The organism is Streptomyces altiplanensis, from assembly GCF_053591575.1.
Genome location: NZ_JBSFUB010000033.1, coordinates 1 through 57,178 on the forward strand (window position 1 = coordinate 1; position 57,178 = coordinate 57,178).

51 protein-coding genes, 1 pseudogene and 1 riboswitch (1 of these 53 cut by a window edge) are annotated in these 57,178 nt (G+C 70.6%); of the genes and pseudogenes, 37 read left to right on the forward strand and 15 right to left on the reverse strand.

Going from position 1 to position 57,178, the window contains the following annotated elements; translation table 11 throughout:
• Positions 1-146: 146 nt before the first annotated feature.
• Entirely contained in the window at positions 147-536 is a 390-nt protein-coding gene (locus ACWD0Y_RS16780) for a hypothetical protein (protein ID WP_450261096.1), read from the reverse strand.
• 552 nt (positions 537-1,088) lie between these two features.
• Between ACWD0Y_RS16780 and ACWD0Y_RS16785 the strand changes: the two genes are divergently transcribed.
• From ACWD0Y_RS16785 to ACWD0Y_RS16820, 8 genes are all read left to right on the forward strand, one after another.
• Positions 1,089-2,273: a PP2C family protein-serine/threonine phosphatase gene (locus tag ACWD0Y_RS16785; RefSeq protein WP_450261097.1), complete on the forward strand. Its 1,185-nt coding sequence runs from the start codon at positions 1,089-1,091 to the stop codon at positions 2,271-2,273.
• 492 nt (positions 2,274-2,765) lie between these two features.
• Positions 2,766-3,629 (forward strand): STAS domain-containing protein, encoded by an 864-nt coding sequence (locus ACWD0Y_RS16790; RefSeq protein ID WP_450261098.1) that lies wholly within the window; start codon positions 2,766-2,768, stop codon positions 3,627-3,629.
• Entirely contained in the window at positions 3,626-4,033 is a 408-nt protein-coding gene (locus ACWD0Y_RS16795; protein ID WP_450261099.1) for an STAS domain-containing protein, read from the forward strand. The genes ACWD0Y_RS16790 and ACWD0Y_RS16795 overlap by 4 nt, the downstream gene beginning before the upstream one ends.
• Positions 4,034-4,115: 82 nt before the next feature.
• Positions 4,116-4,502, forward strand: coding sequence for an ATP-binding protein (locus ACWD0Y_RS16800; protein WP_450261100.1), 387 nt, complete (start codon positions 4,116-4,118; stop codon positions 4,500-4,502).
• Entirely contained in the window at positions 4,499-5,503 is a 1,005-nt protein-coding gene (locus ACWD0Y_RS16805) for a SpoIIE family protein phosphatase (protein WP_450261101.1), read from the forward strand. Before ACWD0Y_RS16800 ends, ACWD0Y_RS16805 begins: the two co-directional genes overlap by 4 nt.
• The gene (locus ACWD0Y_RS16810) at positions 5,500-6,777 is read left to right on the forward strand and encodes a PP2C family protein-serine/threonine phosphatase (protein ID WP_450261102.1); all 1,278 of its coding nucleotides are present in this window, start codon (positions 5,500-5,502) and stop codon (positions 6,775-6,777) included. Before ACWD0Y_RS16805 ends, ACWD0Y_RS16810 begins: the two co-directional genes overlap by 4 nt.
• Before the next feature lie 552 nt (positions 6,778-7,329).
• Positions 7,330-7,851: a MarR family winged helix-turn-helix transcriptional regulator gene (locus tag ACWD0Y_RS16815; RefSeq protein WP_450261103.1), complete on the forward strand. Its 522-nt coding sequence runs from the start codon at positions 7,330-7,332 to the stop codon at positions 7,849-7,851.
• Positions 7,852-8,479: 628 nt separating this feature from the next.
• Positions 8,480-9,601 (forward strand): PP2C family protein-serine/threonine phosphatase, encoded by a 1,122-nt coding sequence (locus ACWD0Y_RS16820; RefSeq protein WP_450261104.1) that lies wholly within the window; start codon positions 8,480-8,482, stop codon positions 9,599-9,601.
• 41 nt (positions 9,602-9,642) lie between these two features.
• On the opposite strand, the gene ACWD0Y_RS16825 is transcribed toward ACWD0Y_RS16820, so the two are convergent.
• On the reverse strand, positions 9,643-10,116 hold the full coding sequence (locus tag ACWD0Y_RS16825) for a MarR family transcriptional regulator (RefSeq protein ID WP_450261105.1): 474 nt from the start codon (positions 10,114-10,116) through the stop codon (positions 9,643-9,645).
• 1,579 nt (positions 10,117-11,695) lie between these two features.
• Between ACWD0Y_RS16825 and ACWD0Y_RS16830 the strand changes: the two genes are divergently transcribed.
• The 3 genes and pseudogenes from ACWD0Y_RS16830 to ACWD0Y_RS16840 all read left to right on the forward strand — a co-directional run.
• Positions 11,696-12,883 (forward strand): PP2C family protein-serine/threonine phosphatase, encoded by a 1,188-nt coding sequence (locus ACWD0Y_RS16830; protein ID WP_450261106.1) that lies wholly within the window; start codon positions 11,696-11,698, stop codon positions 12,881-12,883.
• Between the two features lie 472 nt (positions 12,884-13,355).
• Positions 13,356-13,916 (forward strand): cysteine hydrolase family protein, encoded by a 561-nt coding sequence (locus tag ACWD0Y_RS16835; RefSeq protein WP_450261107.1) that lies wholly within the window; start codon positions 13,356-13,358, stop codon positions 13,914-13,916.
• A gap of 191 nt (positions 13,917-14,107) precedes the next feature.
• Positions 14,108-14,255, forward strand: a pseudogene (locus ACWD0Y_RS16840) (IS630 family transposase); the annotation flags it as partial.
• Between the two features lie 47 nt (positions 14,256-14,302).
• Here the strand turns inward: ACWD0Y_RS16840 and ACWD0Y_RS16845 are convergent.
• Positions 14,303-14,461, reverse strand: a complete 159-nt coding sequence (locus tag ACWD0Y_RS16845; RefSeq protein ID WP_450261108.1) for a hypothetical protein — start codon at positions 14,459-14,461, stop codon at positions 14,303-14,305.
• Between the two features lie 314 nt (positions 14,462-14,775).
• On the opposite strand from ACWD0Y_RS16845, the gene ACWD0Y_RS16850 reads away from it, so the two are divergent.
• The 4 genes from ACWD0Y_RS16850 to ACWD0Y_RS16865 all read left to right on the forward strand — a co-directional run bounded on the left by ACWD0Y_RS16850 (position 14,776) and on the right by ACWD0Y_RS16865 (position 21,777).
• On the forward strand, positions 14,776-16,257 hold the full coding sequence (locus ACWD0Y_RS16850; RefSeq protein ID WP_450261109.1) for a xanthine dehydrogenase small subunit: 1,482 nt from the start codon (positions 14,776-14,778) through the stop codon (positions 16,255-16,257).
• On the forward strand, positions 16,254-18,692 hold the full coding sequence (gene xdhB / locus ACWD0Y_RS16855) for a xanthine dehydrogenase molybdopterin binding subunit (protein ID WP_450261110.1): 2,439 nt from the start codon (positions 16,254-16,256) through the stop codon (positions 18,690-18,692). Before ACWD0Y_RS16850 ends, xdhB begins: the two co-directional genes overlap by 4 nt.
• Before the next feature lies 1 nt (position 18,693).
• Positions 18,694-19,503 (forward strand): xanthine dehydrogenase accessory protein XdhC, encoded by an 810-nt coding sequence (xdhC, locus tag ACWD0Y_RS16860; protein WP_450261111.1) that lies wholly within the window; start codon positions 18,694-18,696, stop codon positions 19,501-19,503.
• 1,035 nt (positions 19,504-20,538) lie between these two features.
• Positions 20,539-21,777 carry an acyl-CoA dehydrogenase family protein gene (locus tag ACWD0Y_RS16865; RefSeq protein WP_450261112.1) on the forward strand — a complete coding sequence of 413 codons (1,239 nt, stop codon included), beginning with the start codon at positions 20,539-20,541 and terminating at the stop codon, positions 21,775-21,777.
• 89 nt (positions 21,778-21,866) lie between these two features.
• Here ACWD0Y_RS16865 and ACWD0Y_RS16870 read toward each other — a convergent pair whose 3' ends face one another.
• The 8 genes from ACWD0Y_RS16870 to ACWD0Y_RS16905 form a co-directional block, all read right to left on the reverse strand.
• The gene (locus ACWD0Y_RS16870; RefSeq protein WP_450261113.1) at positions 21,867-22,466 is read right to left on the reverse strand and encodes a GAF domain-containing protein; all 600 of its coding nucleotides are present in this window, start codon (positions 22,464-22,466) and stop codon (positions 21,867-21,869) included.
• A gap of 44 nt (positions 22,467-22,510) precedes the next feature.
• On the reverse strand, positions 22,511-23,113 hold the full coding sequence (locus ACWD0Y_RS16875) for a GTP-binding protein (RefSeq protein ID WP_450261114.1): 603 nt from the start codon (positions 23,111-23,113) through the stop codon (positions 22,511-22,513).
• Positions 23,091-23,468 (reverse strand): DUF742 domain-containing protein, encoded by a 378-nt coding sequence (locus ACWD0Y_RS16880; protein ID WP_450261115.1) that lies wholly within the window; start codon positions 23,466-23,468, stop codon positions 23,091-23,093. Before ACWD0Y_RS16880 ends, ACWD0Y_RS16875 begins: the two co-directional genes overlap by 23 nt.
• A 2-nt stretch (positions 23,469-23,470) precedes the next feature.
• A complete protein-coding gene (locus tag ACWD0Y_RS16885; protein ID WP_450261116.1) occupies positions 23,471-23,926 on the reverse strand; it encodes a roadblock/LC7 domain-containing protein in 456 nt (151 codons plus the stop codon).
• 25 nt (positions 23,927-23,951) lie between these two features.
• Positions 23,952-25,493 carry a sensor histidine kinase gene (locus ACWD0Y_RS16890; protein ID WP_450261117.1) on the reverse strand — a complete coding sequence of 514 codons (1,542 nt, stop codon included), beginning with the start codon at positions 25,491-25,493 and terminating at the stop codon, positions 23,952-23,954.
• A 681-nt stretch (positions 25,494-26,174) separates the two neighbouring features.
• Positions 26,175-28,412: a protein translocase subunit SecD gene (gene secD, locus ACWD0Y_RS16895; protein WP_450261144.1), complete on the reverse strand. Its 2,238-nt coding sequence runs from the start codon at positions 28,410-28,412 to the stop codon at positions 26,175-26,177.
• Positions 28,413-28,981: 569 nt separating this feature from the next.
• Positions 28,982-29,644 (reverse strand): response regulator, encoded by a 663-nt coding sequence (locus tag ACWD0Y_RS16900; protein ID WP_450261118.1) that lies wholly within the window; start codon positions 29,642-29,644, stop codon positions 28,982-28,984.
• Positions 29,637-30,602: a HAMP domain-containing sensor histidine kinase gene (locus ACWD0Y_RS16905; RefSeq protein WP_450261119.1), complete on the reverse strand. Its 966-nt coding sequence runs from the start codon at positions 30,600-30,602 to the stop codon at positions 29,637-29,639. The genes ACWD0Y_RS16900 and ACWD0Y_RS16905 overlap by 8 nt, the downstream gene beginning before the upstream one ends.
• Before the next feature lie 392 nt (positions 30,603-30,994).
• Here ACWD0Y_RS16905 and ACWD0Y_RS16910 point away from each other — a divergent pair, with 392 nt between their 5' ends.
• From ACWD0Y_RS16910 to ACWD0Y_RS16925, 4 genes are all read left to right on the forward strand, one after another.
• The gene (locus ACWD0Y_RS16910) at positions 30,995-31,321 is read left to right on the forward strand and encodes a TraR/DksA C4-type zinc finger protein (protein WP_450261120.1); all 327 of its coding nucleotides are present in this window, start codon (positions 30,995-30,997) and stop codon (positions 31,319-31,321) included.
• 61 nt (positions 31,322-31,382) lie between these two features.
• A complete protein-coding gene (locus ACWD0Y_RS16915; protein WP_450261121.1) occupies positions 31,383-31,754 on the forward strand; it encodes a TraR/DksA family transcriptional regulator in 372 nt (123 codons plus the stop codon).
• A gap of 5 nt (positions 31,755-31,759) precedes the next feature.
• Complete coding sequence (locus ACWD0Y_RS16920) at positions 31,760-32,578, forward strand: rod shape-determining protein (RefSeq protein WP_450261145.1); 819 nt, start codon at positions 31,760-31,762, stop codon at positions 32,576-32,578.
• A gap of 395 nt (positions 32,579-32,973) precedes the next feature.
• Positions 32,974-34,743 (forward strand): ABC transporter ATP-binding protein, encoded by a 1,770-nt coding sequence (locus ACWD0Y_RS16925; RefSeq protein WP_450261146.1) that lies wholly within the window; start codon positions 32,974-32,976, stop codon positions 34,741-34,743.
• 308 nt (positions 34,744-35,051) lie between these two features.
• On the opposite strand, the gene ACWD0Y_RS16930 is transcribed toward ACWD0Y_RS16925, so the two are convergent.
• Positions 35,052-35,873: a hypothetical protein gene (locus tag ACWD0Y_RS16930; RefSeq protein ID WP_450261122.1), complete on the reverse strand. Its 822-nt coding sequence runs from the start codon at positions 35,871-35,873 to the stop codon at positions 35,052-35,054.
• Between the two features lie 166 nt (positions 35,874-36,039).
• A complete protein-coding gene (locus ACWD0Y_RS16935; RefSeq protein ID WP_450261123.1) occupies positions 36,040-36,807 on the reverse strand; it encodes a DeoR/GlpR family DNA-binding transcription regulator in 768 nt (255 codons plus the stop codon).
• A gap of 167 nt (positions 36,808-36,974) precedes the next feature.
• On the opposite strand from ACWD0Y_RS16935, the gene ACWD0Y_RS16940 reads away from it, so the two are divergent.
• The 5 genes from ACWD0Y_RS16940 to ACWD0Y_RS16960 all read left to right on the forward strand — a co-directional run bounded on the left by ACWD0Y_RS16940 (position 36,975) and on the right by ACWD0Y_RS16960 (position 42,257).
• Positions 36,975-38,222 (forward strand): MFS transporter, encoded by a 1,248-nt coding sequence (locus tag ACWD0Y_RS16940; protein ID WP_450261124.1) that lies wholly within the window; start codon positions 36,975-36,977, stop codon positions 38,220-38,222.
• Positions 38,219-38,833 carry an HAD family hydrolase gene (locus tag ACWD0Y_RS16945; protein WP_450261125.1) on the forward strand — a complete coding sequence of 205 codons (615 nt, stop codon included), beginning with the start codon at positions 38,219-38,221 and terminating at the stop codon, positions 38,831-38,833. The genes ACWD0Y_RS16940 and ACWD0Y_RS16945 overlap by 4 nt, the downstream gene beginning before the upstream one ends.
• A gap of 240 nt (positions 38,834-39,073) precedes the next feature.
• Positions 39,074-39,221: riboswitch (cobalamin riboswitch) on the forward strand.
• Positions 39,222-39,366: 145 nt separating this feature from the next.
• Positions 39,367-40,434, forward strand: coding sequence for a FecCD family ABC transporter permease (locus ACWD0Y_RS16950; protein ID WP_450261147.1), 1,068 nt, complete (start codon positions 39,367-39,369; stop codon positions 40,432-40,434).
• Positions 40,434-41,219, forward strand: coding sequence for an ABC transporter ATP-binding protein (locus tag ACWD0Y_RS16955; RefSeq protein ID WP_450261126.1), 786 nt, complete (start codon positions 40,434-40,436; stop codon positions 41,217-41,219). Before ACWD0Y_RS16950 ends, ACWD0Y_RS16955 begins: the two co-directional genes overlap by 1 nt.
• A gap of 15 nt (positions 41,220-41,234) precedes the next feature.
• Positions 41,235-42,257 (forward strand): ABC transporter substrate-binding protein, encoded by a 1,023-nt coding sequence (locus ACWD0Y_RS16960; RefSeq protein ID WP_450261127.1) that lies wholly within the window; start codon positions 41,235-41,237, stop codon positions 42,255-42,257.
• Positions 42,258-42,356: 99 nt separating this feature from the next.
• Here the strand turns inward: ACWD0Y_RS16960 and ACWD0Y_RS16965 are convergent, their stop codons facing one another.
• Positions 42,357-42,602: a hypothetical protein gene (locus ACWD0Y_RS16965; protein WP_450261128.1), complete on the reverse strand. Its 246-nt coding sequence runs from the start codon at positions 42,600-42,602 to the stop codon at positions 42,357-42,359.
• Positions 42,603-42,625: 23 nt separating this feature from the next.
• On the opposite strand from ACWD0Y_RS16965, the gene ACWD0Y_RS16970 reads away from it, so the two are divergent.
• The 4 genes from ACWD0Y_RS16970 to ACWD0Y_RS16985 all read left to right on the forward strand — a co-directional run bounded on the left by ACWD0Y_RS16970 (position 42,626) and on the right by ACWD0Y_RS16985 (position 45,938).
• Entirely contained in the window at positions 42,626-43,270 is a 645-nt protein-coding gene (locus ACWD0Y_RS16970; protein WP_450261129.1) for a hypothetical protein, read from the forward strand.
• 167 nt (positions 43,271-43,437) lie between these two features.
• The gene (locus ACWD0Y_RS16975) at positions 43,438-43,929 is read left to right on the forward strand and encodes a class I adenylate-forming enzyme family protein (RefSeq protein WP_450261130.1); all 492 of its coding nucleotides are present in this window, start codon (positions 43,438-43,440) and stop codon (positions 43,927-43,929) included.
• Between the two features lie 105 nt (positions 43,930-44,034).
• Entirely contained in the window at positions 44,035-45,114 is a 1,080-nt protein-coding gene (locus tag ACWD0Y_RS16980) for an acyl-CoA dehydrogenase family protein (RefSeq protein ID WP_450261148.1), read from the forward strand.
• Between the two features lie 122 nt (positions 45,115-45,236).
• A complete protein-coding gene (locus tag ACWD0Y_RS16985) occupies positions 45,237-45,938 on the forward strand; it encodes an MFS transporter (protein ID WP_450261131.1) in 702 nt (233 codons plus the stop codon).
• Between the two features lie 223 nt (positions 45,939-46,161).
• On the opposite strand, the gene ACWD0Y_RS16990 is transcribed toward ACWD0Y_RS16985, so the two are convergent.
• A complete protein-coding gene (locus tag ACWD0Y_RS16990) occupies positions 46,162-47,403 on the reverse strand; it encodes an alpha/beta hydrolase family protein (protein ID WP_450261132.1) in 1,242 nt (413 codons plus the stop codon).
• A 116-nt stretch (positions 47,404-47,519) separates the two neighbouring features.
• Between ACWD0Y_RS16990 and ACWD0Y_RS16995 the strand changes: the two genes are divergently transcribed.
• The 9 genes from ACWD0Y_RS16995 to ACWD0Y_RS17035 all read left to right on the forward strand — a co-directional run.
• Entirely contained in the window at positions 47,520-48,164 is a 645-nt protein-coding gene (locus tag ACWD0Y_RS16995; protein WP_450261133.1) for a GNAT family N-acetyltransferase, read from the forward strand.
• Positions 48,161-49,036 carry a PaaX family transcriptional regulator C-terminal domain-containing protein gene (locus tag ACWD0Y_RS17000; protein ID WP_450261134.1) on the forward strand — a complete coding sequence of 292 codons (876 nt, stop codon included), beginning with the start codon at positions 48,161-48,163 and terminating at the stop codon, positions 49,034-49,036. Before ACWD0Y_RS16995 ends, ACWD0Y_RS17000 begins: the two co-directional genes overlap by 4 nt.
• Positions 49,037-49,503: 467 nt before the next feature.
• Positions 49,504-51,057, forward strand: coding sequence for an ABC transporter substrate-binding protein (locus ACWD0Y_RS17005; protein WP_450261135.1), 1,554 nt, complete (start codon positions 49,504-49,506; stop codon positions 51,055-51,057).
• On the forward strand, positions 51,057-52,022 hold the full coding sequence (locus ACWD0Y_RS17010) for an ABC transporter permease (RefSeq protein ID WP_450261136.1): 966 nt from the start codon (positions 51,057-51,059) through the stop codon (positions 52,020-52,022). Before ACWD0Y_RS17005 ends, ACWD0Y_RS17010 begins: the two co-directional genes overlap by 1 nt.
• Positions 52,019-52,828, forward strand: a complete 810-nt coding sequence (locus tag ACWD0Y_RS17015; protein ID WP_450261137.1) for an ABC transporter permease — start codon at positions 52,019-52,021, stop codon at positions 52,826-52,828. Before ACWD0Y_RS17010 ends, ACWD0Y_RS17015 begins: the two co-directional genes overlap by 4 nt.
• Positions 52,825-54,420: an ABC transporter ATP-binding protein gene (locus ACWD0Y_RS17020; protein WP_450261138.1), complete on the forward strand. Its 1,596-nt coding sequence runs from the start codon at positions 52,825-52,827 to the stop codon at positions 54,418-54,420. Before ACWD0Y_RS17015 ends, ACWD0Y_RS17020 begins: the two co-directional genes overlap by 4 nt.
• A 76-nt stretch (positions 54,421-54,496) precedes the next feature.
• On the forward strand, positions 54,497-55,780 hold the full coding sequence (locus ACWD0Y_RS17025) for a cytochrome P450 family protein (RefSeq protein ID WP_450261139.1): 1,284 nt from the start codon (positions 54,497-54,499) through the stop codon (positions 55,778-55,780).
• Entirely contained in the window at positions 55,780-56,958 is a 1,179-nt protein-coding gene (locus tag ACWD0Y_RS17030; RefSeq protein ID WP_450261140.1) for a class I SAM-dependent methyltransferase, read from the forward strand. Before ACWD0Y_RS17025 ends, ACWD0Y_RS17030 begins: the two co-directional genes overlap by 1 nt.
• 32 nt (positions 56,959-56,990) lie before the next feature.
• Positions 56,991-57,178 carry the 5' end (the start) of a hypothetical protein gene (locus ACWD0Y_RS17035; protein WP_450261141.1) on the forward strand. The gene runs 682 nt beyond the window's last position, so 188 of the gene's 870 nt are visible here — the first part of the coding sequence; its start codon is at positions 56,991-56,993; the stop codon falls past the right edge of the window.

A 57,178-nucleotide genomic window follows, 5' to 3' on the forward strand; every position in this document is an offset into this window, starting at 1 on the left:
CGGTCTGGAGATCGTCACCGCGGTGTGCGAGGGCTTCGAGGCGCAGCGCGAGCCCTCCGGCAAACGCGTCAAGGCCCGAGTCCCCATCGGGCCCGTGGCCACATAACGAGCTGGTGCATGTGTGGGGCCTGGGCCGCGGGCCGGTGTCAGCCGTTGGCGGGTCCGGCGAAGGAACTGCTTCCCGTGTTTGCGGTCGGCGAGGGTGTGTTCGACGGTGACGCGTCGGGATGAGTGAGGGTGGTGGGCCCGCCGACGGATTCGCGGACCTCGGGCGGCCTGATCTCGTTCGCCTTTCCGGGCGGGAGGATCGCCCGGCCGGGGCAGCCGTTGCCCGGCAGCACCTCGACGTTGGGGAAGTCCTGGAAACAGACACCGGTGCCTTCGGTGCGTGCGATGGTCGCGTCATGCATCCGCCCAGGCCGCAGGGCATCGGTCCACAACGTGTGACCGCGGTGGCCGGCCACAGGCCGGCGGACCTGGACCTCGGTGGCGTCCAGCCACAGCTCGATGCCCTCGTCCCGCGCATGGGCGAACACCTGGGCCAGAGGCCGAAGTTGCAGGCCAGGGCGGTCGGGCACCGCACAGCCCCGATCGGCAGGCGGCGTACGTATCTCCCCGACGGCACGGGTGAGTGGAGCGGCCGACTCCTCGGTCAGACGGCCCGGATGCTGACGGGACACCCCGTGAACAGCCGATGCGCGAGAACTCCCCGGTTGACCACGGCCGTCGCGATCGGGTCACGCCGTCCCCGCCGCTGACACACTCACCCGCGATCACGCACCCGTTCGTAAGAACGTGTTACCGCACCGCCCAGGCTGTGCGCCCTGCGGGCGGCGGCGGAGTCCCTGACGCGGCGGTCTCCGGCTTCCCGCCTGAAAACAGGCCGCATGGCGTGGACACACGCCTGCCTGGCGCGCCGACGCTTCGATAAGGTAAATATTTGCCGTGGGGCAATATTTTGAGGCGACTCCTGTAGACGTAAAGGGCCCTCGTGGGGGCACTCAGGGGCATAGGCAGGCACTCCGCCTCCCTCGGGCGGGTGCCTGCCTATGCTTCCTGGTTGATCAACTTTTATGCGAAATGGTCTTATGGTGAAGAACCTTCTGGCTGCGGGGCGAGCTGTACGGTCGGCCGCACCCCATGCGCTCTTCGACGGAGTGCGAGCCGCTCTGATCGAGTACTACGAGGCCGTTGACGTCGACCTGCTGATGGCCGACTACAGCCTCACCTGCCTGCAGCCGGTGACGGCCTTGCCTCATACGGCGCAGCCGTTGTCGGTGGAATCCAGTCCGGAAGGCCGCGCGTTCGGCAGCCAGGAGCCGTTCGGCCAGTACGTGGCTCAAGACGGGGCCGTTGACCTGCATCTGCCGGTGACGGTCCGCGGAGACAGGCTCGGGATCCTGACCGTGCGTCTTCCTGAACGCAGATGCACGCCCGACACCGTCGAGGAACTCACCGAGATCGCTGAAGTGCTCGGGCACGAAATCGTCGTCGCCGAGCGCGACACGGACTTGTACCTGCAGGCCCGGCGTGCCAGCCGCCTCACCTTGGCATCGGAGATGCAGTGGCAGCTGCTGCCCGCCAGGGCTTGCGCGCGTCCCGAGTACGCGATCGGGGCGCAGCTTGAGCCTGCTTACGACATCCACGGCGACAACTTCGACTGGTCGGGCACGGCCGAGAGCCTCACCCTCAGCGTCACCAACGGCATGGGTGACGGGATCCAGGCATCCCTGCTCACCAACCTGGCGGTCAACGCCCTGCGCAATGCCCGCAGGGCCGGCGTTGACATCGCCGACCAGGCCGCCCTGGCCGACCAGGCCATCTACGCGCAGTACCGCGGAGAGGTCTACGTTTCCACCCTGCTGCTGTCCTTCGAGCTGGCCACCGGGCGCGGGCGGGTAGTGGATGCCGGATCACCTCAACTGTGGCGGCAAAGGGGCAAGGTCGTGGAGCACGTCGGCTTCGAGGCGCAACTCCCGTTGGGAATGTTCGATGAGACCGCATATGTGGCCCAGGAGATCCAGGCACTGCCCGGCGATCGCCTGATCTTCGTCAGCGACGGCGTCTACGGCGCTCCCTCCGGGGCCGGCGAGGCGTACGGGGAGCGCGCTCTGGCGCGCGCCATCCAGTCTGTCGGCCTGTTGCCGGCTGCTGCGGTGCCGCGGGCGCTTCTGCAGGAACTGGCGTCGTACCGCGACGCGGACGCTGAAGACGACGCGCTGGTCTTGTGCCTGGACTGGTTCGGCCGCACCGATTCCGAACAGTGCTCTTGATCCGAACAGTGCTCTTGAGAAGGGCCTTGCCGACGCCGCTGAACGTGAAGGTCCGGATCCAACTGGCTGCCGGAGAGTCGGAGTTCCAGCCCCGTTTGCGAACCGGTCTCTGTCGCCTGCCGCTGCCCGGCGAGTGGCGGCGAGCTTCTCGCTCCCGGCCTGGATCACTGGATTAAGGGTGCAAAACTCCAGCGGCCTCTTGAACTGCGCCATCGGATGGAAGCGGCAGATCGCCGGTATCGGCCGACGGCCGGGTTCGCTTCCCGAACTCGCTTGGCCAGGGAGCGAGCCGCAGGTCTCCGGGACCCGCCTTTGATCAGGCGCTTCGGGCATGTGCCGCCGGGCGCCTCGCGGGGAGGCCTGCATCCGCTTCCCATGGACGTGTGCCACGTGATTATATTTGCTGCATGGCAACAATCGAACTGAGTGGAGCACCCGGCCGGGCGTTGCCGTCGGCGATGCGCGAAGGGAGCCCGGGTGAACAGTAGCGAGATGACGGCGCGTAAGTGTGTCGTCGGCGCCATGGAGGGCCGCGTCGATGAGGTGGCGGACCGGTGGGTCCGGCTTCAGGTGCAGCGCGCCGCTCTGAGTACCGGCATACGGGAGACAGAGCTGCGCGAGGAGGCCGACGCTCTGGTCGCTGCTGTCGTCGCCGGCCTCGAGAGTCCGCTGCCGGTTGAGCGCGTCGTCGCCTCCCACGCCGATCTCAACCGTGCGGTCACCGAACTCTCCTTGCGCAGAGCCAGGAGCGGCGAGTCCCCGACGGCCACGTCGCTGGCCGTGCTCGCGCTGAAGGAGGTGCTGCTGGAAGCCGTGCAGGAGAGCACGCAGGACAGCGGGGAGCTCTTCTCCGCGGCACTGCTGATCAACCAGCTTCTGGACGCGGCAGGCGCGCTGTCCTTCGACACCTACGTCGAGGGGCGCGAGGAAATCATCCGCAGGCAGAGCAGGCAGTTGCTGGAGCTTTCGACCCCCGTGGTCCGGCTCTGGCGGCAGGTACTGGGCGTTCCACTGATCGGCACACTCGACACCGCGCGCACGCAGGTGGTGATGGAGAACCTGCTTCAGGCCATCCAGGACCAGGAAGCCACGGTCGCGATCATCGACATCACCGGTGTGCCGACCGTGGACACCGCTGTGGCACACCATCTGATGCAGACCGTCAACGCGGTGCGGCTGATGGGGGCGGACTGCATCATCAGCGGTATCAGACCGCCGATCGCGCAGACCGTCGCCCAACTGGGCATCGACCTGTCCACGATCATGACCCGGGCCACCCTCGCGGACGCCCTGTCCGAGGCGATCAAACTCACTGCCGGCTCCCTGGTCCCGTCCGAGGCACCGGTCCTTCGGTGACCGGCCGTTCGAGCGGCGTTCCCCTTCTGCGCCTGGGCGACGTGCTGGTCACCGGGTTGCTCAACGAGCTGGACGACAAAGCCGCTCTGGCCTTCACGCATGAGCTCACGGAGCGCATCTCGGCCGATCGCGTACGCGGCGTCTTGATTGACATCTCCCGGCTCGAGATCATCGACTCGTTCGTAGCGCGTACGCTCATGGAGTTGACCACGATGGCCAGGCTGCTGGGCGCACGCGTGATCGTGGCCGGGATGCGGCCGCCCGTCGCTATCACGCTGGTCGAACTCGGGATCGAACTCGTCGGCGTGGAAACGGCTCTCAATGCTGAACAGGGCATGGCTGCCCTGGGCTGGCACCAAGGTTCGCAGCCCCCGGAAGGGGCCCGACATGACGCACCTCGCTAAGACAACCTCCGGCACCCCTGCTCCCGCCCCTGCCGAGGGCCGCCCCACGCCCAGCGGCGCCGCGGCGGAACCCACTGCCGAGGTGGCACTGACCACCGAGGAAGACCTGCTTGCGGTTCGCCATGCGGTGCGGGCGGCGACCCTCGCCGCCGGCTTCGGCCTCGTCGATCAGACACGGGTGGTGACGGCCGCCAGTGAGCTGGCGCGCAACGCCTACATCCACGGCGGAGGAGGCGTCCTGACCATCGAACTCCCGTACCGCCATGGAGTGAAGGGCGTGCGGCTGACGATAAGCGATGAGGGACCGGGCATCGCCGATCTCGAGTCGGCGCTGACCGACGGCTTCACCACCGGGGCGGGACTCGGCCACGGCCTGGGCGGCGCGCGTCGCCTGATGGATGACTTCGAGGTGCACACGAAGCCCGGAGCCGGGATGACAGTGATCACTACTCGCTGGGCGCACCGGTGACACGAACGACGACCAGGCCGACCGCCTTCGTGCGCATCGATCACCACAGCGCTGTCCAGCTGGCCGCCGACGTGGCCCGCTCGTGCGCCGGGCGGTTGCCGGGAGCGATGCCCGATCAGGCTGCGGTCGTCGCCTCCGAGCTGGCCAGCAACCTCGTCAAGCACGCCAGGAACGGTGCCCTGTACGTCCAGCCGCTCCCGCTGGGCGCCGGTGTGGAGATCCTCGCCGCGGACCGCGGACCGGGCATGTCCGAGCTGCAACGCTGCCTCACCGACGGATACACCACCACCGGCACCCTGGGCGCCGGCCTGGGGGCGGTCAGCCGGATCGCGACCGATCTCATCATCCGTACCGAGGCCGGGACCGGCACTCTGGTTTCCGCCCGCCTCGCCCCGCCCGGCCGGCCGCGTCCTGCGCAGGATGTGGGGTTCCTGTGTCTGGCGGCCGAGGGCGAACAAGAGTGCGGTGACACCGGCGCGATCGTGGAGAACGACAAGATCCGCACCGCGATCGTCGTCGACGGGCTCGGTCACGGGCCTCAGGCCGCCGAAGCCGCGCAGATTGCGCTGCGCGCCTTCCGTCCCGTGGCGGATCAACCGCTGTCCCGGCTCATGAGCGTGTTGCACCGAGCGCTGCGTCACTCCAGGGGAGCGGCGGTCGGCGTGCTGCGCCTGTACGCCGACCACGCGCAGTACTGCGGGATAGGAAACGTCCGTGCGCTGGCGTCCTCTCCTCGCGGCGTGGACCACCGTCTGACCGGACAGCCGGGGATAGTCGGATGGAAGATGCCTGCCCCGCAGACCCACAGCATCCCGCTCACTCCCTACACCACCGCCGTACTCCACAGCGACGGCATCCACGCCCAATGGGCCCACGCGCCTTCCCACTTCATGCTGCGCCTGCCCCCACCTCTGCTGGCCGCGGCCCTCGCCCACGGGCACCGTTCCAGCCGAGACGACGCCACCGTGCTGACCGTCAGGACACACCAGGAATCGCGATGACAGGCCACCCCTTCCGCTCCATGCCGCCGCTGCGCCGGGCCGTGCGCCGGCTCGCACGCGCATACCGGCTGCCGGCAGACGTCAGAGCCCGCCTCGCGCTGTCCGTCGCCGACCTGGCCGAAGACCAAGTGCGGGCCGGCCGTCCTGTCACGCTGCACACGGCCCAGGAAGCGGGGGTGGACGCGGACTCCTATGTCCTGGCTGTCACCTTGCGGTGCCCGCAGGCGCCTTGCCCGCTGGCCGCGCCAGGCCTGCCGCTGCCCGTCGCGGAACTGTCCCCCACCTCCGCGACCTGGAGATTCACGATCCCGCTCCCACCAGGTCGGCCGGCGTCCAGCAGCCTTCCGGACGACATCCGAAGCCGACGTGATCCGTGGCCGGACCGGACGCCATGGACAGAGACCCAGGCCGTCGAGGAAGAACTCCGCGCGGTCTTCGCCCAGACCGACGCGCTCGGTGCCGAACACCGGCGCCTCAAGCACGAGCTCGCCGAGACCAACGCCGGCGTCCTCGCCCTGTACGTACAACTCGAGGAACGTGACGAACAACTACGCCGCGCGCACAGCCTGATCCTGCAGGAACTCGAAGACGCGCTGCGGCCGCCGCCGCTGAGCGTCGAGGGTCTCGAGCTCGGGGTCCATTACGCACCCGCCGACCCCAACGCCCCCACCGGCGGTGACCTCTACGACTGGTTCACGCTGCCCGACGGCACTTTGCACATCACCGTGGTCGACGCACTCGGCCACGGACTGGGCAGCACCCGCAGCGCCCTCAACGTGACGCACGCCGTGCGCACCCTGGCCCTCGAAGGCCATCCCCTGCAGTCGATCCTGACCCGCACCCACGAGATCCTCATGCCCTTAGCCCCCGACCTCATGGCAACAGTGCTCCTGGCCCGGCTGGACCCGGCGACCGGAAAGCTGCAGCTGGCCAACGGCAGCCACCCTCCCGCGCTCCTGCTCCGGAGCGACGGACAGGCCCGCTACCTCGAGGTGAAAGGCAGAGGCATCGGCTTCCCCCTGCCGGGCAGCGAACAGGTCCTGCACGCCGACATCGGCCCAGGTGACCTCCTGATCCTCTACACCGACGGCCTCACCGAGAGCCGCAGGGACCCGATCGAAGGCGAAAGGCGCCTCGTCGAGACGGCGCGCCGGCACGCGTCCAGGCCGCTGGCCGAGATCCCCGGCTCCCTCGCGGCCGACATGCGCTCAGTGGTCCTCCACTCTGACGACACCCTGGCTCTGGTCATCCGCATCACCGGGAGCGGTGCGTGATGCTGCCCGTTTCGAGACGCGGGACCGCGACCGCTGGGCGGCCCCTTCTCGACCGCATCCCTCACACCTTCCCGAAGGCCGGAAAGCCAGGAGCCGTGACCAGCCATGACCACGCCCGCGCCCACTGACTGCTCCGGTGCGCGCCGGAGCATGTGCTCCTCAGGGACCGGGGCCCGCCCCAGTGCCGGTCGGGCAACGGTCCCGCTCGCCTTGCTGAACCGTTCGGCCCCCGTTGGCTTTCGCACCGGCAGCGCCCGTGCCGAACACACGCGAGGTGGACACCGGCTTCCCAGAAAAACCGGGTGACGAACCCCCATCCGGCTGATCGCCTTTCTCCGCCCGGCCGGACCGACAGCACCCTGATGAACGGCTGCAGGCCGGTGCGGGTTCAGCGGCCTTTCCCCTGCCAATTGAGGTGGGACAGGCGCACGGCCGGAGCCGGAAGCCGGGCGGGCAAGGCAGCCGCCCCCACGGCAGAGACGGCACGCGTGTGGACGCCGGACGAATTGACGGGAGCTGACAAATCACTCTCCCGGGTGAGAGAATGGTGGAATGCCCCGCACTCTGCATTCCGCTGATCATGGTCAGGTGGCTCACGCCGCATGCGCGGTGTCGGAGCTCCTTCAAATGCTCTGGGGGCGTGGGCAGGAAGCTGCCCCCTCGGGTCCCGTTTCCCCTTCGCAGCTGCGTGCGCTCACGACCCTCGAAGGCCAGGAGGGTCTCAACCTACGAGCGTTGGGCGAGGCACTCGGGACTCGGCCGTCATCCGTGAGCCGTCTGTGCGACCGTCTGGAAGCGGCCGGGCTCGTCGAGCGGTACCCGAGTGCGACCAGTCGCAGAGAGATCGAGGTGCGGCTGAGCAGGCGAGGGCGCGCTGTGCTCGCCGAGTTCCGGGCTTTTCGGGCACGTGAGGTCGAGACGGTGCTGCAGGAAATGTCCCTGTCGCAATTGGCGGCACTGGCCGAAGGTCTGGAAGCCTTCCAAACCGCCGCCGCGAACCTCGGCCTTGCCGTCGAGGCCAGTGGGCAAGAGCGCTCTGCGGGCATCGCCCAGAGCTTGCCCCACACCGGTTGACGCGGCTTGCCGGCCCGGCCGTGGGCTTTGTGCCCCAGGCACCTCTCGCACCACAGGGGCAATCCAGGAGCCATCGCGGACTGTTACGGAGAACGGTCCATCAAGAGCACCGACATCTTGAGAACAAAGTGGTCATTGCCGCGCGAGAAATCACGATCACCATCCAGGACGCGATCATCATCCAGGAAACGGACGCACTGTTCATCTCGGAGCCATACGGAACCTGGAAGCCGGTGAGGTAAAGCCACAAAAATCATCGGCCACGTCCGCGTCACTGGACGGGTGGCGCATGAGCCCCCGTCAGGCCGAGGGCCTTCGCCCGCCGAGGGCCGGGCACAGCGCCGCGCCGACGACCGGTATCGTTGCCGCCCGGCAACTGTTCCTGTGCTGCCGGATTCACCCACCGTGTCTCCGGCACGAGGCTGACGGTCCCCGTTGCCCATGATGGCCATGCGGGTCCATCAGAGGCAGGATGGAGGGTGTGGTGAACGCGCCGTGGTGATCGACACCTTCGCCATCCACGTGCAGCCTGATGCTGGGCGATGAGAGAAGAGATCATGACTGACCTGTCCAGCGGTTGGCTCGGTGCGGCCGAAAGCGCCCTGAGGCGGCGCCGCCCACCCGTCTGTTGTCCACGGCGCGCTCCCTGCTCGCCGCCTACCTGGACGCCCGCTGGGTGAGCCTGCTGCTCGCCGACTACGGTCTGACCTCGCTCCAACCCGTGACCTGCCTGCCGCACACGGGAGAAGCGGTGCCCGTACGCGGGGAGCACCCGGCCGGCCGCGCCTTTTCGACGCAGGCCGCGGTCGTGGAGGTCGCGGCGGAGCCGGGCATGGTCACCGTGCACCTTCCCGTCACCGTGCGCGGAGACCGGCTGGGCGTGCTGTCCGTGCATCTGCCGGAGCCGGCCAAGGGAACTCCGGGCGTGCTGGAGCTGGCGGCCTTCGCCACGGCGATCGGGCATGAACTGCTCGTCGCCGAGCGAGACACCGACCTTTACCTTCAGGGCCGCAGGCGCAGGCGTCTGACCCTGGCGGCGGAAATGCAGTGGCAGCTGTTGCCCGGCCGGGGATTCATCCAGGACGAGTACACTCTCGGCGCCCACCTCGAACCCGCCTATGCGATCGGCGGGGACAATTTCGACTGGACCAGCACCGACGGCCACCTCACCATCACGGTGTCCGACGGCAAAGGGACAGGAATCCAGGCAGCTCTCCTGACCAACCTCACGGTCAGCGCGCTGCGCAACGCCCGCAGGGCCGGGATCTCCCTCGCCGACCAGGCATCCCTCGCCGACCAGGCCATCTACGGTGAGTACGCGGGAGCGCTCTACTCGGCGACCCTCCTGCTGCGCTTCGATCTGGCCACCGGGCAGGTTCAGGTGGTCGACGCGGGTTCCCCACAGCTTTTCCGCCTGCGGCAGGAGGTGGTGGAGCTGATCGAGCTGGACGCGCAGATGCCACTGGGCATGTTCGAGGAAACGGAGTACTACGAGCAGTCACTGACCGTGGAACCGGGAGACCGTCTGGTCGTCGTCAGCAGCGGCGTGCACCAGGCCCGGTCGCGGGACGGCAGGTTCTTCGGTGAGGACGCTCTGCGCGAGACCATCGCCGCCACGCGCAGCTCGTCGGCGCACGAAACAGCCCGCGCCGTGGTCGACGGACTGGTGCAGTACCACGGCAGTCACGACCTCGCGCAGGACGCCGCCGTCGTGTGCATGGACTGGCGCGGCAGGCCCGCCCCGGCGTGACCGGCACTCCGCCGCTCCGACGGACCGGCCGGCTGCCCCGGTTACCCCTCCGCCTGGTCGGTTTCGGTGAGCTGAGCAGCCTTCGAGAAGGCCAGCAATCCGTTCAGGAGGCCCGTATGTTCGGCTGGGGGCATTCGGCTGAGCACCTCGCCGAATCGTGCGCAGCGGCGGGCGAGCAGGGCACCGATCAGTTCGTTTCCCGCTGTCGTCAGGACCAGCTCGATCTCCCGCCGACTGGTGCGGCCGGGTTCGCGGCGCAACAGGCCGGCTGCTTCGAGGCGATCACACAGCCTGCTGACAGCAGGTGGAGTGGCACCGATTTCATCGGCCAGCCGCGTGAGGTTGATACCGGGCTTGCGCCGCAGGATCAGCAGTGCTTCCCACTGGGGCGCCGGCAGCCGGGGCGATGTGGCGCGAGACGCCTGTGTCCACGCGGTCACCAAAGCTTCTGCGGCTTCAGCCACCTGGACCGGCAGGTCACGCAGAGGGCCCTCCGGTGGTCCCGCGAGGTCCATACGGCCGTCACTCCCATGAACAGTTGTGCACCCCTGCAGGAGGCTGATGCTCTCGCGGCACGCATCGGTCGAATCCAATACTTGTCGTCTGCCCGCTCTGTCGAAAGTATCCCTGCCCAAGGGTCATGCATTCCCGGAATGCCGCAACCGGGGCCGGACGATTGAGCTGACTGGCCCCCCGGCGAGGCCGTACGCGTCACCTTGGGTTTTTGCGCCTGTGACGCAGGGGCGCATGCACTCCGCTGTCCTGCTGGAACCACGCCCGTCTCTGCTCCGCCGCACCCGCTCACCCCGCCGGGCTGCCATGAGCCCGGGCCATCACGGCGTTGATCGTTCTGCCGGAGCCAGGGCCGGCTGTGACGGTCGCGCTGCCGGTCGGGCGGCGGACCGTGGGCCGGCCGAAGACTCCGCTGCCGCTGTTGAGGCCGGGGACGACCGCGCGCGGGGGAGCGGGGCCGGGGTCACCGGCTGCGGCGCTGACCGTGTCGCGGCCGGCGCGGGGGTGAGGCTGTCGGTGAGTGCTCGGACGATGGCACGGGCGCGATGCGCACCGGCCGTACTGGCACCCGTCGTCCGGTGCGAGGTGCTCGGGTTGGCCATTTCCGTGCCGTTCCCGCACGTCCACCCCACCTGGAGGGGTTGGGCCGGTTCGCGGAACGGGCGGCGTGCCCGCACAAGCGGCTTCCGCCCGGGGGTGACGGAGTCCCAGCGTCTCCGGCGGGAGGAAACCTGCTGTGTCGGTAGTAGACATTGCTGTGTGGCGGAGTAGGTTTTTTCTCGTAGTCAGGGCCGCACACAGAGGCGCGGCAGAGAAGAACCGCCGCGCCTGCAGGTTCGGGTGAGTCGTGGCACGGCAGCGGCACCTCGGGGCCGGATGCGCCAGGGTTCTGAGGCCGGCTGCCGGGCCGACGGCTCAAAGGGGCCGCGAGCGGTTCCGCGGTTCCAGCAGTACGACAGGTTGATCGCAAGGAAAAGGAGGCGGACGCCATCAGGATCGCCCGGGCGAGGAAGAGTCCGCCCGGGTACCGAAGGCCCCCGAAAGGAAGGTGGTCCCCGGTCACGCGACAGCGATCCCCGAATCCCCGCCCATCCCCCTGGGCGGAGAAGCGGAAACAGGAATCCGGCGCAGAAGCAGCCGGTAGATGGTGTTGACCCCCGGGGCCCTGGTGCCATCCAGCACCAGGGCCCCTCGCGTGTTCAGGCCGCGCGGGAGCGCCCCGAGCCCGTCCTTCTGGGATCGGCTCGGGTACGGCCCCGGAGCGGCGGGGACGGCACCGTGACCACGGAGGACCCCAGCCGATGGGCTGCTCCAGCGACAGGGGGACACGCGTACGAGGTCAGCGCTGTTTAGCGGCTGGCTCAGCGGGCGGGCACCGGAGCACTCTTGTGGTTGCACGCTCGTCCGGACGAAGACCTCTGAGGACAGCGCTTGTCCTCTGTCCCGCGACAGCGAACCTCGAGCGCGCGCCACCGAACCTTTGTTCCCTGGTCGAAGCACGTATGTGCCGCAGCATGTGCCGCAACTGTGATGCCTGTCGAGACAGCGGGCAGAAGAATCCGCAACTTGAAGGAGGCAGATGTGGTGCGTGATCGGATCGGACTGGCGGAGGTGCTGGCAGCGGCGGAGGATGCCGCACCGGTGGGCTCCCTCGATGTCGTGGCGCGCAACCTGCGTGACCGGTTCGGCGCGAGATACGTGTCGTTCCTGTTCGTCGACGTCGTCGGTCGACGCCTGCTGCGGGTCAGTGAGAAGGCGGCCGGGCAACGAGGGCGCCACGCCGATCAGGTCCCTCTCGCCGGCAGCATCTACGACGAGGTCCTGCGTACCCAGAAACTGGTGCGGGCGCCCGAGGGCGAGCAGGGGCAGCGGGTGCTCGCCCCTGTCACGAACCGCGGCGACACCATCGGGGTCCTGGAGCTGTTCCTTACCGAGGTCACACAGGACGTGCTGGAGCAGGTCGAAGAGGCCGCGCACGCGCTGGCGTACATCATCGTCACCGACCGCCGGTTCACCGACCTCTACCACTGGGGCAACCGCACCACCTCGGTCAGCCTGGCCGCGGAGATCCAGCGCCAGCTCCTGCCCTCGGCCCCCTCCTGCGAGGCCGCCGAGTTCGCCCTCGCCGGCGCTCTGGTCCCGGCCTCCGACATCGCCGGTGACACCTATGACTACACCCTCGACCACGACACCCTGCACCTGTCCGTGACCGACGCCATGGGCCACGACGTCGACGCCTCACTCATCGCCACCCTTCTGGTCAACGCCTCCCGCGGTGCCCGCCGTGCTGGGGCGGACCTTGCCGAACAGGCCCGCCAGGCACACCAGGCCCTCCTCGACCACGGCCGACGGACCTTCGCCACCGGGCAGTTGCTGCGCATCGCCCTGGACGGGACCAGCGCCCAGCTCGTCAACGCCGGCCACCCCGGGCCGCTACGGCTGCGCGACGGCACAGTCGACGAACTGCACCCGGCCGCGGACCTGCCCTTCGGCGTCGCCGGGCAGGGCCCGTACCGGGTACAGGACCTCGACCTGCGCCCCGGCGACCGCCTCGTGCTCTACACCGACGGCATGCAAGAACGTCAAGCGAAAACCGCCGACCTGCCCGGCCTCATCCGTAAAACCGCAGCCGAGCACCCCCGCGAGGTCGTGCGCACCCTGGTCGCCGCGGTCACCGACGCCTGCAACGGCCACGTGAGGGACGACGCCACCGTCCTGTGCCTGGACTGGTACGGTCCCCAATCCGAAGGCCGCCGCGCGAACGCCTGAGCTGTGTGCGGGGCCGTGGAACCGTGTGTCCGGCACCCCGCCGCGGGAGGAGCTGCTGCGCTTCTTGGAGTGTGTCCAGGCCCGGCAGCTCGGCAGCTCCGGCTGGGCGAAGCGAAGCCCCGGCCCGTGCTTCGGCGGCCGTCCGTTCGTCCCGGGCCGCCATCGGCCCGCCACCGGCCCGCCGTTGTCGCAGCGTCAGGCGGCAGACTCGCCTCACGGTCTTCGGCGTGGTCGGTGCGCCGTGGCCGGTGCACATGATCGGGCGAAGGCCGCCTTGCTGTCTGGAGAACACCGAGGCCGACAGCCCGGCCCGGCGCCCCTCACCATGCGTCGTACGACCTGCCGGCTGGGAGCCCGTGCCCGTCCCGTCCTGCCCGGCGGGCTCATCACCACCGTGCCCGAGGCCGCGTAGGATCCGAACATCAGAACTTGGCCTGTTTCAACGCGAACCGACTTCGTTCCTGGAGACGACATGGGCAGCGCCCTTCTTGTGATGGACGTCCAACGGGCCATTGTGGACATCGCAGGCGGCGACTCCGGATATCTGTCACGCCTGCGCAGGGCGATCGACGGGGCCCGGGCGGCGGACATCCCCGTGATCTACGTGGTCATCGCGCTACGTCCCGGCTTCCCGGAAGTCGGCACGCGCAACAGGGCTCTCACTGCCGTCGCACAGGCCGGCCTCTACGTCGAGGGCGCACCAGGCACCGAGATCCACCCCGAGGTCGCGCCCCGGCCGGGCGACGTGGTGGTCACCAAGAGGCGGGCGAGCGCGTTCTCGGGCAGCGATCTCGACGTGGTGCTGAGGGCGCGCGGTATCGACAGCCTCGTGCTCACCGGCATCGCCACCAGCGCTGTGGTGCTGTCCACCCTGTGCCGGGCGAACGACCTGGACTTCGGCCTCACCGTCCTTTCCGACGCCTGCCTGGACACCGACCCGGAGGTGCACCGGGTCCTCATCGAGCGGCTGTTCCCGCAGTGGGCGGATGTTGTCACCGTCGACGACTGGGTCGGGGCGATCGCACCTCAATAGCGGCAGGCCGGGCGGACGACACCACGGATGGCCGGCTCCGGCGGGCCCGCCTGTCTTCGCGGGCCGGCCGGGCAGCAGTCGGGCTCCGACTCGGACGACGTCCGCCCTGCCTGGATACGGTGAGTCCATGAGCGGTGGTGACCAGCCGAACGTGGATGCCACAAGAGGGTCTGCCACAAGGCTGCTGGCCCATGGTGCAGCGAGTACGGGTCCGCGTAGACCGATGACGGCGAGGGGCGGCGGCTGCTGCGGATCGTCCGCGCAGACACAGGGCCGGTGGTGACCTGGCGGCGCGCACAGATGGTGCTGCTGTCCGCACAGGACATGCCCGTGGTGAAGACGCCGAGGGCACGCCCGAAGACCACGAGCCCGAAGTCACCTTCTGGCTAGGTGAGTTCGGCCCGCTCGACCTCCAGCCCCACCCCGGCGCCGACCACGTCGGCCACGCCGGCCACAAGGAAACAGGGCAGCATGATCCGCCGCTGTGTCACCCGGCAGGACCCCCATGCCGGGGCCCACCTCTTGACCTCGGTGACCCCGGCCACTACTTTGCGGTAGACGCCGACCCATGACTACCGGAAGGAGGCGACCAGCGGATGTACACCAGCTCTGATCTCGGTCGCCTCGCCCGCCGTACGGTCTGGGTTCCGGGTCGAATCGCACACGGCTGCTGAACACGCCGTTCTGATGTGCCCCTTCGCGGCACGCTTCGGGTTCCCCCTCACCATTTTCCGGCACGTCGCTGTTGCGTGCCGTTTTGCGCCCGTTTCTCCCACGTGGCGCGTCTGAACACAGAAAGCTGCCTGAAATTGGCGAACATGATGAATCGACCGATCGCGCACCGGAACGAAGGCCTGTCGTGGTAGCGGCGCGGATCACGGTCAACGGGAAAGACGCACCTATCTCACCGGCCGCGCCCCACACCACCGTGCTGGATTTCCTGCGCGAGCGTGGTCTCACCGGCACCAAGGAGGGCTGCGCCGAGGGTGAATGCGGCGCCTGTTCGGTCCTGGTGGCCCGTCCCGGGGTGAACAAGCCCACCGACTGGGTGGCGGTCAACGCCTGCCTGGTCCCGGTCGCGGCGCTCGACGGCCAGGAGATCATCACCTCCGAAGGTCTCGCCACCGCCGGCGAACCCGGCAAGCCGCCCACCCTGCACCCCGTGCAGGAGGAGATGGCGGTTCGCGGCGGCTCCCAATGCGGTTACTGCACACCGGGGTTCGTCTGCAGCATGGCCGCCGAGTACTACCGGCCCGACCGCTGCGCACACCCGGACCCGGCCGGCGGCGCGGACCCGGCCGACAGCGCTGACGCCGAGCACGGTCCGAACGGGTTCGACCTGCACGCGCTGAGCGGCAACCTGTGCCGCTGCACCGGTTACCGCCCGATCCGCGATGCCGCGTTCGCCGTCGGTACGCCCACCGACGAGGACCCGCTGGCGCAGCGTCGTGAGCAGTCCCCGCCCGCACCGGTCGCCACCGCGTACACCCGGGACGACGCCGCGTTCCTGCGGAAGAGCACCCTCACCGAAACGCTCCAGCTGCTGCGCGAGCGGCCCGACGCGGTGGTGGTCGCCGGCTCCACCGACTGGGGCGTGGAGGTGAACATCCGTTCCCGCCGGGCGGATTGCGTGGTCGCCGTCGACCGGCTGCCCGAACTGCGGGAGCTGCGGGTCGGATCCGACTCCATCGAGATCGGGGCGGCGCTGACGCTCACCGAGATCGAACGCCGCCTCGACGGCCGCGTCCCGCTGCTGGCAGAGCTGTTCCCGCAGTTCGCCTCCCGGCTCATCCGCAACGGTGCGACCCTCGGCGGCAACCTGGGTACGGGCTCTCCCATCGGCGACAGCCCACCGGTACTGCTCGCGCTGGAGGCATCGGTGGTGCTCGCCGACGCCGACGGCGAGCGCGAGGTCCCGCTCGCGGACTACTTCACCGGCTACCGGCAGAGCGTGCGCCGTCCCGGCGAACTGATCCGCGCGGTGCGCGTCCCGCTGCCGCTGTCGCCGGTCGTGGCCTTCCACAAGATCGCCAAGCGGCGCTTCGACGACATCTCCAGCGTGGCAGTCGCTTTCGCGCTCGACGTCGAGGACGGGATCGTCCGCACGGCACGCATCGGCCTGGGCGGCGTGGCCGCCACCCCGATCCGCTCCCTCGTCACCGAGGCGGCCCTGGAGGGCAGGCCATGGGCGGCGGAGACCGTCGAGGCCGCGGCCCGGGTGCTGCGGGGCGAGGGCACGCCGATGAACGATCACCGCGCCAGCGCCGAGTACCGCTCCGCGATGCTCGGCCAGAGCCTGCTGAAGCTGTACGCGCGAACCACCGAGGCGGTGCCGTCATGAGCCATCTGTCCGATCGCCCCGAGAAGCCTGTCGTCGGTGTCTCCATGCCGCACGAGAGTGCCGTCCTGCACGTCACCGGCGCCGCGCTCTACACCGACGACCTGGTCCATCGCACCAAGGACGTGCTGCACGCCTACCCGGTCCAGGTCATGAAGGCCCACGGCAGGATCACCGCGCTGCGCACCGAGCCCGCGCTCGCCGTGCCCGGTGTGGTCCGCGTACTGACCGGGGCCGACGTGCCCGGCGTCAACGATGCCGGGATGAAGCACGACGAACCGCTGTTCCCCGACGAGGTCATGTTCCACGGCCACGCGGTCGCCTGGGTGCTCGGCGAGACCCTGGAAGCGGCCCGGATCGGGGCGGCGGCCGTCGAGGTGGAACTCGACGAACAGCCCTCCCTGATCATGTTGCGGGACGCGATCGCGGCGGGCAGTTTTCACGGCGCCCGGCCGGCGATGCTGACCGGCGACGTCGACGCCGGCTTCGCCGACTCCGCGCACGTGTTCACCGGCGAGTTCCAGTTCTCCGACCAGGAGCACTTCTACCTGGAGACGCACGCGGCACTGGCCCATGTCGACGAGGCCGAGCAGGTGTTCGTCCAGAGCAGCACCCAGCATCCTTCGGAGACCCAGGAAATCGTCGCGCACGTGCTCGGTCTGCACAGCCACGAGGTGACCGTGCAGTGCCTGCGGATGGGTGGCGGCTTCGGCGGCAAGGAGATGCAGCCGCACGGGTTCGCGGCCGTCGCCGCGCTCGGCGCCAAGCTGACCGGCCGGCCGGTTCGGCTGCGGCTCAACCGGACCCAGGACCTGACCATGTCCGGTAAGCGGCACGGGTTCCACGCCCAGTGGAAGATCGGGTTCGACGCCGACGGCCGCATCCAGGCCCTGGACGCCACCCTGACCGCGGACGGCGGCTGGAGCCTGGACCTCTCCGAGCCGGTGGTGGCCCGCGCGCTGTGCCACATCGACAACACCTACTGGATCCCCAACGCGCGCATCACCGGTCGCATCGCCAAGACCAACAAGGTCTCCAACACCGCCTTCCGCGGCTTCGGCGGACCGCAGGGCATGCTGGTGATCGAGGACATCATGGGCCGGTGCGCGCCCCTGCTCGGCCTGGACCCGATGGAACTGCGGGAGCGCAACTTCTACCGGCAGGGTCAGTCGACGCCGTACGGACAGCCGGTCGTCCAGCCCGAACGGATCTCCGCCGTCTGGGAGCAGGTCAAGGACAACGCCGGCATCGCCGATCGCAAGCGCGAGATCGCCGCCTTCAACGCCGCGCACCCGCACACCAAGCGGGCACTCGCGATCACCGGCCTCAAGTTCGGCATCTCGTTCAACCTCACCGCCTTCAACCAGGGCGGCGCGCTGGTGCTGATCTACAAGGACGGCTCGGTCCTGATCAACCACGGCGGCACCGAGATGGGCCAGGGACTGCACACCAAGATGCTGCAGGTGGCCGCGACCACGCTGGGCATCCCGCTGCACAAGGTGCGGCTGGCCCCGACGCGGACCGACAAGGTGCCCAACACCTCCGCCACCGCCGCCAGTGCCGGGGCGGACCTCAACGGCGCGGCGGTGAAGAACGCCTGCGAGCAGTTGCGCGAGCGGCTGATGCAGGTGGCCGCCACCCAGCTGGGTTCGAACGCCTCGGACGTACGCATCGTCGGGGGCGTCGCGCGCACGCTGGGCAGTGACAAGGAGCTGGCCTGGGACGATCTGGTGCGCACCGCGTACTTCCAGCGGGTTCAGTTGTCGGCGGCCGGTTTCTACCGGACCGAGGGTCTGCACTGGGACGCGAAGACGTTCAGGGGCTCGCCGTTCAAGTACTTCGCCCATGGCGCCGCCGCGGCTGAGGTGGAGGTGGACGGCTTCACCGGCGCGTACCGCATCCGGCGGGTGGACATCGTGCACGACGTCGGCGACAGTCTGTCCCCGATGATCGACATCGGTCAGGTCGAGGGTGGTTTCGTGCAGGGCGCGGGCTGGCTGACACTCGAGGACATGCGCTGGGACGCCAGTGACGGGCCGAACCGCGGCCGGCTGCTGACCCAGGCCGCGAGCACCTACAAGCTGCCGAGCTTCTCGGAGATGCCCGAGGAGTTCAACGTCACGCTCCTGGAGCACGCCACCGAAGAGGGCGCGGTGTACGGGTCCAAGGCGGTGGGTGAGCCCCCGCTGATGCTGGCGTTCTCGGTACGGGAAGCGCTGCGGCAGGCCGCCGCCGCGTTCGGGCCGAGCGGGGTCGGTGTCGAGTTGGCTTCGCCCGCGACGCCGGAGGCGGTGTACTGGGCGATCCAGGCGGCTCGCCGGGGGGCCGCCTCCCCAGACGGCCACGCCCGCAACGGGTCTGCCACCAACGGCCACGCCGGGAACGGGCCCGTCGACGGCACGGTCCGAACCGACGCGGAAGCGTTGAGCGGTGCCTGACATGACGTGGATCGCCGCGGTCGCACGGCTGCGAGCGCGCCGGGAGACCGGCGTGCTGGTGACCGTCGCGACCGTACGCGGCCATGCCCCGCGCGACGCCGGCGCGAAACTCGTCGTGGGACGGACCGAGACGTGGGGCTCGATCGGCGGCGGCAATGTCGAGGCCGTCGCGATCGACCGGGCCCGGGAGATGATCGGCGCGTCCAAGCCGGAACCGGAGCTGATCGATTTCGCCCTGAACGACAAGGTGACCAACCAGCACGGCGTGCAGTGCTGCGGCGGCACGGTCTCGGTGCTGCTCGAACCGCTGCCGGTGCTGCGGGCGGTGGCGGTCTTCGGCGTCGGGCACGTCGGGCTGGAACTGGCGCGCGTCCTGGCACGTCAGGACCTCGACCTCCATCTGATCGACAGCCGCTCGGACCTCCTCGCGGAGGAGCGGCTCGGCGTGCTGGCGGACGCGGTGGCGCAGGTGCACGTGCACCACACGCCGCTGCTGCCCGAGGAGGTGCTGGCGGATCTGCCGCGCGGCACCCACGTCCTGATCATGACCCATGATCACGCCGAGGACGCCGCTCTGTGCGACGCCGCCTTGCGCACGACCCACCTCGGCTCCATCGGGCTGATCGGGTCGGCGGCCAAGTGGGCGCGGTTCCGCAAACGCCTCGCCACCGAGGGCGGTCACGACGAGGCCGCCATCGACCGGATCAAGACCCCGATCGGGCTGGCCGGCATCACCGGCAAGGACCCCGCGACCATTGCCGTGAGCGTCGCTGCCGATGTGCTGCGCACCTTCGAAACCGAGGGGAACTGACGCTCCCGCCGGATCGACAGGGGTGCCCCGTGCTCGTGCGAACGCACACCTGCGGGGCACCCTTCCGGCGCGACTGTGCCCGTCACTTCAGCAGGCAGGTCCCACCGGGGCGGGAACTGCCTCGCGCCCTTCGGCGCCCCGAACGTCGTCTGCCTGCCCGCAGCCCGCAGCCCGCAGCCCGCAGCCCGCAGCCCGATCGCGCGGCGAGGGCGAAGGCGTCCGCGGTCCGAGCAGCCGGAGATCCGGTCCGCCACGATTCGGTGATGCCGGTCCAGTCGCGGAGGCAGGCACCGCGCGCCCCGTGCTCCGCCGCCCGGTCGAGACGAGACTGAATCCGTAGACCCTGCCGTCTTCGGAAATGACCTGGCCGACCTCGTGATCGGGGCCCTCCTGCAAGAGGTCGACGACGAGCGTGCGATCCGGGACGCCGCCATGCCCCGGTACAGACGACTGGCCGGTGCGGTGCCCCTTCGCTGGGGCGGGGAGCCGGCGTCGGACGGCAGGCACGGTCCGGCGTATCGCCGAAGCCGCCCGCGGAAACCGGGGCTGACCACCCGAGGTGCGGAGCGCGAGAACGCCCTCGGGTGGTTCCGGGGGTACGGAACCGGCCCATGCGTCCGCACGCGCGCGTGAGCGCCGGTTCAGTCGCGGCCGAAACGCGACAGGTGCCGGTGCCAAACATGGGAGCCCGGCGAAACGGGCCTCGGTGGCTGGTTTCCGCCCTGTGCGAGTCCCTGCTCCCCCGGGCACATGCCTGGTGGGCAGGCCGATGGCGAGGCGGAGCAACTGTGCTTTCCCACACGCAGCTTCAGTACCGTGCGTATCAGTATGTGAGCAAGACGCCTTCCGTATCGCACAGTTTGATTCAAACTACAATGCGTAGCATTTTGGCCAAAGACAGTAAACGATCTTGGCTGTGAAGGGTCGGGTTGTAGATCATATTGCTGTCGGCCAGTCTGGGACGGGGAACTGCTGCCCGACGTACGACCTCCGCGTCCCCTCTGGACGCGGGGGAAGCGCGGAGGAAGGCTTGTCGTGGAACGTTATTTCGCCAACGAGTCCCACGAAGACCTGCGACGGCAAGTGCGTGACTTCGCCGAGCGCGAAGTGCGGCCTCGAATACCCGAGATGGAGGCCTCGCGCACCGCGTCGCACCAGCTGTCCCGTCTGATCGCCCGGCAGGGCTGGATCGGCGCGACCATCGACCGTGCGTACGGGGGGATGGGCGCCGGGCACCTGGCCAAGACGATCATCATCGAGGAGCTCGCCCGTGTCAGCGGAGCGATGGGGGCGATGGTCCAAGCCAGCCAGCTGGGCGTCGCCAAGATCATCCACTTCGGCAACGACCTCCAGAAGCGGACCTGGCTGCCGCCCATCGCCGCCGGAGACGTGCTGCCGACCATCGCGGTGACCGAGCCGCAGTCGGGCGGCCACGTCCTCGGCATGGAGTCCACCGCGGTCCGTGACGGCGACGGCTACCTTCTCAATGGCAGAAAAGTCTTCGTGGGCAACAGCCACGTAGGTGATCTGCACGGCGTCGTCGTCCGTACCGGCCCCGGATCGAAGGGGCTGTCGGCCTTCCTCGTCGAGTCCGACCGCCCCGGTTTCTCGCTGGCCGAGCAGGTGCCCGCCATGGGGCTGCACGGATTTTCCTTCGGCGAGCTGCGGTTCGACAACTGCTGGGTGCCGGCGGCGAACCGCCTCGGTGAGGAGGGCCAGGGCCTCGCCGTGGCCTACAGCTCCTCGATCCTGTACGGCAGGGCCAACCTCGCCGCGGTCAGTCTGGGCATTCACCAGGCCGTGTACGACGAGACCCGGGCCTTCTGCCTCGAGCGTGAGCGGTACGGTGCACCGCTCGGCGAGCTCAACAACATCAAGATGAAGCTGGGCCTGATGCACCACCGGCTCATGACCGCGCGATTGGCCGCCTACCACGCCGTGCACCTGCTCGGCCAGGGGCTGCCGTGCGACGCGGAGCTCATGAACGCGAAATACCTCAACTACGAGTCCGCCGTCGATTCGGCCCGCGACGCGATGAACATCCACGCCGCTGCGGGCCTCTTCACCGACCGCCCCGTCGAGCGGTTCCTGCGGGACGCGCAGCACATCTACGCACCCGCCGGCACCTCCGACGTACAGCTGCTGCGCCTGGGCGAAGTGGCGCTCGGAACGGCCAAGGGCCAGTGGTCCGAGCGCCTGGCGCACCTGGTGCGGACCGCGCCCCCGGAGCACCGCGAAGAGGAGCGGCTGGCGACGGCCGGCCACGCGATGTGAGACGGAGAGAAGTCACGGGCACAGTGCCGTGTCCGTGACTCCCGCACCTGGTCAGGCCCCTCCCGCGGAGCGCGGCCGGCTCCTCTTGTTCAGAGCCGGTCCCGGGTCTCCGCGTTGTGGATGCGGTCGACCAGTTGCTGCGCCATGAACTTGATGGTCTCGACGCCCCGGGACCCCCACTGCCGGGCCTCCGTGTCCACCACGCAGATCGTCCCGAGCGGCATGTCCGTGACGGGGTCGATGAGCGGTGTACCCAGATACGTGCGGATGCCCAGCTCGTTCACGACCGGATTCCCCGCGAACCTCGGATAGTCGAACACGTCTTCCAGGGGGAACGCCTTCCGCCGCAGAACGACGTGCGGACAGAAGCCGTAGTCCAGAGCCATCTCCCGGCCGACCTGGCCCTGCTGCTCCTGCGGCGCCAGCTCGACCGTGCGGTCGGAATCAGGGGTGTAGAGGCCGGCGAAGAACTGGCGGTGCTCATCGATGAAGTTGACCATCGCATAGCGCGCACCCAGCTTGTGGGCCAGGTCCCGGGCGAAATGGTCGAACTCCGGGACGGGGCTGTCCCCTCGCAGGCCGAGCTCGCGCAGACGGGCGATTCGGGCCGGTGCGTCGCGGTCGTCGGCGTTCAGGCGCAGATGGCCGGTCGGGTCGGATGAGAGGTCGTCGGCTTCAGAGGGGGACATGGTGTTCCGTTCGGCTGAGGGGGGACGGTTGCGTTGAGCGAGGGTCAGTGCGTCAGATCGGGCTCTGCCACCGGCGTCCCGGGAGCGAAGCTGAGGATGTGCTGTACGAGTGCGATCAGCACGCTGGTCGCTGAGGCGCACTGGCGCGCGTCACACATCACGACGGGCACATGGGGTTTGAGGTCGATGGCCGCGCGGACTTCATCGGGGGTGTAGTGGTAGGCGCCGTCGAATTCGTTGACGGCGACTGTGAACGCGATGCCGCGCCGCTCGAAGAAGTCGACGGCGCCGAAGCAGTCCTCGAGCCTGCGGGTGTCGGTGAGGACCACCGCCCCGAGCGCGCCCGCGGAGAGTTCGTCCCACATGAACCAGAACCGCTCCTGCCCGGGTGTGCCGAACAGATAGAGGACGTGGTCCTTGTCGAGGGTGATGCGGCCGAAGTCCATGGCCACGGTCGTGGTCGACTTGTCCTCGACGCCGACCAGGCTGTCCGTGCCGGCGCTGGCCTGGGTCAGCCGCTCCTCGGTGCTCAGCGGCTCGATCTCGCTCACCGCTCCGACGAAGGTGGTCTTGCCGACCCCGAAGCCCCCGGCTATGAGGATCTTCAGGGCGGTGGGAAAGGGGTCAGAGCCGCTTTCGTAGGCCACGCAGCACCGCCTCCAGTGTCTCTCGATCGGTCAGGGCCGCCGACTCGATGGCACGAGGCGCCCGTGTGGTGAGCGCCTCGTGCTGCACGAGGTCGGCGAGAAGTACTTTGGTGACGACGGCCGGCAACCTCATGTGGGCGGCCACCTCGGCCACCGAAATGGGGCCGTCGCACAGGTCCAGGGCCTGCTCGTGTTCAGGTCCCAGATAGGTCTGCGGCCGCGCGCCGGTCGCGAGCACTAACGTCAGAAGATCAAAGTGCGTCGAGGGGCGGGTGCGCCCCTCGACAACGGTGTAGGGCCGGATCAGATGCCCGGCCTCGTCGTCGACCCAGAGCGCGTCTGGCTCGTCCGTCATCCTCAAAGCCTGCCCTCGAGCGGTGCACCCATCGGCTGGCGGGCAGGCGTGGAGAGGAACGGGCGTACGGACTTCACGAGCATGCCCATCTCGTAGCCGAGCGTGCCGGGGTCGGTATTCGGCCCGGCGAGCACGGCGAGTACGGCGCCGCTGCCGGCCGAGGAGACGAAGAGCAATGCGGTGGTCAGCTCCACCACCACCTGACGCACCTCGCCGCCGTCGGCGAAATGCTGGCCGACTCCACGTCCGAGGGAGCTGAGCCCTGATGCCAGAGCGGCCAGGCGGTCTGCCGCGTTGTCGTCGAGATCCACGCCGTGTTCGGCCTTCGTGGAAGCGACGGCCCTTTTCAGGCCGTCGGAGGACAGCAGTAGTGCGTGCCGGGTCCCCGGCACCTTCACCAACAGGTTCTGCAGGAGCCAGTCGAGCCGGTCGGCGTGGCCAGTACGGATGTCGCTCACGGTGGCGTTCTCTTTCCTCGGGGGGTTAGTAGCGGTCGCTGTCGGCGGGACTGCCGTCGGACGCGTCATCGGCAAGGCCCCAGCCCTGCCGGAAGGCACCCAGTAGTCCCGGCGTGGGCTCCGCTTCCTGCTCGTCCCCCGTCGTGCGATTCTTGGGCGTCTCCCGGAGCTCCGGCACCAGGTTTTCCTGTGCCCGGCGCTTGGGCAGCTGAGGCCGCCGGTCCTCGGCGCCGGCATCCGGGGAGCGCATGTCATTCCTCGGTGTCACTGGCTCGGCAGCCCGGTAGTGCTGCGGCGGTGTGGGCGGCCGGTCCCACGCGGCGGCCTCCGGCTGTGGCTGTGGCTGTGGCTGCGGCTGCGGGGCCGTTTGCTGAGCGGCCGCAGTCCGGGGTGCCGGCGGGGCCTGGACGGAAGGGCTCTGTACCGGCGCCGCGGGGGCGTGCCGGGGCGTCTCGGTCCCCTGCTGCGGCGCGGCGACGGACTCCTCGCCCAGCAAGCGGTGCGGAAGCACCAGGACTGCCTGCACTCCGCCGTAGATGTTGGTCTGCAGTGTCACCGGGATGCTGTGCCGACGGGCCAGCGCGGACACCACGAAAAGACCGATACGGCCGTCGGCGAGCAACTTGCCGACGTCGATGTGGTCGGGGTCGGCAAGCAGCTCGTTGAGCCGGGCCTGGTCCTCGACGGGAATGCCCAGACCGCGATCCTCGACCTCCACGGCCAGGCCGGCCGTGACGATGCGGGAGCGCAGCAGCACCTGGGTGTGGGGGTCGGAGAACACGGTGGCGTTCTCGATCAGTTCGGCCAGCAGGTGAACGACGTCGGCGACGGCGTGGCCCTGCAGCGTCCCCTCGATCGGCGGCACGAGCTTCACCCGGGAGTACTGCTCCACCTCGGCGATGGCCGAACGCAGCACTTCGTTCAGCGCCACCGGGCGGGTCCACTGCCGGCGGGAGACGGTGCCGCCGAGCACCGCGACGTTCTCCGCGTGCCGGCGGGTGCGGGTCGCCAAGTGGTCCACGAAGAAGATGCGCTTGAGGAGTTCGGGGTCTTCGACCTCACGCTCGAGATCGTCGAGTTCTTTGATCTGGCGGTGTACGAGGGACTGCAGCCGCCGCGCGAGGTTGACGAAGACCTCGACCTTCGCCCGGTTTCCCTCCGGGGCCGGCCGGGGAGGCTGGACGGCGGGCGCGGCAGGGCGGGCCGCCTGGACGAGGGCCGCCCCGGCCTGCCACTGGCCGAGCTGGATCGCGTATTCGAGACGGGCGAGCGCATCGCCTTCGGCCGGGGCCTCATGGGCGAACGGAGGCAGCTCGAGCCGCTCGCCGTTCTTCAGCCGACGCAGCAGGGCCTGCAGGTGCAACTCGCCGGCGGCGGCGGTGCGGTACAGGCGCTCGTACCGCTGCGACCGTGCCCGGGCCTCGGAACGGGACGTGACCACGGCGCCGGCCAGGAAACCGCCGCCGAGAGCAGTGGCGGCAGCGAGAACGGCCCAAGTGGTGGCGTCGGCAGCGCCCTCCTGAGAGAGTAGGACGAATACGACGGTGGCAGCCGAGACCACCGCCATGCCTGCCACGGGGACGACGGCGAGCCGCAGCAAGACGGAGCGCGAGCGGGAGTCCGGGGCAGACTCCTGGGCCGACGCTCTGCCGTGCCTCTTCCGTCCCCGCGTCGGGGGCGCGGAGATGGGCCGACTGGGTTCCGGGCGCGCTGAATAAGTTGGGGGTTCAGACATCGGAGTCCTCTCGATCGGCCTCGGAACAGGGGGGAAGCACCGCAGGCCGACCGTCAACACGGGGGAACCATCGGACAGTTAATAGCATCGGTACCCTACGACACCCTCATCCAGGTGACGTAATCACTCCGGGGCCTCCGTCCGCCTCGAAACGCACGTCCGAAAGCAGGCCCCAACTGGCCCTTTCCGGCGGCCACCTTGAGCAGCCGGGCTTCTTCCCGCTGTCGTGATGGTGCGTCATGGTCCAGTGGCGGCACCGGGCATGCATGTGTCGTCGGCAGTAGTGCATGAGTTTTACTGATCAACAATGAGGGTAAGGGGTGTGGCCGACAGCGCAGAGACACACCCCCCTCGCTGCGACGCGCTCGTACCGCACTGACCGTCGCGGGTGCCAATGTCCTGGTGGCGCCGGCCCCGCCGCCCGCGGGCCGCCCGTTCTCCTGCGGGGCCCCGCTCCCGGCGAGGCACGGTGCCCGGCCGGGAGCGGGGCCGCTTCCGCGCTCCTGCCGCCGATCAGGTGTTGCCCGGCGGCCGGGTGCCGCGGGCGTGGAGCCCGACGGCCAGGGGCGCCGCGGTGAACATCGAGGAGTAGGTGCCGACGACGATGCCGATGAGCAGGGCCAGGGCGAAGTCGGTCAGGGAGTCCCCGCCCAGCAGGGCGAGAGCGGACAGGATGAACACCGCGCCCATACCGGTGTTGATGGTGCGCGGAACCGTCTGCAGGATCGCGGTGTTCGTGACCTTGGCGAAGGGGGACTTGCGGTCGCGCGCCCACAGTTCCCGGACGCGGTCGAAGACGACGACGGAGTCGTTGACCGAGTAGCCGATGACGGTGAGCAGGGCGGCAAGGAACACTCCGTCGATGGGCTTGCCGAGCCAGGCGAAGACGCCGATGAGGATGAGCGCGTCGTGCGCCATGGCGGCGACCGCCGCCGTGCCGAAGGTCCAGCGGAAACGGACGGCGAGGTAGAGCAGCTGGGCGGCCAGGGCCGCGGCGAGTGCGATGACGGCGCCGCGGCGCAGCTCTTCGCCGAGGCTGGGACCGATCAGTTCGTCCCGGACTTTCTCCGCGGTGCCCGCGAGGCCCCCGACCGTCTCGGTGATCCGGGCCTCCTGGGCGTTCGACAGCTGATCGGTGCGCACGGTGAGCGTGTCGTCCCCGGAGGCCTGGACGACCGCGCGGGGGAAGCCGGCGTCGGCCAGGGCGTCGCGGGCACGGTCGGCCGATACGGGTGCCGCGGTGGAGTATTCGATGAGCCTGCCGCCGGTGAACTCCACACCGAAGTCGAGCCCCCGGACCGCGATGCCTGAGGCGGCCAGGACGAGGGCTGCGGCGGAAAGGGCGAGCCAGCGGCGCCGGTGGCGCATCAGGTCCGGGCCGCGGCGGCCGAGCCGGTCGCGCACACGGCCGGCGCCGGCGATGCCGGTGAGGCGGGGTCGTCGCCGTACGGGGCCGCGGGCGACGGCGAAGTCGGCGAGGACCCGGGTGACCACCAGGGCGCTGAGCATGGAGGCGAGGACGCCGATGCCCAGGGTGACGCCGAAACCGCGGACGGGTCCGGAGGCCAGGAAGAACAGCAGGCCGGCGGCGATCAGGGTGGTGATGTTGGAATCGGCGATGGCGCTGAAGGCGTTGCGGAACCCAGCCCTCAGCGCGGAGCGCAGACTCGTGCGACGGCGGGCGGCGTACTCCTCGCGGGCCCGCTCGAAAACGAGCACGTTGGCGTCGACCGCCATGCCGATGGCCAGGACGAACCCGGCGAGCCCGGGCAGGGTCAGGGTGGCGCCCATAGCGGCGAGCGCGGCATAGGAGATCAGCCCGTAGCAGCCCAGGGCCAGGACGGCCAGTGTGCCCATGAGCCGGTAGACGACGATGAGGAACAGCGAGGTCAGCACGGTGCCGATGACGGCGGCCTGGGCGCTGGCCCGGATGGCCTCGGCCCCCAGGGTGGGGCCGACGGTACGCTGCTCGACGATCTCGACCGGCACCGGCAGGGCCCCGCCGTTGATGAGCAGGGCCAGTTCCTTGGCCTCTTCCACGCTGAAGGAGCCGGTGATCTGAGTCGATCCGCCGGTGATGCCGGTACGGCAGTGCACGGAGGGGTCGACCTGGGGCGAGGAGATGACCTTGTCGTCCAAGGCGATGGCGACGCGGCGCGCGGGATCACCGGCCGGGGCGCAGGCCGCCGTGCCGGTCAGCCCGGCCCAGCGGTCCGCGCCCGCGTCCTTGAAGTCGACGCCGACGAACCAGCCGGCGAGGCCCTGCCGGCCGATCCCGGCTTCGGCGCTGTCGACGTCCGCTCCGGTCAGCTCGGACGGGCCGAGGCGCAGGGGCTGTCCTTCTTCGTCGGGCAGGACCTGTTCCTTCGGGCGCTTGGGAAGCGGCTCGGACGCCTCCTGGCCGGGCTCGGCGGTGCCGAGCACGGGGTGGAAGGTGAGCTGGGCGGTACGGCCGAGGACGTCGGCGGCTTCCTTCGGGTCCTGGACACCGGGCAGTTCGACGATGATCCGGTTGTCGCCGGACCGGGCGATGGCGGGCTCCGCGACGCCGAGCGCGTCGACGCGGCGGCGCAGTACCTCCATGGTGCGGTCGGTGGCCGTCGTGCCGGCCTCGACGGTGGGGGAGTCGCGGGTTTCCAGCACGATCTGGGTGCCGCCGCGCAGGTCGAGGCCGAGGCGGGCCGGAACGGTCGTGGCGATGTAGAGCGACAGGGCTACAACAGCGAGGGCGAGAAACGCCCGTACACGCATGGTGCGCGTCAAGAGTGCCTCCAGCAGGCATACCGCAGCCGCCACGGGCGGTGCGGAAGAAGACAAGGGGGAATGTCAGGTGCCTGAGGGAGGCGGCGGTGCCCGCCCGGTGTGACGCGTGGTGTGCTCAGGAGGTGCCGTCTCCGGCGCGGGCCGCAGCGGTGCGCCCGGCCCGGGCCGCGGCGGCGCGGGACACGAGGGGAGGGGGGTGCTGCCGGGCGGCGGAGCGTGCCGCTCGCCCGGGGTGTCCCGGCATACCCGTGCGGGCGTGCCGCAGAGGACGGTGGCGCACGGATCGTCGGCGTGCGTGCCGCCGCCGTCCGCGGCCGCGGACGTCCGCGGGGCCGGTGCGCTCTGTGACGGTGGCGCGAAGGTGCCGAGAACGGTGAGGAGCCCGGCGAGAGCGAGCAGTACGGTCAGCAGCCCGCGTGCGGCTGCCCGGTGCGGACGGCCACCGCGGGGGGCGGCGCGGCGGAGCTGGGCCATGCGCGCCTCCTCCTCGGCGGCTCGGGCCGCTCACGGCCCGGCGCGGGGTGTGAGCGGCTGTTCTCCGGTCGGTGCGGGCAGGGTCAGGGTTCGATCAGGCCGGCCCGGATGGCGTAGCGGGTCAGCGCCAGGCGATCGCGCAGACCGAGCTTGTGCAGCAGGTTCGCCCGGTGACGCTGGACGGTTTTGACGCTGATGAACAGCGTTTCGGCGATCTCCTTGGAGGAGTGGCCCTCGGCGACGAGCTTGAGGATCTCTTCCTCGCGGGCGGTGAGGATCCGGTCCGGGACCTCCTCGCCGCCCCGGGCCCGGTCGAGGTAGTTGCGGATGAGGGCGGTGACGGCGCCCGGATAGAGGAACGACTCGCCGCGCATCGCCGCCCGGCACGCGTCGACCAGGTCGCGGTCGGCGACGGACTTCAGGACGTATCCGCAGGCTCCGGCCTTGAGCGCCTCGAAGAAGTACTGCTCGTTGTCGTACATCGTCAGCATGAGGATGCGCAGGTCGGGTCGGAGCGCGGACAGCTCCCGCGCGGCCTGCAGCCCCGTCATGCGCGGCATGGCGACGTCCAGGACGGCCAGATCCACGGTGTGGGCGCGTGCCATGGCGATGGCCTCCGCGCCGTCGCCCGCCTCGGCGACGACCTCGAGGTCGGGTTCGCCGTCGAGGATGAGCCGCACGCCGCGGCGGACCAGGGCGTGGTCGTCGGCGAGCAGGATCCGGATCGGAGCTTCCTTGTCAGGCATGGTCTGCGTCCTTCATCGTGGCGGCGGGTACGGACAGGGACACGCGCGTGCCCTTCCCGGCGCCCGAAGCGATGTCGAGTGTGGCGCCGACGAGCAGGGCACGTTCGCGCATCCCGCGAATTCCGGCGCCCTCCCGGAAGATCCCGCTCCCATGACCGTCGTCACTGATGCGCAACACCACCGAGGCGGCGCTTCGTCGCAGGCTCAGCTCGACCCGTTCCGCCTCGGCGTGGCGGGCGACGTTGGTCAGCCCCTCCTGCGCGACCCGGTAGAGCACCAGTTCCGCCTGCGGGTCCAGCGACGGCAGGGGCGAGTCGAAGTGACGTGTGACCCCCAGACCGGTGTGGGTCGCGAAATCGGTGGTCAGGGCTGTCAGCGCACTGATCAGGCCGAGGTCCTCCAGGACGCCGGGGCGCAGTCTGCGCGCGAGCCGGCGCACTTCGTCCAGACTCTCGCGCGTGATCTCCTGCGCCTGGTGCAGCTCGGGGCGCAGCGAGTCGGGGGCCCGGTTCGCCGCTCGCTTCAGGCCGAGCAGGACGGCGGTCATGCTCTGCCCGACCTCGTCGTGCAACTCCTGCGCGATGCGCCGCCGTTCGGCTTCCTGGGCGGACAGGGCACGAGCACTGCTCAAGGCGCGTTCGGCTTCCAGCCGGTCCAGCATGGCGTTGAAGGTGCGGATCAACTCGGCCACCCCGCCGTGCCCGGCCACCGGCAACCGCTGCCCCGGGCGCAGCAGGTCCACCCTGGTCATCAGCCGGGTGAGCCGGTCCAGCGGGGTCAGCCCGATCCGCAGCAGGGCGGCGTTGGCGACCAGCATGACGGCCAGGCCGCCGACCAGGATCACGGCTTCGGTGAGCAGCACCGGCACCGAGACGGTCACCGGCGCCCACAGCAGCAGCGCCGTGGCCGCGCCCAGGACAAGGGCATTGAGTCCGAAAATCCGCCAGAACAGGGACACAGCGGGTTGAGCCTCCTTGATTCGCACTGTCCCCACCACTATCGGTTACGGCTGGACAGAGCCCGCGCCGGGCGACCGGCTCGTGGCAGGCGGCCTCATGCCGCCCTCGACGCCCAGCCTGCCCGCAGCCCGGGGCCCGGGTCGAGGGGATGGTCCAGCCATCTGTGCCCCGCGACCGGGCGCGCTGCCCCCGGCCGCATACATCCTCAAGCCCCCCGGAAATGGGTACCGCGGCCGATGGCCTTCCGCGGGCGGGCCGACCAGGGTGGGGCCAAGAACCCCGGAGCCGGCTCGTCGCCATGGCCGCGCGCAGTCGTGGCACGCGCCCCGCCGGTCCGCCCGCCCCCGAACGCGCCCCGCGGACACCACCGCCGTCGACAAGGACTGGACCCATGCCGCTCGATACCGCCCGACCCGGATCCCGCCCGGAACGCCTCACCGCCCACGAGGCCCGCCAGCGACTTGAGCACGAGCGCGACTCGCGGCTCGTACAGCTCAAGGCGCTCGAAGAGGCCGGGCAGGAGGCGGACGACCACTCCATGGCCGTGCAGAAGGACTCCCTGCAGCGCGTACTGAAAGACATCGGCGCCGCCTTCGGCCGCGTCGACGACGGCACCTACGGAACCTGTCAGGACTGCGCCCAGCCCATCCCGGTCGAACGGCTGGAGATCCTGCCGTACGCGCGCTGCTGCGTCGGGTGCCAGCGCCGCTCGGCCTGACAACGGCCGTCAGCGGCAAGGGGGTCGCTCTCGTGTTCCGCTCCTGTGGAGGCGTGAAGAAGTGAAGAACCAGGTCATCGGCGCCGGCAGTGCGGGCCTCCGCCCAGCCGACCTCGCCGCGTTGCGCGAGAGCCTGCGGGAGCAGCGGCTCTTCCGCCAGGAGCAGTTGCGGCAGATCGGAGCAGCCGCGCAGACGCGTACGGACCGGGTACGAGGACGGCAGGCCCCCGCGCAGATCGAAGTCCGCATCAAACTCGCCGCCTCCGCCCGCATGGTCCTGGCCGATGTGGAAGCAGCATTGGAGCGAATGGACCGGGGCCAGTACGGCAGGTGCCACCTGTGCACGCAGCCCATCGCTCTGGACCGCCTGAGGATCGTGCCGCAAGCCCGCTACTGCGCCCGCTGCCAGCAGGTCAAAGAGGCAGGACGGTGACCGGCATGCGCCCCGGCTTCGCGTCCACCCGCCACTTCCCGACGGCAACCCGGCCGGTGTGCCGGCTGTGCCCGGGCATCGCACTCGACCTGGGCAGCGCCCGCACCAGGGCCTGGATGCGGGGCCGCGGGATCATCCTCGACACACCCACCGTGACCTTTCCGGGCACCGGAGCCTCCTCCCCCATCCAGCGCGGCACCATCGTCGACCCCGAGGGCACCGCCCGGATGCTGGAACGCCTCCTGGCCCGTCACATCCCCGCCTCAGGCCGCCCCCTGATCGTCCTGACCACCCCCGTCCTGGGCGGCGTCGCCTACCGCAAGGCAGCGCGCACCGCGCTGGACGTGCTCCGGCCACGCACCATCCTGACCATTCCCAGTGCCCCGGCCGTCGCACTAGGCGCCGGCAAAGACATGACCCGTCCCCTGCTCATCGTGGACATCGGCGCCCACCTCACCGAGGTCTTCCTCCTCGACGACGGCGCCGTCGCGGACGCCCACAGCATCGCCCTGGGCACCGATGACCTCGACCGCACGGCCACCCACCGCGATGTCACCGAAGCGGTGACCGCGAAGGTCGCCGACATGCTCAGACTGGACCACACCTCCCAGACGTTCGACGCCCTCCACAACGGAGTCCTCCTGGCCGGGGGTGGCGCCCTGCGCCCCGAATTCGCCCACCAGCTCACCGGAGAACTCCGCGTGCCCGTGCGGCCGGTTCCCGGGCCCCACAACGCCGCCCTGCGCGGCGCGGCGAGAATCCTCGAATCAGCCCACGGTCACCCTTCCGTCACAGGCCCGGCCGCTCACCCGCCGAAGAGGTAGCCCACGCCGTCGGTCCACCGGCCCCCGCCGCCATTGCTCCGCCACCGTCGCCCGGGTGTGAATGACACGTCGGCAGGGGCGTGCTGACGCGTTTACGGCGTTTCCGATGGCCGGGAAAAACGCGTGGACCGTCCGGACGCCGTCGCGGGACACTGCGGTTACTGGCCTCCGTACTCGCGCCGGCACGTCGCCGCGAGCCGCGCGGGGGCTCCGTCGTTGTGCCCGGCCTGTCGGAAGACGATCCGACCGAGGGCATTCGACCGAACCGAACCGTTCCGAGGCCAGTACCGCAACGCCGCCTCCCCGCAGACGCGTGGAGCGGGCTCGCCGCACGACCGCACAAGGTGGGGACGGGATTGCCTGAAGCACGTGAGGAACCGCCGGGCAGGGGAGCGGTGCTCCTGGCACTGCGTTACTACGGACGGGAGTTGGCCCGGCTCCGGTGGCTGACGGCACCCGCGATGCTGTTGCCGGCACTGGGCAACATCGGCATCAGTTACATCGCGCCGCTGATCGTCGCGAAGCTCGTCGGTCACATCGCCGACGACGGCGGTACCACTCTCGGTCCGATGCTGCCTTACGTGCTCGGCTTCGCCGGAGTCCTGCTGCTCGCGGAAGCGTTGTGGCGCATCGGTCTGCACTTCCTGAACCGCCTTGACGCCCGGGGCATCGAGCACCTGTACGTGATCGGCATGGACGAGCTGTTCGCCAAGGACGCCACGTTCTTCCACGACAACTTCGCCGGCTCGCTGACCAAGCGGGTCCTGAGTTTCGCCTCCCGCTTCGAGGAGTGCGTCGACACTCTGACCTTCTCGGTCGTGGGCAGCTTCGTGCCACTGCTGTTCGGCTCGGTCGTGCTGTGGAGTTACGAACCGCTGCTCGTCGTAGGTCTCCTGACGATGATCGCGCTGACCGCGCTGTGCGTGACGCCCCTCATCCGGCGCCGCCAGGCACTCGTCGACCAGCGCGAGGAGGCGATCGCCCGGGTGTCGGGTCACGTCGCCGACAGCCTGATGAACATGGACACGGTCCGGGCCTTCGGCGCCGAGGAACGCGAGGCCGCCGAACACCGGTCCCGTGTCGCGGAGTCACGGCGGCTCACGTTGCGGTCCTGGGATTACGGCAACCTGCGCATCGACACGCTGGTCGCTCCGATGTCCGTGCTGACCAACGTCATGGGCCTACTGCTCGCGGTCGCTCTCGGCGGGGGCGAGCACGGCGTGGAGGCGGTCGTGGTCGCCTTCACGTACTACACCAACGCGACGCGGATCATGTTCGAGTTCAACCAGATCTACCGCCGCCTGGAAAGCTCGATGACAGAGGCCGGGCAGTTCACCGAACTGCTGCTGACACAGCCGACCGTGCTCGACCCGGCGTCGCCGCAGCCGCTGCTGTCCAAGGCCGCCGATGTCCGCTTCGAGCAGGTGACCTTCGCCCACGCGGGTGCGAAGCCGCTCTTCGAGGGCCTCGACCTCGAGGTGGGCAGTGGCGCGAAGATCGGTCTCGTCGGCCGGTCCGGCGGTGGCAAGACCACGCTCAGCCGGCTGCTGCTGCGTATGACGGACATCGACGCCGGCCGGATCCTGATCGGCGGGCAGGACATCAGCACGCTGCGCCAGGCCGATCTGCGCAGCCTGATCGCCTATGTGCCGCAGGACCCGGCGATGTTCCACCGCACGCTGCGGGACAACATCGCGTTCGCCCGGCCGGACGCCACCGACGCCGAGATCCGCCGCGCGGCCGACGCGGCTCACGTCACGGAGTTCGCCGACGCGCTGGCGGACGGCTTCGACACCATGGTGGGCGAGCGGGGCGTCAAGCTGTCCGGCGGACAGCGGCAGCGGGTCGCCCTCGCCAGGGCGATTCTGCGCGACGCGCCGATCCTGCTGCTCGACGAGGCGACCAGCGCCCTGGACTCCGAGAGCGAAGTCCTCGTCCAGAAGGCGTTGTGGCACCTCATGGAGGGGCGGACGGCACTGGTGGTGGCGCACCGGCTCAGCACGGTCGCCACCATGGACCGACTCGTCGTCCTGGACCACGGGCGGATCGTCGAGGAGGGCACGCACCGGCAGCTGCTCGCGGCGAACGGCGCCTACGCGAAGCTGTGGCAGCACCAGTCGGGCGGCTTCCTGGACGACGCCCCCGCGCAGGCCGGCCCGGCCTGAACCGCGTGGCCGGGGGCAGTGCGCCAGGGCGCGGACGCATGACCTCGGGCGCCGGCGTACGAGCGGCGTCCGGGGCGCCCGTCTGCTGCCACCGGCGGGCCCGGCGCGGCTGTCGCCGCGAAGGGCGCGTGGCCGGTGGGCTTCGGCAGGCCCGGCGCCGTAAGCGGTGGGTGAAGGCAGACGCGGACCCGGGGGACGGTCGCGACGGTGCCCGTCCACCCCGCCCGACGGACATGAGAGACGCGGTCCCTCACCGGAGGCCGCGGCCCGCCTCCGGCACGGTCGTCGAGCCAGGGCCGGGACGGGCGTCAGCCCGGCGGAGCCTCCGACGCGCGCCAGGCGGTCGCGAGTCCTTCCAGCCATGCAGGAGGCAGTTCCGCGTGTTCCCATTCCGTCCGGAACGCTGATGGCGCGGCGGCGAGGCGTTCGAGTACGGCGATGCTCGTGGGGGAGTGGAGGAGGGAGTAGCGGCCGTGGACGGCAATGCGGCTGCGGGGCCCGTACCGCGCGTACAACTGAGCCAGCCGCTCCCGGTGGGACTCGGTGAACTGCTCCAGCCGGCCGGCGTACCCGACCCGTTCCACGACGCTCATCGTGCCGAGTACCGCGGTGAGGACCTCGTCCGACACCTCGGGATCGAGGTCCGAGACGTCACTGAACGCGAGGTAGAGCGGCGTCACGGCGACCTTCGCACGCTCTACGTCCACCCTCCCCACGGGGTGACCGCCTCGCACGGCGTCCCGTGGGGAGCCGGACATCGCCGGGCCGATGGCACGCTCAAGGGCTCGCTCGGCGATGCGGGCGAGTTCGTCACCGACGGCCCGGGCGCCGTCGTGCCAGCCGGTGCCGTACGACTCCCCCTTCTCGTCCGGGGCGCCCTTCTCCTTCTCTGCCTCGCTGTGTGCGTCTGCGATCGCGCCGGCCTCGACGAGCGCGATCAGCTCTTCGGCTTCGCTCCGGAGCATTCCCGTGCGGCCCAGGAGTTCGAAGAGGGTCTTCTTCGCGTTCATGACGCTGGTGGAGTCCAGCGGGTGCCGGCCCGTTTCGGCGGTGTTGATCGTGTCCTCCTCGTCGACCTTGGTCCGGTGCTTCCGCGGGTGTTTCAGCAGGACGTGGCTCTTCTGTCGCACTCTCCGTGCCTCGGCTATGAGGTTTCCGGCCGGCAGCGGCCGCCGCCCACCTTCTCAAGTCTCCACGACACGGCCGGTCGTCGCCGCGCCCAGGGCTGTTTCGGACCGCCTTGCGTCCGTACGAACCGGCGGAAAGAGAGCGGAGACGGGCCTCCGGACATCCGTCTCAGGCGTCCGCCGGGCGTACCACCTCCACCCCCTGGTCCCGCAGCTCCTGCACCACCGAGGAGTCGTCGGGGGCGTCCGTGACGATGAGGGCGATCTGTTCCATCGAGCAGATACGTCCCAGCGCCGTGCGACCGAGCTTGTCGGCGGTCGCGACGAGGACCACCCGCTGCGCCGCCTTCACGGCGGCGCGCTTCACCTGTACGTCGTCCAGGTTGTAGGCGGTGGCGCCCTGGACCGGGTCGACGCCGCAGCACCCCAGGATGAACGTGTCGAAACACAGGTCCTTGAACGTCTGGACAGGGGCGTGGCCGTAGAAGGAGAGCTCCTCGGGCCGCACCTGCCCGCCCGGCATCAGCAGCTGGATGCCGGAGTGCCCGGAGAGAGTGAAGGCGGCGTGCAGGGAGAGCGGAGTGACCGTCAGCTGACGGCCGGCCATGGCCTTGGCGATGGCGACGGCCGTCGTGCCGGTGTCCAGGGCGACCGTCTCGCCGTCGGTCAGCAGGCCGACCACCGTGCGGGCCAGCCGCTCCTTGGCCTGCACCTCGGACATGGCACGAATGGCGTACGGCGGCTCGACACCACCGGGCAGGTTGCTCAGCGCGCCTCCCCGCACCCGGCGCAGCGCGCCCCGGGACTCCAGGACCTCCAGGTCCCGGCGAATGGTCATCTCCGACGCCCCGGTGGCCCGGGCCAGCTCGGCCACGGTCGCGCGGTTCTCCTTCATGAGCAGCGCCACGACGAACTTGTGCCTCTCCATCACGTTCATGTTTCTGCTTGTAGCACAGAAGAGCGCCCTCGCGAGCATACGCACATCAGAACTGTTGAAACGAACGACTCTCGTGAGTAATGTTCGGCTCATTGTGTGAATTCAAGCGGTCTTCAAACGCGAATCATGTTCGTTCAACAGTCAATGATGAAACGGTGAGGAGAACGATGCCCGCAACCAGTGAGGCCGGCCCGCCGGACGCGGGAAGGCCGCTGCTCACCACCGTCGCGATCGCCGCCTCGTGCGTGGCGTTCATGGTGATCGGAGCCCTGCAAGCGCTCTACGGTCCGGCGATCCCGGCGCTGCGCGACGAGTACGGGCTCAGCCCGGCCACGGCCGGGCTGAGCCTCAGCGCACACTTCATCGGCGCCCTGCTGGGCGTGCTGGTCTACCACGTCCTCAGGGGCCGTCTGAGCAACCGCGTGCTGCTCGGCGGCTCCTACCTGCTCATGGCGGCCGGCGCGGTCGGCTTCGCGTTCTCCCCGAGTTGGGGCCTCGCGCTGACCGGCACTTTCGTCATCGGCCTGGGTTTCGGCGGCATCGACTACGGCCTGAACCAGCTCTTCGCCATCGGCTTCGGCCGCCGCAGCACCGCCATGCTCAACCTGCTCAACGGCCACTTCGGTGTCGGCGCCATCGCCGGCCCGGCCCTGATCGCCCGGCTCGGCGCGGCGAACTACCCGGCGATCTTCATCGGCATCGGAGTGCTCTGCGTGCTGATCCTGTTCACGCTGGGCGGGGTGGCCGCCAAGGAGCCCGAGCCGGTCGTGGCGGAAGGCGCTTCGGCGGGCGGGGCCCGGGTCCTTCCGATCATCGCGGTGTTCATCGGCGTCTACGTCCTGCACGTGGCCATCGAGACCGGGGTCGGCGGCTGGGAGCCCACCCACCTCGAAGCGGTGGGGTACGGCGCCGCCACCGCCGCGACGGCGACATCGGCGTACTGGGCCGCCATGACGATCGGCCGGTTCATCGCCGCCCCGCTCAGCCTGCGCTTCTCCGCACCGGCGATCCTGATCGTCTGCTGCGCCGGCATGGCGGGCTTCCTGCTCCTGGCGACCGTTCCGGCGCTCGCCCCGTACGCCTACTTCGGTGTCGGCCTGATGATCGCGCCCATCTTCCCGACCTGTCTGCCCTGGCTGAACCGCGCCGTGCCCGGCTTGGCGGGTGCCGGCGCCTATGTGATCGCCGCCTCGATGATCGGCGGTGTGGCCTTCCCGCCGCTGCTCGGCGGGGTGATCGACACGATGGACGTGAAGGCGGTGCCGCTGGTGCTGTTCGCACTCGCCGTCGCCTGTGCGGTCCTGAGCCTGTGGCTGCACACGAACGCACCCGACCCCGATGGTGTCTCCCGCCCACGCGAAGCGAGCCGGACGGACGCCGCCGCGACCCGAGGAACTGAGGCAACCGAGGCATGAAAGCCGTTCTCTTCGACATGTTCGGTGTCATAGCGCGTGTCCAGTCACCCGAGTCCCGAGCTGTGCTGGAACGCACGGCCGGCGGCGAAAGCGACCGGTTCTGGGAGGCGTACTGGTCCCGGCGCACCCCCTACGACCGCGGCGACGTGACCGGTCCGGCGTACTGGAAGGGGGTCTGCGCCGAGCTCGGAATCTCTCTGGACGCGCGCCTGACCGACGATCTGATAGCCGCCGACCTGGCCGGCTGGAGCGAGACCGACCAGCGCAGCGTCGATCTGCTCACCGCCCTCGCCGACCGCGGGATCACCTGCGGCCTGCTCTCCAACATCCCCGAGGAACTGGCCGTGCGCTACGAGACCAGCGAGCCCTGGCTGGAGCACTTCTCGGTGATCGGCTTCTCCTGCCGGATCGGCAGCGTCAAGCCCGAACCGGCCGCCTACCAGTGGTGTGTCAGGGCACTGGGACTGCCCCCTGATGAGATCCTGTTCGTCGACGACCGGGCCGAGAACGTCCGGGCCGCCCAGGAACTGGGGCTCCAGGGGCACGTGTTCACCTCCCCCGCCGAACTGGAGACCACCCTGCGTGCCACGCCGGAGGCTGCGTCGCAGTGACGACGGCCACCCTTGCTCCTCGCGCTCCGCGCCGCCGCGCAGGGCTGATTCCCGCCACCGTGCCGGGAGACCGAGACGGGCCGCGGTCTCGCGGGGGCGCCCTGCTCCAGGGCGTGCCGGCCGGCCGCGGCCCTGGGCGCGAGCCGCTCTGTCCGGGGCCGGCAGCAGACGGAAGCCGCGAACGCCGGCACGGATCCGGCCACGCTGCGTGTGCACGACGGGGTGTGCGCCGGATTCTCCCCTGGCGGGGCGCCCTTCCGTACGCGCTAAGCTGCAAGCGCCCCGCGGGGGAAGTCCGGTCGAAGTCCGGCGCTGACCCGCAACGGTAGGCGGAGCCCAACACGTGGCCCCGTAAGCCCGGTTACCCGCGGTGGTGATGGCTCCTGTCAATTCGCCGTGGACTGCGAGAGGGCGCTGCGCAGGGCGCCCGGCGTCCCGGGCCGCTCCTTTGCTCACGCAGGTGCACGGCCCGAGGCGAAAGCGAACCGCCCGTGGCCACACCCCTCGAACTCAAACCCGCCCTGCCACCGCACCTGCCCCGCGCCGGCGCCGGCCCCGCGCCGCCCCAGCGCGTGTCACTGCCGCTCCTCCTCACCGCCCTGTGCGCCGCGCTTGTGCTCTCCATCCTCTGCGGGGCGGGGATCGGGGCGTCGGGGCTCTCCTGGGGGGAGGTGCTGCGCCATCTGTGGGCCGGGCTGACAGGCGGACTCATATCCCCCGACCAGGTCCCGGCTTACACCATCGTGTGGGAACTGCGCTTTCCACGAGCCGTACTGGCCGCAGTCGTCGGGGCCGGCCTGTCGGCCATCGGCGTCGCCGTGCAGGCCATGGTCCGCAACGCTCTCGCCGACCCGTTCGTCCTCGGCATCTCCTCCGGCGCGGCCGTCGGCGCCAACGCCGTGCTCCTGTTCGGAGCCTTCGGCGCGCTCGGTCTCTGGGCCCTGTCCACGGCGGCCTTCCTCTCCGCGCTCCTCGCCATGACGCTGGTGTACGCCATCGCCCGCACCGCTGACGGCCTGACCCCACTGCGGCTCGTCCTGACGGGCACCGCGATGTACTACGGCTTCTCGGCCGTCACGACGTTCATGGTGTTCGCGGCCGAGCGTGGTGAGGCGGCCCGCTCCGCGATGATGTGGCTGCTCGGCAGCCTCGGCGGAGCCAACTGGGCCTCCGTACCGATCGCCGCCGGAGCCGTACTCGCCGGCCTCGCCCACCTCACTGTGTCGGCGCGCCGCCTGAACGCCCTGGCGATGGGCGACGAGACCGCGGCCGCCCTGGGGGTGGACGCGGGGAAACTGCGCAAGGAACTGTTCCTGGTCTGCGCGGCCGTCACCGGGGCGGTGGTGGCGGTGAGCGGCGCGATCGGCTTCGTCGGACTGATGGTCCCGCACGCCGCACGGATGCTGGTCGGCGCGGACCACCGCCGGCTGCTGGCCGTCGCACCACTCGCGGGCGCCGTCCTGCTGATCTGGGTGGACATCCTGTCGCGCGTGGTGCTCGCGCCCGTCGAGCTGCCGGTGGGCGTACTGACCGCGGTCATCGGTGTGCCGTGCTTCGTCCTGCTGATGCGCCGTCGCTCCTACACCTTCGGAGGCGCGTGATGCGGATCGACATCGATGAACTGACGGTCGAGATCTCCGGTGCGCGGCTGGTGCGGGAGGCCACGCTGCGAGCGCCCGCCGGGCAGGTCGTCGGGCTTGTCGGACCCAACGGCAGCGGGAAATCCACCCTGCTGCGCTGCGTCTACCGGGCCCTGCGTCCCTCGGCCGGTACAGTCCGGCTCGACGGTGCGGACCTCCACGCCCTGAGCGCGCGCGAAGGCGCCCGTCGGCTGGCCGCACTGCCCCAGGAGGTGGTCACCGAGTTCGACTTCACGGTCGCCGAAGTCGTGGCGATGGGGCGGCTGCCGCACCAGCGGTCGGTGGCCCGGACCACCGACGAGGACCGGCGGACGTGCGAGGCCGCCCTGGCGCAGGTCGGCGCCGGTCACCTCGCCGGCCGTGGCTTCCTCACTCTCTCCGGCGGCGAGAAGCAGCGGGTCCTGATCGCCCGCGCGCTCGCTCAGCAGCCTCGGGTACTGGTGCTCGACGAGCCCACCAACCACCTGGACATCGCCCAGCAGCTGGACGTGCTGGCCCTGGTGCGCGGCAGCGGGCTGACCGTGCTCACCGCACTGCACGACCTCAACCTCGCCGCACTCCACTGCGATCTGCTCCATGTCATCGACAGCGGCCGGATCGTCGCCTCCGGCGCTCCGCACGACGTGCTCACCCCCGAGCTGCTGGCCGAGGTCTTCGGCGTACGGGCGCACCGCGTACCGCATCCGGAGTCCGGCGCCGTACAACTGCTCTTCGACCGTCTCCCGTCCACTCACCCCGCTTCCTGAGGAGCCACTGTCCCCATGCCGAACCCCGTACGCCCCGCCGCACTCGTATTCGCCGCCGCACTGTTCCTCACCGGCTGCGGCGCGCAGGTCACCTCTCAGGACGCAGAGAACAAGGGTGCCGGGGCAGGCGGCGGCCACTATCCGGTGACCGTCGAGAACTGCGGTCAGAAGAAGAGCTACGACAAGGCCCCGGAGCGTGTGGTCACCAATGACGTCGGTATCACCGAAATCATGTTCGCGCTCGGGCTCGAGGGCCACATGGCGGGCTATGTGATGCCCGACGACAAGGGCGATCTCACGTCCGTTCCCTGGAAGGACGGTTACGAGAAGACCGAGTGGCTCTCGAAGAAGACGATCAACAAGGAGCTGGTCCTCGACGCCCGCGCCGATCTGGTCTTCGCGGGCTGGAACTACGGCTTCAACGAGGGGGAGGGCTTCAGCCCCGCCGAGCTGGAGAAGGTGGGCGTCGACTCGTACCTGCTGAGCGAGTCGTGCCGCAACGGGCGGGGGAAGGCGCGCGGTGTGATGCCGCCGCTCGAAGCCCTCTACACCGATCTGCGGAACCTGGGGAAGATCTTCGACATCGAGGACCGTGCCGAGGCCCTCGTCGCGGACTTCGAGAAGCAGGTGGCCGCGGCGCAGGCGAAGGCGCTGAAGGGCAGCGACCGCCCGCGCGTCTTCCTCTACGACGACGGGCGGGACAAGCCGCTGACCTCGGGGCTGTACGCCGGGCCGCACGACATCATCACCAGGGCGGGCGGCGATCACGTGATGAAGGACCTCAAGGACAGCTGGGCGACGGTGGGCTGGGAGACCGTGGTCGAGCGTGACCCCGAGGTGATCGTGATCAACGATTACGGAGACACCACCGCGGACCAGAAGCGGAAGTTCCTGAAGTCCTACCCGCCGCTGGCCGGCGTCTCGGCCGTCAGGAACGACCGGATCGTCGTCCTCGATTACGCGGAGCTGGTGGAAAGCCCGCGCAATCCGGCGGCCATCGCCTCACTCGCCGCGGACCTGAGGAAGCTTTCCTCGTGACCTGAGTGGCTTCGGCCGCCGGCCCCGTCCCTTCACCGAGGACAGGGACCCGTTGACGGAGCCGGCGCGACCGGTCCGCGGCTTCCTCATCGGCGAAGGCTACGGTCGGAGTCCGGCGGTTCCGGCTTCGCCCGTGCACTCGGCCGGGATCGCGTAGTCCGTGACCCAGCCGGTCTCCTCGGCCCTGGCCAGGTCCTCCAGTACGTCGGCCACGACCTTGTCGCAGTCCGGGGGCGGACCCGACGGCGGGGCGGCCGTGCCCGGGGACATCACCCACATCACCGCCATCACACCGAGGCAGAACACGGTGATGGCCACGGCCCACAGGCCGGCGGTGCGATACAACCTCTTCCCCTTACGGTGGGCGAATGTCTGAACGAAATGACGAGGCCGAGCGGGTCACCGCCGCGTGGCGGCAACTGACCGGCTGGCTGCGGGTGCACGCCCCCCTTTCGTACGCCTCCCTGCTGCCGCCTGCCGCGGAAGAAGATATCCACGCCGCCGAGGCCCGGCTGATGCGGTACCTCGGATACGGCCTGCCGGCGGAACTGACGGCTCTGTGGCGGCTGTGCGGCGGCGTGGAGCACCAGTACATCGAGGAGAACGAGGACGAGGGCGAGGTCGGCTCCGGGAGGTTCCTGCCGGACGGGGTGCTGCTCACCCCGGCCGAGGCGGTGCGCCCGCGGCTTTCCGGAAGCGACCGGCGCGACTACTGGGACGGGGCCCAGGTGGTGCCGTGGCTCACGGGGGACGAGGCCGGGCCCGAGTACGGCCAGTACGTGTCCGCGGCCGGTGTCGGCCACTGGTCGACGATGACCGGGCCGGAGGTGTCCGAGCCGCGCCACCCGTCGGCAGCCGCCTATTTGGAGGCCGTCCACCGCACCCTGACCGTGGGGCCGGCCGACCTGATGGGTCCCGATGTTCCCGGCATCGTGTGGGGCTGCCTGGTGTGGGAGGACCCGGAGCATCCGGGCCTGGACGACGCTCTCGGGCACTGGACGCCCCTCCACTGAACGGAGTTTTCGTCCGGCCGTACTGCCCGGTTTTCCCGTTGTGCCCCGGCGTACCGGGCGTGGCCCGCGGAACTCTCGTGATGCCATGGGCGGCGCACCGCACACACGCCCGGCGCGGGCGGGACGGGTGAAGCCGTCCCCGGCGGAGCGGGGAGTCGGCCTGGGGCATGGAAGGTCGTCGAACGCCGCTGACGGACCGTGACCCGGGGCGTGCTGACCAGGACCAGTGCGGCGCCGGGGAGCGCTGCGGCGCCCGGCGGGCCGTACCCGAGGGCGCGGGGGCACCGCCGCCGGCAGCCGACGGCTACGTCTTCATCGTCGACCGCAAGAAGGACATGATCGTCTCCGGCGGGTTCAACATCTACGCCGTCGAGGTCGAGTCCGTCCTGCACCAGCACCCGGACGTGTACGAGGCGGCCGTGGTCGGCGTCCCCGACGAGCAGTGGGGCGAGGCCGTCAAGGCGGTCGTCGTCCCGCGCGACGGCGCCACCCTCACCGAGGCCGGCCTCATCGGTTTCTGCGCCGAGCGCCTGGCCCGCATGAAGAAACCCCGCTCGGTCGACTTCACCGCCGCGCTGCCCCACAACCCCAACGGCAAGATCGACCGCCGCGCCATCCGCGACCGCTACTGGGCGGGCGCCGAGCGCCGCGTCAACTGAACAGGACCTTCGGCATGCCTTTCACCCTCGAACTCCTCCTACGACGACAACCCCCGCCTCCAGGAGCTCGTCGTCCGCCTGCGCGCCTATCTGCGCGACGAACTCATCCCCTACGAGCGCGAGCACGGCATCACCGCCGAGGCCAAGCTCGAACGCCCCACCCTCGAACACGTCTGGAAGCGCAGCCGCGAACTCGGCTTCTACGGCATCAGCCTGCCGCCCGAACTCGGCGGCCAGGGCCTGAGCTTCTACGAACTGTGCGCCCTGAAGGAGGAGCTGACGGCCTCCGGAGCCGTGCTCTCCCACTCCGTCCTCGGTGACATGGGCGGCCCGCTGCGTGTCGGAGCCGTGATGAAGTACGCCACGCCGCACCAGCTGGAGCAGTACCTCATGCCCGTCATCCGGGGCGAGCGGGCCTGCTGTTTCTCCATCACAGAGGAGGGCGCGGGCTCCGACGTGCGCCGGATGACGACCACCGCCACCCCGGACGGGGACACCTGCGTCCTGAGCGGCAAGAAGGTGTTCAGCTCCGCCGCCCCCTTCGCGGACTTCGCGATCGTCGTGGCCCGCATGGCCGGCACGGAGGAGGCGTACAGCGCCTTCCTCGTCGACCTGGACACCCCCGGCTGCACGGTCCTCGACGGCGAAGTCCCCATGTCGGGGCAGCAGATGGAGGGCGACCTGGTCTTCGACGAATGCCGGATCCCCGCCACCGGCCTGCTCGGCGAGGTCGGCCAGGGCCTGCGCATCGGCATCGGCCGCATCACCCTCAACCGCCTGCTGCACTGCCCGTCCCTGATCGGCGCCGCCCGCCGCGCCTGGGACCTGTCGGTGCGGTACGCCATGGACCGCGTCGTCTTCGGACAGCCGCTCCTCGCCCACCAGGCCGTCCACCACAAGATCGCCGAGATGGCCACGGAGATCTACGCCGCCCGCGCGACGGTGATGACCACCGCCGCGAAGGCCGACCGGGGCGACAACATCTCCGTCGAGGCCAACATGTGCAAGCTCTTCACCTCGGAGGCGTGCTTCCGCGTCGCCGACCAGGCCGTCCAGATCCACGGCAAGGCCGGGCTGACCCGCGGCAACGAGGTCGAACAGATCTTCCGCAGCCTGCGGATGTTCCGGATCGTCACCGGAACCACCGAGATCCACAAGAACGCCATCGCCAAGAGCCTGATCTGACCGACCCCTTGGCGCCCAGGGCGGTACCGCAGGTCCCTCGCGCCGCCGAGCGGGCCCGCGGCCACGGGGTGACCGCCCGCCCGTACGACCCCCTGCTCCACCCGCATCCGCAGGAATCGCCCATGGTGTCCCGCACCGCCGCGCAGCCTCAGCACCTCGCTGCCCCCGCACCCGACGGCCGTAGAGCCTGGCTGATCACAGCCATGATCGTGACCTTCATGGTCATCAACTTCGCCGACAAGTCGGTCCTCGGCCTGGCCGCCGTACCGATCATGGAGGAACTCGACCTCAGCAACAGCACCTACGGCCTGATCTCCAGCCGCGTTCTGCTCTTCGGCATGACGCTGCTGTGGGCCGTGGCCCAGCTGCCGGTCCTGGCCGTGGCCTCGGTGTCCACCCTGCTCGCCGACCGCATCCTGCTCGGCGCCGCCGAGGGGCCGGCGGCCTCGATGTCCATGCACGCCCTGTACAAGTGGTTCCCGCCCGAGCGCCGCGGCCTGCCCTCGGCCCTCCAGATCGGCGGGGCGGCTCTGGGCACGCTCGTCGCGGCACCCGTGGTCACCTGGCTCATCGGGGGATTCGGCTGGCGCTCGGCCTACGCCGTCCTCGCCGCCGTCAGCGCTGTGTGGGCGCTGGTGTGGTGGCGGACGGGCCACGACGGGCCCTACGACCACACACGCGCCGGCGCCACGGGCGGCGGCGGCCCGCGACTGCCGTACCGCAGGATCCTGCTGTCCGGCACCGTGCTGGGCAGTATGGGCGCCGCGTTCGGCGCCCAGTGGGCGCTGTCCCTCAGCCATGCCTGGCTGCCCGGGGCCAGCTGATCCGGTGGGGAAGGGCACTGGTCCGACGGCATCATGCCTGGTCGGAACCGGGCCGTCGGCAATCGGGCGGCCGGGGACGCGGGCAGGCCGCCCGCGGCCGGAGAACGGTGCAGGTTCTGCGCGCCGGTCGGGAACGCGCGACCGCATCAGCGCTCACGCCCCTGCCGGACGCCGCCACGGCGGGCCTCCCGGACCACCCGCAGCAGGCGCTGCCGCCCGTGGGTCACACGCTCGCCGACGAGGTGTCGGGTGCGCCGCGCCGACGAGGGGGCGCGTCACCCTTGCCGAGCCCCGTCGGGAACGCTCCGGGAGAGTTCGGAGCGGGACGGTACGCGCGCTGATGTCCTGGTGGCGCCGGCCGTCCCGGACGGGCCCCGGTGGTCTCTTCCGGCCGGGGGGACGTCCCCGCGGGCGCGGGGCCGGCGCCCGGATCCTTGAGGAACCGCCGCTGGCCGTCCAGGAATCCGTCCGCGAAGAGCGAGCGGGGGGCGAGGAGCGCGGTGAGTGCGAGCCTGAGGTCCGACCGCTCGACGGACTCCTTGAGCAGTGAATGGGTCGCGTCGGGGTAGCGCGCGACCGTCAACGCACCACCCGCGTCCAGGACCTCGCGGTAGACGCGCTCCGTGTCGGCGGTGTCCACGTTGCGGTCGTGGCCTGCGAGGGCCAGCAGCACCGGTACGCCGCGCAGGGCGCGGAGGTCCCGCGTGGCGTCCGCGGTGTAGTTCTTGGAGATGAAGTTCCAGCGGCCGGCGGTCATGCCGTTCGCGTCGCCGCCCATCGCCCCGACGTACCCCTCGAAGGTCGCGCGGCGTTCCAGCAGCCGGCGGACGGTGTCGCTTCTGGTGATCTCGGCGTTGGTGCGGGCTGCCGACGCGCCGTCGGCGCGCAGTTCGGCGAGCAGGTTGTAGCGGCCCTGCCGGAGCCAGTTGATCGCGGGCGAGACGGCGATGACGAAGCTGACGGGCGTCCTGGCGGCGACCTTCGGGAGGACCCAGCCCGCCTGGCTGGCACCCCAGAGCCCGATCCGGTCGCCGTCGATGTCCGGGCGGGCGCGCGCCCAGGCGATGGCGGCGGCCACCTCGTCGGCCCGGTCGTCCATGGACTGGTCGAGCCAGTCGCCGGGCGCGCCCGCGACGCCGGGCTTGTCCCAGGACAGGGAGGCGTACCCGGCCTTGGCGTTCGCTTCCCACATGGGCTTGTAACCGTCGTCGTGGGTGGCGCCGACGGGGCCGTCGCCGTGGACGTACACGACCAGACCGTGATGCCTGCGGCCGTCCTCGGGGGTGGCCAGTACGCCGTTGAGGGTGTGCCCGCCGTGGCGGATCGAGACCCGCTGCTCGTCCATGCCGTAGGAGTGCTGCCACAGCACCACACCGACGAGACCGGCGGTCACGAACAGGACCGTGGCGAGTGACCACGCGGCGATGCGGAGCCCGCGCCGCCGGGGCTGGATCTTCGGACACATGGGATCTGACCGCCTCTGTTCGGGTTCACACAGCACTGAAACTATCACCGTGGGAACGATCGTTGATGAGATGATAGCTTTGAGGCCGAGGTCGCGGAGAGACAAGGGGGCACGGCATGGGACTGGACATGACGGACGCCGGCACGGGGGCGGTGAGAGTCCGGCGGGGTGTTCCGGCCGGAGCCGAGCGGCGGGCGGCCGAGCTGTACTGGGACGCTTTCGGCCGCAAACTCGGCCCTGCCCTGAACCCGCCGGACAAGGCGGTGTCCTTCCTCGCCGCCCACCTGAACGCCGATCGGGCGGTGTGCGCGCTCCTCGACGGGCAGCTCGTCGGCCTCGCCGGCTACCAACTCGGCGGCCGGGCCCTCACCGGGGGATCGGCCTCCGCCGTCCTGCGTGCGTACGGACACCTGCGAGGACTGCACCGGCTCCTGCTCCTCGCCCTGTTCGAACGCCGCCCGGCCCCCGGACAGCTCGTCATGGACGGCATCGCCGTGGACCCGGGCATGCGCGGCCGCGGCGTCGGGAGCCTGCTCATCGAGGAGGTGGCCGCCGTCGCGGCGGAAGAGGGCTGCCGGGAGATCAGACTGGATGTGATCGACACCAACCCGCGCGCCAGGGCCCTGTACGGGCGGCGCGGCTTCACGGCCGTGCGGACCGAGCAGACGCCCTACCTGCGTGAGCTGCTGGGGTTCGGTGCGGTGACCACCATGCGACGTCCTGTCGCGGCGAACGGACCGGGAGGACCGCGCACACCATGACCGACCACATCGAGATCCCCACCCGCATGCTCGTCCACGCGCTGGTCCGCGAGGACGGCACCGTCGACGCGGACGAGCTGTACACCGTCGCCAACACCCTGGGCATGAGCGACCAGCAGGTGCGGCTGTGCGTCAAACGCCTCGTGGCCGAAGGCCGGTTCACCCACGAGGGCCGGGGCCGCAAGGCACGGCTGCACGCGACCGCGGACACCACGCGTGCCCTCGCGCCCAACGCGGACTTCCTCCGGCACGCGTTCCAGCAGGACGCCGGACTCGCGCCCTGGGACGGTGTCTGGCACCTGGCCGCCTTCGCGGTGCCCGAATCGGCGCGCACGACCCGGGACTCCCTGCGCGAGACGCTCGTCCACCTCGGCGGCGCCCCGCTCCAGGGCGGACTGTACGTCTGCGCCAACACCTGGGAGCCGTACGTCGAAGAAGCGGCCCGCCGCCTCGGCGCCCACGGCGCGCTCACCCTCCTCACCACGACGGACCTGCGCAGGGGCGACACCCGGGAGCCTGCCGAACTCGCCCGCGGGCTGTGGCCCTTGCAGGAGATCGCCGACCGCTACGATCGCCTCGGCCGCCTCGCCCAGCCCCGTCTCGCCCGGCTCACCGACCCTGCCGGACTCTCCCCGTCCGCGCTCCTCACCATCGCGGTGGAGCTGGCCGCCGAGCTCACCCGCGCCATGGAGCCCGACCCGCTGCTGCCGCCCGAGCTCCTGCCCCGGCCCTGGCCCGGCACCCGGGCCCGGGAGACCGTCGCCCGGTGCTGGGCGGCCCTGCACGAACGAGAACGCGGCGAAGCCCGCCCGGTCCTCTTCCGCCTCTACGCCGACATCACCCGAGCAGCGGCGGACCGGGCGGCGCGCTGAAGAAGTAACGGACGGCGCGGGCAAGTTCGCCGGGCACAGGTACCGCGAGCGCACCCGTCCTCCCGGGCGGATTGCTGCGCGGGAACCCGCCCGGCCCCTCCCGGGCCGCCGGCCGCCTCGAAGCCGCCCGGGCCGGCGGCCCTGCGCATCGCTCCACGGCTCTCGCCGCCGTCTGCCCGGAAAAGACCGGACCCGCCCCGCACGTCACGAGTCCGCCGGGTCACCGGAGCTTCCGCGACGGCCTCGAACCCGACCGGGAGGCCGTCGCGGCCGGGGTGGTGACGCGACGGCCCCACCCAAGATCACCTCGCCCCCGCAGTGAACCCGTCGGCACCCGTGATACCTCACCCGCGTGTTCGGAAGGCGCGCATATTTGCGCAGACGGCGGTGGCGGAAAAGGAGAGAGTTCAACGGTCCCATTCCACCAGCCGGTCCGCCATCGGTGCACATCGAGGGAAGAAACAGATATGACGCAAGTCGCTGGCCTGACCTTTCGCAGCTCGCTCAAGGCGACAGCGCTCCTCGCCGTCGCCACGAGTGTGATGGGCCTCTCGGCCTGTTCCACGCCGTCGTCGGACTCGGACAGTGACAAGGCCGGCAACAAGCCGGCGGCCGAGGTGCTCCGGGTGGCCGCCGCCGACGCCACCGACACCACGGGCCTCGACCCCCGCTCGGTGAGCGCCGGCGCCAGCTCCATCGTCGCCGCGCACGTCTTCGACTCGCTGGTGGTGCTGGAGGACGGCGAGTACAGGATGCAGCTCGCCGAGGCGCTGGAGCCCAGTGCCGACGCGAGCCGCTGGACCATCAAGCTCCGCAAGGGGGCGCTCTTCCACGACGGGAAGCCCGTGCGCGCCGCCGACGTCGCCTACAGCATGCGCACCCTGGCCGCCCCGCCGAGCAACCGCGCATCGGTCTACGCCGACGTCGACACCGCCAAGATCAAGGTGGTCGACGACCAGACCCTCGAAGTACCGATGAAGCGTGCCCGCGCCGACTTCAAGGAGTCGGTGCTCGCCGTGTTCTCCGTCGTCTTCCCCGACGGCACGAAGGACTTCAGCAAGCCCGTCGGCTCCGGCCCCTACCGGTACGAGAAGAGCGACGCCCGGATCGTCCGGCTCACGGCCAACACCAAGTACTGGGACGGCGCGCCGTCGATTCCCGTGCTGGAGATCAACCGCATCGCCAGCCCCGCCGCCCGCCTCGCCGCCCTCAAGGACGGTCAGATCGACTACGCGGTGGGTGTCAGCGCCACCGGCGCGCAGACGGAGAAGAAGAACCCCGCGGTGAAGATCCAGCGCGGTGGCATCGCCAACTCCAACGCCCTGTCGTTCGCCATGAACCAGAAGCTCAAGCCGTTCGACGACCCGCGGGTCCGCAAGGCCGTCCGGCTGGCCGCCGACCGGCCCGCCCTGGTCTCGCACGCCCTGCTGGGCTTCGGTGCCCCCGGTGAGGACGTCGTCGGCAAGGACCTGCCCGGCTACGCCAAGGGCGTCACCGAGCGCAAGCGCGACGTCGAACAGGCCCGCGAACTCTTCCGCGAGGCCGGCGTCGACAAGCTGACCCTGAGGGCCGCCGACGTGGTCCCCGGGATGCTCTCCGCCGCCAAGCTGTTCGCGCAGCAGCTGGAGGAGACCGGGGTGAAACTCACCGTGCAGGAGGTCCCCGTCGACACCTACTACGCGGACCTCAAGGGCCTGGGCACCCACCCCTTCCAGGCCTTCTACTACGTCAACCGCCCGGCCGCCCTGCACCTGGCCGCGACCACCAACCAGCAGGCCGTCTTCAACGTGACCGGCGCCGGCCCCGACCACTGGCGCAAGCTCGCCGCCGCACAGCTCGTCGTCGACGAGGCCGGCCGTGAGAAGGCGTTCGACGACTTGCAGAAGAACTTCTACGACGGCGGCGGTGACCTGGTGTGGGGCTTCCAGGAGCAGCTGGACGCCTCCCGCCCCGGCGTCGAGGGAGTGCGGCTGAGCCAGTCCACGCAGCTGTTCGGCGACGCGAAGGCGACCATGAACTGATGTCCCCGCGAAGGCTGTTCTCCGCCGTGGCGCGCCGCTGCGCCGCCACTTTGCTGACGCTGCTCGTCGTGTCGATGGCGCTGTTCGCCGGCGCCTCGGTGGTGCCCGGCGACGCTGCCGCAGGCTGGCTCGGCGGCAACGCCACGGAGGAGGAGATCGCGGCTCTTCGCCATGAATGGGGCCTGGACCGCCCGCTGGCCGTCCGGTACGCCGACTGGATCACCTCGGTACTGCGGGGCGACCTCGGCACCAGCCTGACCTCCCAGAGGCCGGTGACCGAGATCGTGGCCGAACCGCTGTGGGCCACGACCCTGCTGGTGGTGATCGCGGGCACCGGGACGGTGGTGCTGGCACTCGTGCTGGGGCTCGCCACGGGCCTGCGCCCCGGCGGCAGGCTGGACCGGACGCTGTCGGGGGCGAGCCTGGTGATCGTCGCGATCCCCAGCTTCGTCACGGCGAGCCTCCTCGTCCTGCTGTTCCCCGGCACGCTGGGGCTGCTGCCCGCGGTGTCCCACCCACCGCTCGGCGGCACACCGCTCGACCGGCCGGAGATCCTGGTGCTGCCCGTCGCCTCGATCGTGCTGTTCGCCGGGGCGTGGGCGGGGCGAGTCGTCCGGGCGACGGTCGTCGACGCCAACGGCGCGCCGAACGCCCGCGCGGCGCGGCTCGCCGGGCTGCCGGAGCACCAGGTGGTGTGGCGGCACGTGCTGCCGATGACGGTGCCCGCCAACGCCCAGATGTTCGGCTGGCTGATCAGCAGCCTGTTCGGAGGCACCGCCGTCATCGAGGTGATCTTCGACTACCCGGGGCTGTCGCGGGTCCTGCTGTCGGCCGTGCACAACCACGACATGGCCGTGCTCGAAGGCGTCGGACTGCTGCTGGCCGCGATCATCATCGTGTCGTTCATCGTCGCCGACCTGGCCGGTCTGCTGGCCAACCCGAAAGCACGGACGGGGACTTCATGACCAAGGACCTGCGCAGGGCCGCGCGGACCCTGCTCCGGATCGGCGTCGCGCTGCCCGCCGTCGTCGTGATCGCCCTCGCGATCGCGGGCCCCTGGCTGGTGGGCACCGACCCCGACCGTATCGTCGCGGCGCCGTACGCGGGGGCGGGCGACGGGCTGCTGTTCGGCGCCGACTCGGCGGGACGTGACGTCTGGGCCCGGGTGCTCACCGGCGGCCGGGCGCTCCTCCTGGTGCCCGTGCTGGCGGTGCTCGTCACCACCGTGCTCGGCACCGCCGTCGGCATGGTGGCCGGCTATCTCGGCGGGGTCGTCGACGCGGTGGTCTCCCGCCTGGACGGGGCGATCCTCGCCCTGCCGCCGATCCTGGTGCTGCTGGTCCTGCTGCACGGCTGGGGCTACTCCGCCGCGGTGCTGGTCCTGGTGGTCGTGATCACCGGGGCGTCGTTCGTCTCCCGTATCGCCCGTGCCGCGACCGTGCAGGTGATGCGGCAGGGATACGTCGAACACGCCGTCGGGCTGGGGGAGAGCGTGCCGTCCGTCCTCGCCCGCGAGATCCTGCCGAACATCGTGCGCCCCATCCTCGCCGACGCCGGGACCCGGCTGGCCATTGCCGTAGCCCTCACCTCCGCCGCCGGCTTCCTCGGCTTCGGCGCGGACGAACCCAACTGGGGTGCCATGATCAGCGAGAACATCGAGGGCGTCACCCTCACCCCGTGGGCCGTGGTGGTCCCGGCCGTCTGCCTCGGCACCCTCGCGGTCGCCGCCAACCTCGGCATGGACCGGCTCGCCGCGAGGATGGACCGGTGATCCGCGTCGAGGACCTCTCCGTCGTTGACGGAGCCGGCCGGGCGGTGCTCGACGGGGTGTCGCTGGACATCGGCCCCGGGCAACGTGTCGCCGTCGTGGGCGAGTCCGGGTCCGGCAAGACGACGCTGGCGCTCAGCCTCCTGGGACAGGTCAATCCGGGGCTGCGCGTCGCCGGAGGCCGGGTCGTCGTCGGCGGTGAGAACGTCCTCGGCCTGCCCGCCAAGGCGCTGCGGTCGTACCGCCGCAGGACCGTGGCGTATCTGCCGCAGGACCCGGCGTCCGCCCTGACCCCCACGCTGCGGGTGCGCGGACAACTGGCCGAACTCGCCGACGACCGCAGCGACGAGGCGCTGCTGCGCCGGCTGACCGACGTGGGACTGCCCGCCGACCCGAAGCTGCTCGGACGCTATCCGCACCAGCTCTCCGGCGGCCAGCAGCAGCGCCTCGCCCTGGCCCGGATATCCGCGGGGGACCCCTCCGTCCTCGTCGTCGACGAACCGACCACCGGCCTGGACGCCGTCGCCCGCAACCGGGTGCTGGGGCAGGTGGGCGAACTGGTGGCCCGGCGCGGGGCGTCCCTGCTCTTCGTCACCCACGACCTGCCCGCGGCCGGGCTGGTCGCCGACCGGCTGGTCGTCCTGCGCGGCGGGGCCGTCATGGAGGAGGGGCCGCTCACCGGGGTGATGGCGGAGCCGGCCGCGCCGTACACCCGCGAACTGATCCGCGCCGTACCCGTCATCGGCGACATGCGCGGCCGGCCGCAGGACACGGCGGCCCCCTCCACCGCGGCGGAGGAAACCCCGCCGGCCCTGCTGCGGGTCGAAGGGCTGAGCGCCGCGTACCGGCAGGGCGGCCGCAGCCGCACCGTCGTCGAGGGGGTGTCCTTCAGCCTCGGGGCGGGGGAGTGCCTGGCCCTGCTCGGGGTGTCGGGCAGCGGGAAGACCACCCTCGCCCGCTGCGTCAGCGGCTTCCACCGGCCCTCCGCCGGAACGATCACCCTCGACGGGCAGCCCCTGCCCGCGGCGATCGGGGAACGCGGCACCGAGCAGCGCAGACGGATCCAGGTCGTCCCGCAGCACTCGGTCGGCTCGCTCAATCCCCGCCGCTCCGTGGGCGCCGCCCTCACCCGTCCGCTGCGGCGCCTGCGCGGCATGAGCCGGGCCGGGGCGGCCGCGGAGAGCGCGCGGCTGCTGGCCCTGGTGGGACTGGAACAGCGCATCGCGGACCGGTACCCCGCGCAACTGTCCGGGGGCCAGTGCCAGCGCGTCGCCATCGCCCGTGCGCTCGCCGCCGATCCGGACGTGCTGATCTGCGACGAGATGACCTCCAGCCTGGACACGCGGGTCCAGGCGGCGGTCCTGGACCTCGTCAACCGGCTGCGCCTCGAACTGCGGCTCGCCGTCATCGTCATCACCCACGACCTGGGGGTGCTGGCCAGGACCGCCGACCGGGTACTGGCGCTGCACGAGGGCGTCGTCTGCGAGGAGGGCCCGGTGGCGAAGGTGCTCGGGGCGCCCGAGCACGCGTGGACGCGGTCCCTCGTGGAGGCGTCGCGCACCACCGTCGCGGAGACCCTCAGACCTTCTCGCTGATGCTCAATCCGGGACAGATCGGCCGGGGCGCCGACGGGACGATGGCAGCAGTCAGCCAGCGACCCAAGGAGCGCCCATGGAACAGCCGTCCCCGGCCGTCACCCCCGACGAGCGGCCCGTGCGGGTACTGTCCACCGGATCGGAGGCCGATCCGTACGCGCTGTACGGCGAGATGCGCGACGAGGGGATCGTGCACCTCGTACGGGAACCGAACGGCCTCCACCGGTGGCTCGTCCTCGGCTACGCCGAAGCCCGCGAGATCTTCGCCGACGCCCGCTTCTCCAAGGACCCCACCCGGGCCTGGGAACAGCTGAGGGACGCCGGATACGTCACCGGTGAACCGGGCGACCGGGCCGACTACCTCTACCACGTCGCGAACACCGACCCGCCGGACCACACCCGGCTGCGCAAGCTGATCGGCAAGGCCTTCACCATGCGGCGCGTCGAGGCGATGCGGCCCCGGATCCGCGAAGTGGCCGCCGGACTCCTGGACGCGATGGAGCCGCTCGGCACCGTCGACCTGGTGGAGTCCTACTCGCATCCGCTGGCCACCGTCGTCATGTGCGAGATCCTCGGCATACCGGACATCGACCGGGCGAGTTTCCGCACCTGGGCCACCGCGATCCTCACCGCCCCCGAGGGCGCGGCGGACGGCGCGATGACGAAGGCCGAGGGATACGCCGCGATGCGGGATTTCTTCACCGACCTGATCCAGCGGAAGCGGGCCGCGGCCGGCACCGGCGACGACCGCTCCGACGTCCTCACCGCCCTGATCCACGCGACCGACGACGGGGACCGGCTCTCCGAGACGGAGCTGATCTCGACGGTCATGCTGCTGATGAGCGCGGGCCAGGAACCCACCGTCAACCTGATCAACAACGGTGTACTGGCGTTGACGGCGCACCCCGGGCAACTGGCGCTCCTGAGGGAGAAGCCCGGACTCGCCGAGAGCGCCGTCGAGGAGTTCCTGCGGTACGACCCGCCGGTCCAGCTGTCCACCACCCGGGTGGCCGTCGAGGACGTCGAGGTCGCCGGGACGGTCGTGCCCGCCGGCAGCATCGTCGCCCTGTCCATCGCGGCAGCCGGACGCGACAAGGAGCAGTTCGCCGGTCCCGACCTGCTCGACATCACCAGAGCCGACAACCCGCACCTGGCCTTCGGGCACGGCATCCACCACTGCGTCGGCGCGCCGCTGGCCCGGGTGGAGGGCGAGATCGGCATCGGAATGCTCATCGAACGCTTCCCCCGGATCGGCCTCGCCTGCCCGCGCGAGGACCTGCGCTGGCGGCCCACCCGCATCATGCGCGGACTGGTCGAACTCCCCGTCACCCTGGACACGCGCGCAGAGGCGGCGAGCTGATGGGCACCGACAGCGAAGCCCGCATCGTCGGGCAGTGGGCCGCGATCTACGACGCGGTCTACGAGAGCGCCGAGGATTCGTCCGGCGCCGACTTCGCCGGCTGGCGCAGCAGCATCACCGGCGAGAACTACTCCCCGGCCGAGACCGCCGAATGGCTGGACGGCACGGTGGACGAGATCCTGAGCCTCGGCCCGGACAGCGTCCTCGAGATCGGAGCCGGCACCGGCCTGGTCGTCGCGGGGCTCCTGCCGCACGTCGGGCGGTATGTCGGTACGGACATCTCGGCGACCGCGGTCGCCCGCATGACCAGGGACCAAGGGCACCACCCGGGCACCGAGTTCCGCGTCGGGGACGCCGACGCCCCCGACCTGCCCGACGGGTTCGACGTCGTGGTCCTCAACTCGGTGATCCACCACTTCCCGGGGCCCGGTTACCTGCGCCGCGCCCTGGAACGCGCCGTGAAGGCCTGCGCCGCCGGCGGCACCGTCTTCGTCGGCGACGTGCACAGCCTCCCGCTGCGCGAGGCCCTGCGCCTGTGCGTACTCGCCGGCAGGTCCCCCGGGGAGACGACCGCGGGCCGGGTCCGTGAACTGCTGGCCGAACAGGCCGCACAGGAGCGGGAACTCGTCATAGCACCGGCGTTCTTCCCCGCCTTCGCCGCCGAGCACGGTCTGGTGGCCGACATGCGGCTCAAACCCGGGGTGTGCGCCACGGAGATGAACCTCTTCCGCTACGACGTACGCCTGCGGCCCGCCGGAACACCCCTGATCGCCCCAGGATCCCACCCCACGGTGCCATGGGGCGGGCGGACGGCGGCCCGGCTCGTGGCCGATGCGGCGGGGAAGGGCGGGGCGGTCACCGTCACCGGCGTCCTCCATCCCGATCTCGCCCCGCCGGTCACCGCCCTGGGCGAGCTGCGCGGCCTCGACGCCGTCGCGCGTGTGGACGTCGGCGCGCTGCTGGACGACGCGCACGCGGCGGGAGAGGGCGGCGTCCGCCCCGGCGAACTGCGCGCGCTCGCCGCCGCGAACGGACTGGCCTGCTACTGCCTGCCGGCGGCGCGGGAGTCGGCCCGGTACGACGCCGTGCTGGCCCCCGAGGGGTCCGCTTCCGGGCCGGCGGCCGAGGCGGCCCCCCTCTCCGGCCGAGAACTGACCAACGTCCCCCGTCTCCAGTGACACCGCACGTACACCCGAGGAGTGACAACAGCATGGCACCCCAGGAAGAAACCGCCGCTCCGGCACCCGCAGCGCACAACGTGCTGAAGAACGTCGACGGAGCCGATATCGTCCTGGCGGCCGATTTCGGCACAGCGGGCCGCCCCTCCGCGACGTTCACGGAACTCGTCGCCCAGCTTTCCTCTCCCTTCACCTTCTGGGAGACGATGCCGCCCCCGCA

Bases quoted from the DNA above. Each gene is read 5' to 3' on its own strand.
- ACWD0Y_RS16975 (WP_450261130.1), top strand. From the start codon at position 43,438: ATGGAAGGTCGTCGAACGCCGCTGACGGACCGTGACCCGGGGCGTGCT.
- ACWD0Y_RS16955 (WP_450261126.1), top strand. From the start codon at position 40,434: ATGCGGATCGACATCGATGAACTGACGGTCGAGATCTCCGGTGCGCGG.
- ACWD0Y_RS16890 (WP_450261117.1), bottom strand. From the start codon at position 25,493: ATGGCGGTGGTCTCGGCTGCCACCGTCGTATTCGTCCTACTCTCTCAG.
- ACWD0Y_RS16790 (WP_450261098.1), top strand. From the start codon at position 2,766: ATGACGGCGCGTAAGTGTGTCGTCGGCGCCATGGAGGGCCGCGTCGAT.
- ACWD0Y_RS17025 (WP_450261139.1), top strand. From the start codon at position 54,497: ATGGAACAGCCGTCCCCGGCCGTCACCCCCGACGAGCGGCCCGTGCGG.
- ACWD0Y_RS17015 (WP_450261137.1), top strand. From the start codon at position 52,019: ATGACCAAGGACCTGCGCAGGGCCGCGCGGACCCTGCTCCGGATCGGC.
- ACWD0Y_RS16825 (WP_450261105.1), bottom strand. From the start codon at position 10,116: ATGGACCTCGCGGGACCACCGGAGGGCCCTCTGCGTGACCTGCCGGTC.
- ACWD0Y_RS16785 (WP_450261097.1), top strand. From the start codon at position 1,089: ATGGTGAAGAACCTTCTGGCTGCGGGGCGAGCTGTACGGTCGGCCGCA.
- ACWD0Y_RS16920 (WP_450261145.1), top strand. From the start codon at position 31,760: ATGCGCCCCGGCTTCGCGTCCACCCGCCACTTCCCGACGGCAACCCGG.
- ACWD0Y_RS16945 (WP_450261125.1), top strand. From the start codon at position 38,219: ATGAAAGCCGTTCTCTTCGACATGTTCGGTGTCATAGCGCGTGTCCAG.
- ACWD0Y_RS16935 (WP_450261123.1), bottom strand. From the start codon at position 36,807: ATGAACGTGATGGAGAGGCACAAGTTCGTCGTGGCGCTGCTCATGAAG.
- ACWD0Y_RS16870 (WP_450261113.1), bottom strand. From the start codon at position 22,466: ATGTCCCCCTCTGAAGCCGACGACCTCTCATCCGACCCGACCGGCCAT.
- ACWD0Y_RS16940 (WP_450261124.1), top strand. From the start codon at position 36,975: ATGCCCGCAACCAGTGAGGCCGGCCCGCCGGACGCGGGAAGGCCGCTG.
- xdhB (WP_450261110.1), top strand. From the start codon at position 16,254: ATGAGCCATCTGTCCGATCGCCCCGAGAAGCCTGTCGTCGGTGTCTCC.
- ACWD0Y_RS16985 (WP_450261131.1), top strand. From the start codon at position 45,237: ATGGTGTCCCGCACCGCCGCGCAGCCTCAGCACCTCGCTGCCCCCGCA.
- ACWD0Y_RS16990 (WP_450261132.1), bottom strand. From the start codon at position 47,403: ATGTGTCCGAAGATCCAGCCCCGGCGGCGCGGGCTCCGCATCGCCGCG.
- ACWD0Y_RS17005 (WP_450261135.1), top strand. From the start codon at position 49,504: ATGACGCAAGTCGCTGGCCTGACCTTTCGCAGCTCGCTCAAGGCGACA.
- ACWD0Y_RS16900 (WP_450261118.1), bottom strand. From the start codon at position 29,644: ATGCCTGACAAGGAAGCTCCGATCCGGATCCTGCTCGCCGACGACCAC.
- ACWD0Y_RS16960 (WP_450261127.1), top strand. From the start codon at position 41,235: ATGCCGAACCCCGTACGCCCCGCCGCACTCGTATTCGCCGCCGCACTG.
- ACWD0Y_RS16815 (WP_450261103.1), top strand. From the start codon at position 7,330: ATGCCCCGCACTCTGCATTCCGCTGATCATGGTCAGGTGGCTCACGCC.
- xdhC (WP_450261111.1), top strand. From the start codon at position 18,694: ATGACGTGGATCGCCGCGGTCGCACGGCTGCGAGCGCGCCGGGAGACC.
- secD (WP_450261144.1), bottom strand. From the start codon at position 28,412: ATGCGTGTACGGGCGTTTCTCGCCCTCGCTGTTGTAGCCCTGTCGCTC.
- ACWD0Y_RS16835 (WP_450261107.1), top strand. From the start codon at position 13,356: ATGGGCAGCGCCCTTCTTGTGATGGACGTCCAACGGGCCATTGTGGAC.
- ACWD0Y_RS16880 (WP_450261115.1), bottom strand. From the start codon at position 23,468: ATGACGGACGAGCCAGACGCGCTCTGGGTCGACGACGAGGCCGGGCAT.
- ACWD0Y_RS16970 (WP_450261129.1), top strand. From the start codon at position 42,626: ATGTCTGAACGAAATGACGAGGCCGAGCGGGTCACCGCCGCGTGGCGG.
- ACWD0Y_RS16995 (WP_450261133.1), top strand. From the start codon at position 47,520: ATGGGACTGGACATGACGGACGCCGGCACGGGGGCGGTGAGAGTCCGG.
- ACWD0Y_RS17030 (WP_450261140.1), top strand. From the start codon at position 55,780: ATGGGCACCGACAGCGAAGCCCGCATCGTCGGGCAGTGGGCCGCGATC.
- ACWD0Y_RS16810 (WP_450261102.1), top strand. From the start codon at position 5,500: ATGACAGGCCACCCCTTCCGCTCCATGCCGCCGCTGCGCCGGGCCGTG.
- ACWD0Y_RS17000 (WP_450261134.1), top strand. From the start codon at position 48,161: ATGACCGACCACATCGAGATCCCCACCCGCATGCTCGTCCACGCGCTG.
- ACWD0Y_RS16910 (WP_450261120.1), top strand. From the start codon at position 30,995: ATGCCGCTCGATACCGCCCGACCCGGATCCCGCCCGGAACGCCTCACC.
- ACWD0Y_RS17010 (WP_450261136.1), top strand. From the start codon at position 51,057: ATGTCCCCGCGAAGGCTGTTCTCCGCCGTGGCGCGCCGCTGCGCCGCC.